This window comes from Gemmatimonadaceae bacterium, from assembly GCA_019752115.1.
Taxonomy (GTDB): Bacteria; Gemmatimonadota; Gemmatimonadetes; order Gemmatimonadales; family Gemmatimonadaceae; genus Gemmatimonas.
Window position 1 is genome coordinate 1 of the sequence record JAIEMN010000016.1, and the last position, 56,379, is coordinate 56,379.

Sequence of the window (56,379 nt, forward strand, 5' to 3'; positions counted from 1 at the left end):
CTTCACGCGCGGCATCGCGCCGGCTGGCCGCGACGCGCGCAGCGGCCCGGGCCGCGTCCATGGCCGCCCGACTGACATCGCCCTTGGCCGCCAGCGGCTCCAGTCGCGCGACATCGGCCGCCGTGCGTTCGGCGTCCGTCGTCGCGGCCGCTAGATCCGCCTCGGCGCGATGCACTTCGGCCGGTCGCGCCCCTCGGGCCAGTTCGCGCGCGCCCTCGTCGGCGGCGGCGGCACGTGCTTCGGCCTGCGCCGTGGCGGCCGTGAGCGTCGGCGTGCCCAGCACGGCGAGCGTGTCGCCAGCCCGCACCGCATCGCCCTCATGCACCAGCACGCGGACCACGCGCGCCGGCTGCAATGGGCCGACATCCACTTCGACCATCTCGAGTGTGCCAACCGCCGTCTCGGGCCCGGCCGTTCGCTGGCAGGCCGACAGCAACAGAAGGGGAGCCACCATTCGCAGGCGCATGGCTGAACAGTGGGGACGGGGACCGACCGGGGGAAGACGTCGACGCGCGTTGTTGGACGGCGCGGGGCGCAGCCGCCACATTTGCACCACGTACCCCTTCACTTTGTCTTCCCGAGGCACCGGAATGACCGTTCGCACCCGCTGGTCCCAGGCCGCCCTGTTGAGTGCCGGCTTGTTCGCGCTTGCCGCTCCCGCCGCCGCCCAGACCCCGACGCATCCGCTCGATCAGCTGTCGGCGCGCGAGCACTGGGCGATTTACGATGCGCTGCAAGCGTCCGGCAAACTGGACTCGACGTTTCGCATTCTCTTTGAAGGGCTGAAGGAGCCACCCAAGAGCGAGGTGCTGGCCTGGCGCCCGGGGCAACCGCTGCACCGCGAAGCGACCGTGCATCTCACGCAGGGCAAGCTGGGCTACGAGGCCACGGTCGACATCGGTGCCAAGAAGCTGCTGACGTGGAATGCCCTGCCGGCCAAGCAGTACATGACGAGCTTTGCCGAGTTCGGCGCCGCCGGCGAACTCGCCATGAAGGATGCGCGGGTGAAGGAGGCGCTCAAGAAGCGCGGCATCACCGACTTCACGCATGTCAGCTGCGACCCGCAGAACAACGGCTATTTCGATCTGCCTGAGGAGCGCAACCTGCGCGTGCTGCATCTGACGTGCAGCGATGACCGCGGGCGCGTCAGCGGCTATGGGGAGGCCATCGACGGCCTGGTGATCGTCGCCGATATGACCAACAACAAGATCCTGCGCATCGTGGATGTAGGCGGGCAGCGCAGCGGCATGCCGGATGGCCACTCGCCGGAGGAGCTCGGGCCCACCCGGGCGCCCGTGAACGAGGTGCAGATGGTGCAGCCCAAGGGCGCGACGTACGCCCTCAACGGGCACGAGGTGAGCTGGCAGAACTGGAAGTTCCAGTTCCGGATGGACATGCGCCGCGGGCTCGTGATCTCGCAGGTGCGCTATACCGATGGCGGCAAGGATCGCTCGGTGATGTATCAGGGTTCGCTGTCGGAGCTGTTCGTGCCGTACATGGATCCGAACGATCCGTGGAACTATCAGGGCTACTTCGACCTCGGCACCTACCCCGCCGTGTTCGGCGGCATCGCGAGCTCGCTCGAACCGGGGGTGGAGTGCCCCCTGTACGCTACGTACTTCCATCACTACGTGGTGACCGACAAGGGTGCCCCGCGTGAGCGGCAGCGCACGGCGTGTCTCTTCGAGCGCAACGCCGGTGACGTGGCGTGGCGCCACACGCGCGGTGGCGGGCAGGTCAACGAAGCGCGCCCCAAGACCGATCTCGTGCTGCGCATGTACATGAACGCCGGCAACTACGACTACCTCTTCGACTGGGTCTTTCAGCAGGACGGCGCCATCGTGGTGAACGTCGGCGCGACCGGCATGGACCAGGTGAAGGCCGCCACGGGCACGCCCAAGGACAACGACTTCGGCCGCATGATCGCCGACAAGCTGATCGGCGTGAACCACAGCCACTTCTTCTCGTTCCGTCTCGACATGGACGTGGACGGTCCCACCAACTCGCTCATGGTGGATCAGCTCAAGACCACCACGCTGCCGCCCAGCAACCCGCGCCGGAGCATCTGGACCGTCAACACGCTCACGGCGGCCACCGAAAAGGACGGCATGCGCATGTCGCCCATGACGGCCCCCGAAGTGTGGCGCATCGTGAACCCGGCGCAGAAGAACGCCTTCGGCTGGCCCGTCGGCTTCGAAATTGAAGGCCACGGTGCCATGTCGCTGATGAGCCCCGATGACTACATGCGGCAGCGCGCGGGCTTTGTGGATCACACGCTGTGGACCACACCGTATTCGCCGACTGAGCTGTTCGCCGGCGGTGACTATCCCACCAACTCGGTGGCGGGCGCCGGCCTCCCCAAGTGGACGTCGGCCAATCGGCCAATTGCGAACACCGACGTGGTCACGTGGCTGACGTTGGGCTTCCACCATGTCCCGCGTCCCGAAGACTGGCCGGTCATGCCGGTGGCGTGGCATGGCTTCGCGATCCGTCCCGTGGGCTTTTTCAACCGCAACCCCTCGGCCGATCTGCCACGCGCCCGCTGAGCCGGGCCCGTTAGATTGTCGGGCATGAGCGAGTCACTCCCGCCCACGCTCGAGAAGACGCTGCGGCAATTCCGGCTCCTGAGCCGGGATGACAAGATGCAGGCACTGCTCGGGTGGTCGAAGAAGCTGGAACCGCTGCCCGAGCGGTTCGCTGCGCTCCCGCGGGAGCTGTTTACCGTGCCGGAGTGCCAGACGCGCGTGGATATCTTTCCCGAGCGTCGGGCCGACGGCACGCTGCACTTCTACGCCGATGTGAATGCGCGGCAGAGCCCCACAGTGGCCGCCGTGCTCGCCATTACCTTTGCGGCGGTGAATGATCAGCCGCCGGCCGTCACCCTCGCCCTCCCGGGCGACTACGTGCGGCTGCTCATGAGCGACATCGGCCTGGGGGCCCGGGAAAGCGGGCTGCAGGCGATGGTCGCGCGTCTCAAACGTCACGCGGCCGAAGCGCTGGCCGAGTCTTCTGCGCAGGGATCCTGATGCTGGGTACGTTGCTGAACTGGTGGGCGTGGGTCGAAACGGTGAGCGTGGTCATTCTGGGGACCCCCGTCGTGGCCCTGGTGTGGCTCTTCACCGCGCCGTTCGACAAGGGGCGTTACGCCGCCGGTCGGGCGTTTCGCCTCGTGGGCGTGACGGCCATGCGTCTCAACGGCCTCTGGCATTTCCGCGTGCGCGGCGCGCTTACCGATCCGCGCCGTCCGTACGTCGTGGTCGCCAACCACGAGAGCTACGCCGATGTCTTTCTCATCAGCTGCTTCCCGTGGGAGATGAAGTGGCTGAGCAAGGACACGATGTTCAAGATCCCCTGCATGGGGTGGATGATGCAGATGGCGGGCGACATCAAGCTCGTGCGCGGTGATCGGGACTCCACGCTCAACGCCATCGCGCAGTGTCGTGACCGGCTCACCAAGAAGGTGAGTGTGATGATCTTCCCCGAAGGCACGCGCTCCAAGACGCAGGAGATGCTGCCATTCAAGGACGGCGCCTTCCGGCTCGCGATCGAAAGCGGCGCCCCGATTCTCCCCATCGCCGTTGCCGGTACGCGCAACGCCATGGCGAAGGGCACGTTCCGGTTCCTGCGCGCCCGCGCCCTGGCGCAGGTGCTCGAGCCGATCGACACCGCGGGCATGACGCTGGGCGACATTCCGCGCCTCAAGCAGCTCGCGCGCGATCGCATCGATGTCGGTCGGCGCGCGCTCGCCGCCGAACTGGGCATCGCCATGGCGCCGCCGGCCGCGACCTCCGTGGCCGCGCCGACCTGAGGTTGCATGATCGACAGCCCGCGTACCGAGGCCTCACTCGACGCCCGTCTGTCCGCTCCTGATCACGAGACCGTCGAGGCGCTTGAGTCACTCGCCGGCGACCTCCTGATTCTTGGCGCGGGCGGCAAGATGGGACCCACCGTGGCCCGCATGGCACGCCGGGCACTCCCCGATCCGGCCCGCCGCATCATCGCGGTGTCGCGCTTCAGCGATGCCCGCGTCGCCCGCGAGTTGCAGGACGCAGGGATTACGGTGCTGCGTGCCGATCTCAGTGACCCGCGTTCCGTGGCCGCGCTGCCCGAGGCGCCCAACGTGGTATGGATGGCCGGCCAGAAGTTCGGCACCACCGGTGATCCGGTGGGCACCTGGACGCAGAATGTCGTGGCGAGCGTCAACGCCGCCGAGCGCTATGCCGGCTCGCGCATCGTGTGCTTCTCCACCGGCAACGTGTATGGCCGCTCGCCGGTGGCCGATGGCGGCTCGCGGGAAGACGCGCCCCTCGTACCCGATGGCGAGTACGCCGCCAGCTGCGTGGGGCGTGAGCGCGTCTTCGAAAGCGTTGCCCGTCGTACAGGCAGTCCGCTGCTGCTCTATCGCCTGTTTTACGCCAACGACCTGCGCTACGGTGTCGTGACCGAGATCGCCGGGAAGGTCCTGCGTGGCGAACCGATCGACCTCACGACCGGGCATGTGAACGTGATCTGGCAGGGCGACGCCAACCGCCTTGCCCTGCGCGCCCTCACGGTGGCCACCCAGCCAGCCGTGGCGCTCAACGTGACGGGGCCGATCGTGCGCGTCCGCGAGATCGCCGAGTGGTGCGGCGCGGCGGCGAGTCGTACGCCGGTGTTTACCGGCACGGAAGGCGACACGAGCCTCATCGCCAACGTCGCGCGACTGGGCGAGATCCTGCCGTATGCCGCGCTGCCACTGGAGACGCTCTGCGCCTGGGCCGTCTCGTGGATTCAGCACGACGGCCGCCTGCTCAACAAGCCCACGAAGTTCGAGGTGCGCGATGGCCAATTCTGACGTCGCGTTCAACGTGCGCGCGCACCTGCAGGCCGGGCATGTGATTCCGGCGCATCCGCTGGCGCTCACCCCATCGCGCACGATGGATGAGCGCCATCAGCGCGCGCTGACGCGGTACTATGTCGCCGCGCGCGCGGGCGGCATGGCGGTGGGCGTGCACACCACCGGCTTCCCGATCCACGACGCGAACATCGGGCTCTATCGCCCGGTACTCGAGCTCGCCGCCGAAACGGCCACCGCCGCCCTCGCCGGCGACGCGCGCCCCTTCGTGCGCGTGGCCGGCCTGATCGGCGACACCGCGCAGGCCCTGCGTGAAGCCCAGGTGGCGCTCGCCCTCGGCTATCACTGCGGCCTGCTCTCGCTCGGTGCCTGGCGCGATGCCACCGACGCCCAGATCCTCGCGCACTGCCGGCGCGTCGCGGAGGCGATCCCGCTCTTCGGTTTCTATCTGCAACCGGCGGTAGGCGGGCGGCGACTCGGCTATGCGTTCTGGCGCGAGTTCGCCGAGATCGCGAACGTGGTCGCCATCAAGGTGGCGCCATTCGATCGCTATGCGACGCTCGATGTGGTGCGCGCGCTGGCCGACGCCGGGCGCGATGACATCGCGCTTTACACCGGCAACGACGACGCGATCATCCCCGATCTCGTGACCGACATCCCGGTCACCAGCGGCGGTCGCGCCTACACCCGCCACTTTGTGGGCGGCCTGCTCGGCCAATGGGCCGTGTGGACGCACCGCGCCGTGGCCATGCTGCGCGAGATCCAGATGTGGCGCGCGAGTGGCCACACCCAGCTCCCGCGCGAATGGCTCACCCGCGGCGCGGCACTCACGATGGCCAACGCGGTCATCTTCGATGCCGCGAACAGCTACACCGGCTGTCTGCCTGGCATTCTCGAAGTGCTACGCCTGCAGGGGCTCGTGCGCGGCACGTGGACCTTCGACACGCACGAGCGCCTGTCGCCGGGTCAGGGCGAGATGATCGCGCGGCTGGCGACGCTGTATCCCGACTTGGTCGACGATGCGTTCGTTGCCGAGAACCGGGATGCGTGGCTGGGCTGAGTTAGGCCGTACCTGATGTGCGGAGGGGCGGAGCAGCGGGGGAACGGAGAACCGCGAAAACGCCTCCGTTCCCCCGCTGCTCCGCCCCTCCGCAGATCAGGTACTACGGTCTTGCCGCGGGCGCCAACCCCAGCAACCGCGCGTGCCACGTGTCCGCCGCCGGGCACTCGAATGCCGAGCGCCACGCGCCGGCCGTCAGCACCGTGGTGTCGAACACCAGGGTCGCGCCCGTGATCGCACCCGAAGCACCGAGCGCACGAAACGCCGGCCGCTCGCTGACCTGTACCGCGCCCGACGCATCGCGCCAGAAGACCGGTCCGCTCGTGATCAGCGTGGTGCCGGCCACGGCCTCCAGCTCTGATACGCGGCGGAACAGCGCATCGATCGAACAGCCGGTCGCGCCCGTGGCCTGCTCGTCGGCGGCCACGGCGAGGAATCGATCATCGCGCCAGTCGCGCCCGCACACCAACGGCACGCCGTGCGCGCGCCAGCTGTCGAGCGCCTCATCGACGGCCGTCAGCATGGCGGTCGCGGCGGCTCCCGTGACGGGAGCCGCCGCACCAAACACCCACAGCCGCGCGTCATCCGGCAGCTGATCGAAACGCACTCGAGGCATATCGCTTACTCCGGCGGCTTGCCGACACCAGGCAGCTGGAACATCGGCATCGCCCCGCCGGTGACCTGCGGCATCTGCCCGTTCCAGCGCTTCGTCATCTCGTACTGCACCAGCGTACTCGTGATGCTGCGCGACAGCAACTCGTTCGCCTTGGCCTGCGCCTCGGCTTCGGCCATGATCGCCTTGGCGCGACCCGCCGCCTTGATGCTGTCACCCTGCGCCTGGAAGGTGTTCTTCTGGAGCTCGTTCTGCGCGGTGAGCGCCTGCTGCTGCATGACGTTCTTGAGCGAAATCGCGTCCATGACCGCCTTCGGGGCACGGAACTCGTTCAGCGTGAACTGCTTCACCTCAATGCCATAGGTATCGAGACGCTTCTGCAGCTGGGCCTGCGTGCGCGACACCACCTCGGCCTTCTTGGGGCCCAGGATGGCCGCGATCTCCTCGCCACCCACCACTTCCTGCAGCGACTGGCGAATGGCCTGCTTGATGAAGCCGTGCGCGATCACCTCCACGTCCGTGCGGAACGTCTGGTAAAGCTGCGGCACCTTCTGCGGGTTGAGCTCGAAACTCATCGACACATCGAGCGACAGCGGCTGCCCTTCCACGGAGTTCACGTTGATCTCGTCGTTGTTCGGCGAGCCTTCGCGGGCATCCTTGGTGAGCACCAGCGTCTGCATGAACGTCGGATACTCCTGAATCTGCGTCAGCATCGGATTGCGCACGTGGAACCCCGGGCCGAGCGGCTGCGGATCCACGCCGCCACCGGCGCGGTGAATCACGATGCCCACATGCCCGGGTTCGATGTACGTCACCGTCGGACGCAGCAGCAGATAAAAGAGCAGCAGTCCGCCGATGGCCAGGGCGTAACGCTTGAACGAGCCGCCCCGACCGCCGGTGGGCGGCGTCAGCGCGCCGCGCATGGAACTGCCGAAGGTGTTCTTGAGATTTTCGAAGGTTTCTTCAGTCGATGTGGCCATGGACAGCCTCCTCATAACAACGGGGGCACAGTGATTCCCCCGAGGGCAAGCGCACCAGATCCTCTGCGCGCTGCAGCCCGTGAATAGGGCAGGTGAGCTCAGCCTGCCGATCAATGCGCTTGCGATTCGCCGTCTGCTTGAGACGGAGTCCCGCCGGGGTGAAGCCCAGCGCCTTAAGAACAAAAGCGCCCACCACTGCCACCAGGGCAATGAAGAGGACGCTATCGATGATGGCGACGGTCATATGTTTCCTAAACCTACGAGCGGGGCGCCAAAAGGTTACAGGGCGCACTGCCACGGGTCTAGCCGCTTTCCGAACTCCCGAACAGCAGCTGGACAAGCGGCATATCCCCTTCCGCCACAAGCAGATACACGTGGTCGCCTGACATCAGGACCAGCGCCGCCTGCCTCGCGAATCCTGCAGTGCGCGCCAGAGAACAGGCTTCCAGTCCTTCGTGACCCTTTGCGGCCGTTCAAGAACGGCTGGGACTAGGCCGTCGCGCCGAGCTCCAATCGCAGCATCGATTCCAACGTCGGCCAGCTCCAGGTGAATCCTGCCCGCTGCAGGACCTCGGGGAGGACACGCTGGCTCGCGAGCACGGTGCCGTTGGCCATCGCCTCACCAAGAATGATCCGCAGCGCGAAGGCCGGCACAGGCGCGATCGCGGGCCGCCCCAGCACGTGTGCGAGCACCCGGGTGTATTCGGCGTTCGTGACCGGGTCGGGCGCCACGAGATTCACCGGGCCGGCAATGTCGTCGCGCATGAGGCAGAAGTGCGTCGCGGCAAGATGATCGGCGAGCGCGATCGGACTGACCCACTGGGTGCCACTGCCGAGCATGCCGCCCACAAACGCCTTGAAGAGAGGCGCCTGCTTGGCCAGCGCGCCGCCAGCGGCGCCTTGCACGATGCCGGTGCGAAGATGGACCACGCGAATACCCGCGCGCTGTGCCGGTTCGGTCGCGCCCTCCCACGCCTTACCCACGTCGGCCAGAAAGTCGGCGCCAAGCGAGCTCGATTCACGCAGCACCTCGTCGCCGCGACTGCCGTAGATGCCGATCGCGGAACCCGACAGCAGCACGCGCGGCTTCCGCGACAGCTGGGCGAGGGTGTGCGCCAACAGCGAGGTGCCTTCCACGCGGCTGTCCCGAATGGCGCGCTGATGCTCGGCGCTCCACCGCTCGGCGATCGAGGCCCCAGCGAGATGAATCACGGCATCGACGCCTTCGAGCGCGCGCGCGTCGAGCTGGCCACGATGCGGATCCCACGACACATCCACCACGCCAGGGCGCACGGCGCCGCGGCCGATACGGACGATCTCGTGGCCCCCGGTGCTCAGAAACGCCGCGAGCTGCGTACCGATGAACCCGGTGGCGCCGGTGATGGCGATGCGCATCGGCGCGCGGTCGGCGAATGCCGCGTGGCGGGCGATATCATGCGCCAGGATCGCATGCCGGTAGGCAAAGACACGATCGATGGTGCTCGCGGCAAAGCCCTGCCCGATCTCACCGAGTGCGCCCAGCGGCAACCGATACGCAATATGGTCTTCGAGCACACTGGCGGATTCGCCATCGGGCTCGAAGGCATGCGTGTGCACCCACGACGCGAACGGACCGCTCAACAGGATGTCGCGGAACTGCCGGTTGGGGAGATAATCGCGGTGTTCGAGGCGCCACGTCATGGGCAGCGGGCCCGTGTGCACGCGCAGCTCCACGCGCGCGCCGTCGCGAATGCCACCGGTGTGCGACACGACCTCCGGCGAATCCCAGGGTGGCGACATGCGCAGAAAGGCGCCGGGGCGCTCATGCCAGGCGAAGAGCGTCTCCACCGGAACCGGCACGCGCAGGCGCCGGCGAAACTCGTGCGTCATGATCCCTCAAAGCTCAGCCTTCGGCGGCAGCACCGTTACCAGCCGCCCGCGTCCTCCAGATCGAGCACGCGCCAGCAGTACCAACTGGCAACGCTCGCCCACGGGCGCCAGTTCCGCGCGAGCTTCTCGAGTCGCGCCGCATCGGGCAAGGCCCGGGTCCGGTAAATGCGTTGCGCACCCTTCCGTACGCCGAGATCGAGCACCGGCAGCACATCGGGTCGGCCGAGCCGAAACATGAGGAACATCTGCGCCGTCCACGGCCCAATGCCGCGCACCGCCACGAGCGCGTCGATGACGGCCGCATCGCTCAGCGTGTCGATGTGGCCGAGCGGCAGGCGATCATCGGCCACGTGGGCGGCGAGATCGCGAATGGCGCGCAGCTTGGCAACGGACAGCCCACACCCGCGGAGCAGCGCATCGCTCGCGGCGAGCACGGCCGCAGGCTCGGGGTGTCCGTCGCTGGCGCCGAGGGCTTCAAGAAACCGCCCGTGAATCGTAGCCGCCGCGCTTCCCGAGAGCTGCTGGTACACGATGGCCCGCGCCAGATGACCAAAGTGCGTGCCTTCGCGTCGCGGCAAGAGCGTACAGGGGCCCACGCGATCGATCGCCACCGCGAGCTTGGGATCGCGCTCGCGAAGCAGCGCCACTGCCTCCGTGAGGCGCGCCCGCGTGAGCGGGCGCATCGCGTGGGCCGGTGGCACTTACATGCTCAAGCTGAACATGATGTGCGCCTTGGGCGTGCCGGGCAGCATCAACCACGGCTGCTTGTCCGACGGCGACGCCGAGAGCCCCGTGCTCTGCGGGGTCGCGAAGGGGACATACACCACGAACAGTTGATTGCCGTTCTTCACCGTACCGGTCTTGGCATCAAAGCTGTCGGCAAAGACCTGGTACAGCGCCGCCGGCTGCGCGGGCATCTTGAGCTTGCCGGCCTTCACTTCGGCAAAGCGCGCCGTGTCGACCTTGGCACCGGTCGTGCCCGAGGCCCGCAGCTCGCGGCCACGCGCCATGAACGGTTCCATCGTGTCGGCATAGCACGACGTGTGGAACTTCTCCTCTGCCGGATCATCGGCGAGGCAGAGCATGCCGTTCTTGGAGGGGCGGAGCAGTTCGAGCTTTCCGGCGGTCTTGTATCCCATGACGCCAGCCCCGTCGCGCATCTCCTTGGGGAGCGGCAGCACGGCACCGGTGATCTGGTCCGCCACCGGCGTCTGGGCCGGGGCGAGAGCGGGGAGCGCACACAGGGCGACGAGGGCCCCGGCGGAAATGGCGGACAAGCGCATCGGAATTCCTGGGAAAGTCGGGCGGGAAGGTTGTGCCGGATGGGGCAAGCCGTATTCTATGACCCGTATGGGCACTTCGACACATGCGGTCACCGATCCATCCCTGATTCGCTTCGCCCGGGGGCTGTCGCACGACCTGAACAACTACGCGACGGTGGTCCGCACGTATAGCGAGCTGCTGCTGGCGGACCTGCCGCCCGACTCGCCCTCGCGGGCGGATGTCGAGGAGATCCAGCGCGCCGCTGAGGGCATGGTGGCGTACATCCAGCGCGTGACCCGCTTTTCGCGGGCGAGCATGATGCGCCGGGGGCCGGTGTCCGTTGACGAGACGCTGAGCGACGTCGCAAGTGCGGCCATGGCCGAATGCGCGGGCCGCCAGTTCGTTGTGCAGATGGCTAGCGGCGCGACGGTGCACACGGATGCGCCATGGTTCCGGGATGTGGTGCTGGAGCTCCTCCGCAATGCCCACGAGGCGGCGCCGGTCGGTACCCCGGTGCGGGTGGAGGCTCGGGCAACCGCCGAGACAGTGTCGATCCGCGTCTGCGACATGGGCCCGGGCCCCGGCACGGAGGCAGGCGATTCGTTCGAGCCGTTCACCAGCACCAAGCAGGGGGTGCGCGGTGCCGGTCAGGGGCTGGCGATGGCGCTGGCCTTCGCCCTGGCGTGTGAAGGTGAACTGGAGATCATGCACGAAGGCGACGAAACGGTCGCCGTGCTGACTCTCCCCCGGATGTAGCGCACGGTCACGCCACCGGGCGGGTCAGCGCACGGTGCCCTTGATCGCAACGCGCGCCGACAGCCAGACGGCCTGCGGTGTGAGGACCAGCGAATCGGGGGTGGCCGAGAGGAGCAGTTTGGTGCCGGCGATCGGGACCGCGCCGTCGATCGCGATGGGCACCCGCACCGCACGGAAGAACCGCTGCGGAATGCGCACTTCGAAACCGCGCCCGACCAGTTCGAGGATGCGGGCTTCGACGCCGGCCTTCTCCACCGCGAAGTTGCACAGCCGGCCCTGCGAGGTGAGGAGCGTTTCGAGCGCCGCCACCGAGCGGGCTGATGGCTTCACCATGAGACGCATCGACAGATCGGGGAACGTCGGGATGATGCGCAGGCCATCGGTCGCGGCCCGCAGTCGCAGATAACCGCGCGCTTCGTACTGGGCCGGCGCGACGGTGCCCTCGATCGGTTGCTCGGTCTGCACATCCTTGCAGACGCCATTGGCGAGCCCGGTGGCGTCCCAGGTGAACTGCGCCGTGCCCCGTCCGGTGCCCCCTTCGAGACGCACCGGCAGCGTGATGTCGATCCGATCCGCGCGCGCCGCGTCGCGGGCGACGGTGAGGCGCGGCGTGCCCGAGGCGAGGCGCCCCTGCACATCGGCGAGGGAGAGCCGCAGCGTGTAGCGCCCCACGTTGCGGCGCCCAAAGAAGCGCAGCGACGCTTTCACGTCGCCGGCCTTCTGCACGGTGAGGTTGCGCAAATGGACATCCACCGCGCTGAACCAGCCGCGCATGATGTCGCGTGCCAGCGCCTGCACGAAGGGCGTGGGCAGCGCGAGCAGCACATCGCCCGTCGGGCGCCGATCGAGGAGGTCGCGCGTGCGTTCGATGCCCACCACGTGCTCCTGCAGCGAATCACGTTCGCTGCGCAGCCGCAGGATCTCCTGTTCGAGCTGCCGCGGATCGGTGGAAAGCGCCGGTGCGCGATACCACCAGATGACGCCGGCGGTGGTCGCTGCCGTCAGCACCGTGCCGGTCACGGCCAGCGTGATGACCCAGCGGGCGATCCGGCGCTTCACGGGGCCGCCTGCCCGCGCGCGCTCATGGCATCACCGTGAGCAACGGCCCGCGCTCCACGTGCAGCACGACCGTGAGCCGATTGCGGTAGGCGAGCACGCGGCTCGCGCGCATGGACAGCGCTGCCCGCGCCGGCTGCACGGTCAGTGCCCCTTCCGGGCCGAAGCCCGGCAGGTTGAGCGCCCGATCCAGCCGCACCGGGAGCGTCAGCTCCGGCAGCGCCGCACTGAGCTGCGGCAGCGCGCGGTCCACCACGATCTGCAGCAGGGCAATGGCGGTCCCGTCGAGCGCATACGGCACCCCGCGCGGCGACGCGAGGGTGGCTTCATCGAGCCGAATGTTTGCGTGCAGCGCCTCGGCGCTGTCCACCCGGAAGCGCTCGAGCGCCCCGCTCAGCTCGAGATTTGCCGCCGCGCGCGGAAAGGTCTGTCGTACCACCGTGCCGCGAATCACCACGCGCGCCACGTTGCCACGAAACGCGAGCGTCACCCCCGTCAGTTGCGCCTGCACCTGCCCCGCGAGCGACACATCGATCGGCAGCGACGCCGACAACACCGTGCGCAACACCGAGTCGCTGACGCTGAGCACGATCGCGTTCGAATCGGCCAGGAGGCCGCGCGTCATCACCGTATCGAGCGCGCGGAAGCCGGCAATCTCCCGCTGCAGCTGAGCCCGCTCGGCGAGCATGGCGCGCGTACGCTCGTCGGAGCGACAGGCGGCCAGCAGCACGAGGAGGGCGGCGAGACGGCGCATGGGGAGGAATCTACGGGGCGTATACGAGACGCGTATACGACCAGCGTATACGACACGCGTAGACGTGAGCGGGAATGGCGGCGGTACGGAACGGCGAAGGCGCAGCCGAGCCTGCTGCTCGTCTGCGCCTCATGTATACGGTGTCCGTATCCGATCACGTATACGCTGTTCGTATACGCGTCTCGCCGTTATCCCTTCGCCGCCACCTGCCGCAACAGCGCATCCGCCACACGGTCCAGCGGCAACACGTCCACCGCGGCATCCAGCTTCACCGCTTCGCGCGGCATGCCGTACACGACGCACGTTTCCTCGTTCTGCGCCACCGTGTACGCGCCGGCTTCGCGCATGGCGAGCAGCCCCTTGGCCCCATCGGCACCCATACCGGTGAGGATGGCCCCGACAGCGTTGCGACCGGCGCTGCGGGCGACGCTCTGGAAGAGCACGTCCACCGCGGGGCGCTGGTGATGCACCTTCGGGCCGTCCTTGATGCGGACCACCCAGCGCGCGCCGCTCGCCTGCAGGAGCATGTGCTTGCCGCCAGGCGCCACGAGAGCGAGGCCGGGGACGACGTAGTCGCCGTCCTGCGCTTCCTGCACGCGAATGGCGCACACCTGGTTCAGGCGATCGGCGAAGCTCTTCGTGAAGTGCTCCGGCATGTGCTGCACGATCACGGTGCCCGGCGCGTCGACCGGGAAGCCGCGCAGCACCTTTTCGAGGGCCTGCGTGCCGCCGGTGGAGGCGCCCAGCGCGATCAGCTTGTTGGTCGCGTCGAACGTGGCGATGGCCGGCCCCTTCACCATGGCCGGCGTATCGGGGAGATCGACCCGCTTGGCTACGCGCGCGTGCGAGGCGGCGCGCACGGCGCGCACCAGGTCCTCGGTCACGTCGGGCGTGGCCATTGAGGCGCCGGGCTTCGCCACCACGTCCACCGCGCCCAGCGAGAGCGCGCGGAGCGCCGTCTCGCTGTGCTTGGGGGTGAGCGAGCTGCAGATCACCACCGGGATCGGGAAATGCTTCATCAACTTGGACAGGAAGCTGAGCCCGTCCATGCGCGGCATTTCAATGTCCAGCGTGATCACATCCGGGCGCAGCTGCACAATGCGCTCGCGCGCGACGTACGGGTCGGTGGCGGTGCCCACGACCTCGATATCGTCGTGCTTCTGCAGCGCCTCCGACAGGATGCGCCGCACGAGGGCGGAATCGTCCACGACCAGCACGCGAATCACACCGGTCCGCTGAAGCGGAGCGGCAGTGCCAAGGCCAGCCGGGGACAGAAGAGTGCTCACGACAGCGTGCTCACTAGAAGATGAAAAGCGTGGCTTCGGCGCGGCCCTGGTCCACGCCGACCTGCACCGACGCCGTCGGCGCATCGTCCTCGCGCATCGGCAGCTCGCCGCCAAGGTGGAGATTCGGCGCCGCCAGATTGAACACCGCATCCGCGCCACCAATGAGGGGCAGCACGTGTCCGCAGATGACATTCGCCAGCTCGCCCAGCGCATCGCGCTGCAGCGCCGACGGGCGCGTGTCATCGGCGCCCAGCATGTTGTTCGCCACCTCGGGGAGAATCGCGGACGATGCGCGCAGCACGAGCCGCCCGGTCATCGGACCCCGGAACTCCACCGACGCGGCGACATCGAGGGGCGCGGCCGCCTGCTCCGCCGAGAGCTCCGTCTCGGGGAACAGCATGGCCAGCTCCTCAAAAGTCGCTGTCGTCGCCTGCGACAGGGACTGGACCGTAGTACTCGACATCAGTGACTCCCGTAACGCGGAGGATATTGTCGCGCAGGGTCTCCGGCGCGAACGGCTTGCGAACGATGGTGGCCCCGAGTTCCTGCAGGTTCTGCAGGCGTGTCTCGCTGCCTTCGGTGGAGACGACGATGACCGGCAACTGCTCCGTGTCGGGATTGCCGCGCACGCGACGCAGCATCTCCTCGCCGTTCATCACCGGCATGTTGATGTCCAGCAGCAGCAGGTCCACCCACTGCTCCTGCAGGACGTGAAGGCCCTCCTCGCCGTTGCCGGCCTCGAGGACCTGCCCGAGCGGCACGCCGCTCATGCGCAGGGTCCGCACGACCATCTGCCGCATGACGGCACTGTCGTCGACCACGAGTACGTTGAATGCCATAGGTCGCTCTCAGAGCTTGCTTTCAGTGCCGTTGATCTTGAGCGTGACCTCGCCACTGGCGACGTCCACCCACATGGTGCGCGACGTTTGCACGCCCCCCGTGTCGTGCGCATGCACGAGCACGTTGTTCTTCCAGAGCAGCTTGCGCAGGGCGATCATGTTGCGCTTGCCGATCTGGAAGCGGTCGTCCTCCTCACGCGCGCCCTGGTGGGCGCCGCCCGCCACCTTCACCTGCATGCGTTCCTTCTTGGCGCCCAGCTTGTAGCACTCCTTGAACAGGAGCGGAACGCCGCTGTCCACGAACATGGCCGGTTTGTCGGCCATCTTCTGCGGATCGATCGTGCCCGTCGGCAGCATCACATGCAGCAGCCCGGCCACGCCCGCCACGGGATCGTGCACCACGATCCCGAGGCAGCTGCCCAGCGCGTACGTGATCAGCCGCTCACCGGCCACGTTCGAGACCTTGAGATCCGCCACACCGACGACGCGCTCCGAGGCGCGAGAAGAGACGGTGGTTCCCATGCTACTTCACGTAGACGGCCGGCATGACATACCGGAACTTGTGATTCAATCCCGTGAGGCTCTCGGAATGCCCCACGAACAGATGGCCACCAGGCCGCAGGAGCGCCCAGTAGCGCTCGACCAACTGCTGCTGCGTGGCTTTGTCGAAATAGATCATGACATTGCGACAGAGGATGGCGTCGAACGGCCCCTTCATGGGCCATTGCTCCATCAGATTCAACTTGGCGAAATGCACCAGACGCCGGAGCGACTGATTCGCCTCATAGGCCGGGCGACCGCCAGCGTCGGCTTTCTTCACCCAATACTTGCTCAGCCAGGCATTCGGGACATCCGCCATGTGCTCGGCGGGATACACGGCGGCCTTGGCCGTCGCCAGCACCCGATGACTGATGTCGGTGGCCAGGATCCGCACGTCGCGCTTGCCGATGTCGCTGAACCCTTCGTTCGCGAGCATCGCCAGCGTGTACGGTTCCTCGCCGGAGGAACAGCCGGCACTCCAGATGCGGACCGGTCCGGTCAGCGTCGGAAAGACGCTGTCGCGCAGGAAGTCAAAGTGCGACGCCTCACGCAGAAAGCTGGTCTTGTTCGTCGTGAGCGCATCGATCATCTCGGCGAACTCCTTCTTCGACGGCTCCTGCTCCACGAAGGAGAGGTAGGCATCGAAGTCGGGGAGCCCGAGCTTCCGCAGGCGCTTGGTCAGGCGGGCCCGGACGAGCCCCTCCTTCCCTTCGCGCATGCGGATACCGGCGTGATCGTGCAGCAGGCGCGTGATGCGCGCGAACTGCGCGGCCGTGAGCTCACACTCCGCGAACAGGGCGGAGGCGTGTGGCGCGGTCATGGAACGGTCCCGCGAAAGAGGAATCGACTCAGTCGGCCGCGCCGCGCGCAGCCTCGAGGGCGGCGATTTCTGCCGTGGCCAACACCTTGTCGATGTCGAGCAGCAGCTTCACGCGACCGCCGGCCTTGCCGATGCCGAGCAGGAACTCCGTGTGCACGCCGGCACCGAAGGTCGGCGCATCCTCGATATCGCTGTCGCCGATCGCCACCACCTCGCTCACCCGATCCACGACGATACCCGTCTGGATCCCCTGCATCTGCACCACGATGATGCACGTGTCTTCGGTGTCTTCGGCGCTCATGCCGAACTTGCAGCGCAGGTCGGTGATCGGAATGACCTTGCCGCGCAGGTTGATCACACCGCGCACCGCCTCCGGCATGCGGGGGACGCGCGTGATCGGCTGCATGCCGATGATCTCGCTGACCTTGAGGATCTCGAGACCGTATTCCTCGCCCGCGAGGAAGAACGTCAGGTACTTGCCCGCGCGGGACTGGGTGATCGTGGCGCTGTCGGTGTGCGTGCTCATGGCTCGCTCAAATGGAAATGAGGTAAATGTCGGGCGACGACGCCCGTCCCTGAGTGGTATCGGCCGGGATGAAGCGGAGCTTCACTCCGGCAGGCGCCGCGTTACGCGGCGCGCGCCGGGAGTGTGACAGTATCGGTCGTCTGCACGAGCGCCACCGTCTCGTTGACATCGAGGATCAGGCCCACGCGGCCGTCGCCGAGGATCGCCCCGCCGCTGACCCCGGCCACCTTGCCGAGCCCATCGCCGAGCGCCTTGGCCACCACCTGCTGCTGCCCCAGGAGATCGTCGACCAGCAGCGCCGTCCGGCGCGATCCGTCGCCCACGATCATCAGCAGGGCATCGAGCGGGTTCTCGATGGCATTGGGGACGTCGAAGAGGCGGTGCAGGCGAATCACCGGCATCAGCTCGCCGCGCAGCAGCACCATCTCGCCCTTGCCCACCACCGTCGACAGCATCTCAGGCTCAGGGCGGAAGCTCATGTGGATGTGCGTCAGCGGCACGATGAACCGCTCGTCGCCGACCCGCACCAGCATGCCGTCGGTGACGGCGAGCGTGAGCGGCAGGCGGATCGCAAACGTCGTCCCCTGTCCCGGCGTCGAGCTGATGTCGCAGCGGCCGCGAATGGCCTCGAGATTCCGGCGCACCACATCCATGCCGACGCCGCGGCCGGAGATGTCGGTCACCTTCTCGGCGGTCGAGAAGCCGGGGGCGAAGATGAGGTTGAACACCTCGCTGTCGCTCAGGCCCTTGTCGCTCTCGATCAGCCCCTTCTCGATCGCCTTCTTGGCGATCTTGTCGCGATGCAGGCCGTTGCCGTCGTCCTTGAGTTCGACGACGACGTTGCCCGACGCATGGTAGGCATGCAGGCGCACGATACCGACGCCAGGCTTGCCGGCCGCCTGGCGCTTGTCGGGCGCCTCGACCCCGTGATCGACCGCGTTGCGCACCATGTGCACCAGCGGATCGCCGAGGCGGTCCACCATGTTGCGATCGATTTCGACGTCATCGCCCTCGGTGATGAACTGCACCTGCTTGCCGGCCTTGGCCGCCGTATCGCGCACGACGCGCGCGAGCTTCTGGAAGGTCGGGCGGAGCGGGACCATGCGCATCGACATGCTCAGGTCCTGCAGCTCGCGGACGATCTTGCCGGCGTGCGTCACCTTGCGCAGCAGGTCGTGCTGCTTGCCGGTGCCGAACGTCTCGTCGCCCGCAATCATCGACTGCGCGATGACGAGCTCCCCGACCATGTCGATGAGGCGATCGAGGCGATCGGTGCGCACGCGAATGGTCGCGTCGTCCGAGACGCCCTTCGACTTAGTCGTGGTCGTGGGCTCGGCGCTGGCCGGGGCCGACGTCGCTGTCGGCGACACGGCGGGGAAGATGTCGTCGCTGTCCTTCGTCGGCGTCGCGAGCGCCACGCCGTTGGCATCCCGGGCGGGATCATAGCCGGCGAGCGCATCGAGCAGCTCGTGATAGCCCTGCGGGAGCGGCAGGCGGCCGTCGCCGGCGAGCGCCTGCTCCACCGACACCAGGAGCTCCTTGAGCATGTCGGCCGAGCGAAGCGACAGATCCGCGCAGCCCCGCGTATAGGCGATCTCCTTGTCGCGAACGCGGCTCAGCAGCGACTCCGCTTCGTGCGCGAACGCGGCGATCCGCGAAAGCCCCAGGAACGCCGACGTACCCTTGACGGTGTGGAAGGCGCGGAAGACCGTGTTGATCGCTTCTTCGTCGCTCGGATTGGCTTCGAGCTGGAGCAGCGCGGCTTCGGAGTTCGTCACGCATTCATTGCTCTCGGTGATGAAGTCCGGGAGCAAGTCGCGATCGGCATCGTCGGGGAGACGATCGGAGCCGGTATCATGCGCCTTGGAGGTGGCGCGGGCGGGCTCCGGCGTCGGCTCCGCGATGGCCGGTGCCGCGATCGCGGGCGTGCCGCGACCCGGCGTCCGGCGACGCGGCTTGGCGGTGGCATCCACCGAGACGTCCACGCTCACGTCGACGAAGGCATCGACGTGGACATCCACGGTCGGCGTATCGACGATTGCGCCGGCGTTCGTGGCATCGACGGTCATCGTCGCGACTTCGGCCACCGCGACCGTGGCGCGCGGCGCCTGCTCGCAGGCTTTCATCGCCGCCTCGAGCGCCGTGCCCACTTCGGCCATCGCGGCCGATGCATCCGGCACGGTGCCCTTGACGATGGTACCCAGGACGCGTGCCGCGCGCGCCACGAACGGTTGCGCGGCCAGCGGGACGCGGTTCTCGAACGCCAGATCGGTCAGCGCATCACGCAGCGTGGCGAGATCGGCGGTGTCAGTGGCCTCCAGCTGCATGAGCAGCGTGGCGGCATCATCAAGAGTCAGTGGAGACACGGGCAGTCCAGCAGAATGGCCAACACGGAGCACCGACTCCGGCGCTCCTGCACAGTGGGGAGTATCGGCTGCACCCGGAGGCAGGTTTACCGTGATTTCACGCCCGCTGACGAGAGGAAACGCAGACGGCCCGCACGGGATGTGCGGGCCGTCAGCAGCACCAGCGGGGAGGCCGGGGGGACCTCAGGCCGCAGGTGCCTTGACCGTCGTGAAGATCTGATCGGCGAGCGCCTGACGCCCTTCGGCATCGCGAATCGTGGCGTTCGGATCGTACGTCTGCGCATCGGGCACATCGGTCTTGCCGAGGACGATGTCGGCATCGACGTTGTGATCGAAGAGACGCGCCACATCGAGCAGGCGCTGCTCCATTTCGACCAGCACCGACGAGGCGTGCGCCAGCTGCTGCGACGTGATGTCCTGGAACTGCAGCGCGCCCATCATGAGGAACAGCTCGTCGCGGAGGTTGCCGCGGATGGCCGTCGCCTTGTCCCGATCCGGCGTATCAGCCGCGTCGATAGTGTCGAGTTCATCGACCATCTGGGTGGCGCGATCGCAGGCGTCCATGATGTTGATCGCCGCGTCTTCGGTCGCCGACGTGACTTCGCGGATCTTTTCGTGCGTCGTCGCGAGCTTTTCGAGGGCCGTGGTCTGGAGGGCCGCACGGCTCTCGCGCAGGCGGGCCAGCACATTCAGGATCTGCGCGTTGGCCTGTTCGAGGATATTGGGCAATTCAGCGAGCGAAATCGTGGGGGCCGGCGGCGTCACGTCACGGACGTCGTGCAGCCCAGTCAACTCCTGGTCGACGAGACGGAGCGCCGCCTCGGACTCATAGAGGACTTCGTGGGCACGGGAACTGGTCATTGGGCAAATCCTCAGGCCGCCGCCGCCGGCAGGAGCGCATCAATCTTTTCCTTGAGCACCTGGGGCGTGAACGGCTTGACAATGTAATTGTTGACACCGGCTTCCATCGCCGTGAGGATGTCTTCCTTCACCGAGCGCGCCGTCACCATGAGAATGGGGACGTGCCGCCCGTCGTCACGCGAGCGGAGCACCTTGGTGAACTCGGTGCCGCTCATGTTCGGCATGTTCCAGTCCGTAATGACGAACTTGATCGACGGGTCGAACTTGGCGAGGGCCTCCTGGCCGTCGCCCGCCTCCACCGTATCGTTGAATCCGATGCGCTGGAGCGAGTTGATGACGATGCGACGCATCGTCGCGGAATCGTCCACCACGAGGAACTTCATGACCGCCGATCTCCTGAGTGCACCAATTGGGAAGGCGCGTGACTACAGATCGCCACGCGTCAGAATGCGCCGGGCGACCTGATCCACCACATCGAGGGTGTTGTAGGCGCCGGTCAGAACCTTGTTGCGCAGCTCGGCGACACGATCGGGCTCCAGGCTGTCGTCGCGCTGCTGGGCCTGCATGCGACGGCCTTCCGCGGAGATCTGGACAGAGTCCGACTTCGCCGGCTTGGTCGCACTGGGCTGCTGAACTTCCTGCTGCGCACGCTGCACCCCGGTGGTGCTGTTCGGCGTGGGCTTCAGGGCTTCGAAATAGCTACCGGTGATCTTCATAGGGTTTCCTCCTCCTCAGAGGGACTATCGGCAGGTTGGGGCAGTAACTTTACCCGGCCCGCTTTCCAGTAATTGGATTGCGACGTCCCTGTCGCGGAAGTGACCCTGCACGCCCCTCTCCGGCGGCTGGTCCTTCGTCCGGTGGCACCGCCTGCGCGAGCTCGGGAAACCGGATATCCACCGTCGACTGCTCCACACCCGACGGTCCTTCTTTGGCAAACTGCACGGCGGCCCCGGTCGCCCAGGGGCCCCCCTGGTCCCGCGTAATCAGATGCGCCGCCCGCAGGCGGAGCTGTTCCACGGCGTCGCGCGCCTGACGGGCATCGGCCTCGTCAATGGCCTCGGCGGCTTCCACCTCCGCGAGGGTCTCGCGGAGAATGGCGTCGAAGGCGGCGTGCGGCGTCATGAATCGGATCACCGACGGAGGTCAACGAGCCGCGGCTGACCGGCCAGCGCATAGGCCGATCCGGCGTTCGAGGCGCGCTGCGCGTTGGCCAGCGCATCCCGCAGCGTGTCCACCCGCTGCGCCACCCGCGCCGCCAACTCCATCGTGGCGCGCTGCGAGGTCGCGAGCGCCTCGCAGACGGTCGCGATCAGCGCGTCGGCGTCATCCACCGCGCGCTCCGTGGCGGCCAGAAGCGGGTTGTCGGCGGTCGGCTTGGTGTACTGCAACACGGCCAGATGTTCGGCCAGGTCCTGCAGCATCTGGTCGCGCGTCTCGAGGAGCGCAAACAGGCGGTCGTCATCGAACCCGAGCGCCGCGTGGGCCTCGGCGGTGACGGCGTCCACTCCCGCGCAGACCGACAGCACCTGCTGGGCGGCGGCCCGTCGGGCCGCCGATCGCGTCAGGCTCGGAGGAGGTGAGGAAAGCATGGGGGACGCACTCAGGCGGTCTTGAGTTTGGCGGTGGCCATCTGGGCCGCAGCGCCGACAAAGCCGTCGCGCAGCTCCTTCGCGATGTTCACCAGCTTGCCCATCACCCGCAGATCACCGCGCGTCCCGATGTCCACGAGCTCGTAGAGCATGTAGACGTAGATGTCGGACAGCTGGTCGGCGAGCGCCCCGCCCTTCTCGAAGTCGAGCGTGGTCAACAGCTCCGTCACGAGATTGCGGGCCTTGCGGAGCGAGACCACCCGCAACTCGATGTCCTTGCGTTCCATCGCGATGCGCGCCCGGTCCAGCTGCACGACCAGCTGCTCGAAGACGATCACCAGGAGCTTCTCGGGCGAGGCGGCGTGGATCTCCATCTCGCGATAGCTCGCAGTCTGACTGGCGTATGACATACCGACGTGGGGCTTGAGGGATCAGAAACCGAGCGAATCGCTCACACTGTGGAGTATCGGCCGTCAGTTGTTGCCCTGAAGTCCCTTGATGCTCCCGAGGAAAGAATTGCTCTGCGATTGCAGCTTCGAGAGCGCCTCTTCCATCTTGGTGTACTGATCCACCAGCAGCGCGCGCTTGGCGTCGAGCTTCTTCTGCGCTTCGGCGGCCCGCTGATTCAGCTTCACCGCGTTCTGCGTCAGGTTGTTGATCGACTGGCTGATCGCGCCCACCCCGTACTGCTGCGCCTTGTCGGTGGCCGTCACGAACGCACCGCCAATGCCCGAGAAGCCGAAGAGCGCCGTGATTTCGTCCGGCTTGCCGTTGAGCGCCGTCTTGAACTTGCTGCTGTCGAGCGAGAGCCGACCGAACCGGTCGAGCGTCACGCCGGCGAGCGTGGCGTAGCTGTATGTGGTGTTCGACGAGACGTTGGTCCGCAGGGCGTCCGTGAAGCTGCTCACCACGCGGCGCAGGCCGCTGTTGGCGTACAGCACCGCATCGGTCTGCCCCTGCTCATCGTAGAACTTCCGTACCGCATTGTAGGCGTCCACGAACGTCTGCACGGCCTTGGCCGCACCGTCGGTATCGCGCCCCACCGTCACGTCCACCGTGGTGCCCGGTTCGCTGCTCACCAGCGACAGCGTCACCCCGCTGATGGCGTCGGTGATGGTGTTCGTCGTACGGGTGTACGTGGTACCATCGACATTGACGATGGCATCCTGGCCGGTCTGCAGCTGCCGCGCGCGACCGGCCACGCTGACGCTGCTCGCCCCGAGCGAGCCGGTGGTGCCATCGGCGCGCGTGATCGACATCGTCATCGACAGGCGCGATGACCCGCCGGTGCTGTCGGTGAGGCGAATGGCGCCATCGGCGCCGATCGACGCCGTCGCCGGGCGCGTGCCGCTGCCGAAGCCGGAGGTCGCATCGTTGAGGCGATCGAGCAGCGTCTGCATCGTGTCGCCGTTCTTCACGACGAGGCCGATCGTGACGGCGGTCCCATCACCACGCATCCCGCGGATGTTGATCGCGTCGCCGACCGCGAGCCCGGACGCGACACCGCCCACCTTGATGCCGGCCAGCGCCGTGCTCGCCGTGGCGATCGCATTGCTGCCATCGGTATACGCCGCCGTGGACACGGTCTGGCGCACGTCGCCCGTGCTGCCGGCCGCCATGCCCAGCGCATCGATGACGGCCTGCGAGTTGGCGTCGTTCGGATCGGCCGCCACGTTGCCATCGACCACGAGCCGGAAGCGCGTCTCGTCACCGTAGGCTTCGGACTGCACCGACGCCGAGCCACCGGCCGCATTGATGCGGGCCGCGATGGCGGAGATGGACATGGTGGCCAGGTCCACCGTAATGAGCTGACTCCCGATGCGGATGCTCGCCGGGGGCGGACTGACATTCAGCCCCATGGCGATGGCGGCCGCCTGCACTGCCGAGGAGATGGGCTTCGACCGACTGTCGAGGAACCCGAGCTCCCGCGCGGCGCCACCGGTACCATCGGTAATCGCAAGACCGGACGAGCCGGCGGCATTGGCCGTGAGCACCAGGTGCCCCGCGGTGCCGCCATCGCTCACCACCGAGGCGGTCACCCCGGCGCCGGCGCTGTTGATCTTGTCGCGGATCGCGCTCAGCGAATCACTCGCGACGATCGAAATCGTTTTGCCGTTGACCGTGAAGTCACCGGTGAGGCCGCGGGCAGCGGCCGTGTCGGCGGTCACGCCGCCACTGATCTTGGCCGTATCGGCCAGCTGCAACACTTCCACGCGGTACTGGCCCGGCGTGGCCGTGGTCGAGGCGGCGGCGTTCAGCAGCGTGCGCGACGTCGTCGGGCTCGCCGGCACGGTGGCCGTATAACCGCCAAAACCGGTCGTGCGGAGGGCCCGCGCGGCCGTGTTCAAGGTATCGACCAAGCCATTCAGCGTGGTCCACGCTTCTTTTTGGGCCTTCTCCTGATCGAGCCGAGTGTTGATCGGTGTCAGGATGCGGGCTTCGTATGCCTTGATCGTGGAGTCGACGATGTCGCCCCACTGAATCCCGCTGGAAAGACCACTGACGCCCAGCCCGGTGCTGGTCGTTGTCGAAGTTGTTGTCGACGCCATGGGTTACCTCACCCGAGTCGTACTAAGGCGGTACCCCGAGGCCGGCGTTATCGCCGACCTCGGGGCCGATCACCACGTGCTACCTACCGTCAGGCTTAGCGGAGGAGCGAGAGAACGTTCTGGCTGCTCTGGTTCGCCTGCGAGAGCATCGCCTGCGCGGCCTGCGTAAGGATGCTGTTCTTCGTGTAGGTCGCCATTTCTTCCGCCATGTCGACGTCACGGATGGTCGACTCGGCCGCCTTCACGTTCACGACCGCCGACTTCAGGTTCTGCACGGTGTAGTCCAGACGGTTCTGGCCGGCACCGATGGCCGCGAGGGCCGAGTTGACCGTGTCGAGCGCCGTGTCGGCGTTCGCCAGCGAGGACGAGCCCGAGAGCGACGTGAGCGTGAAGCTCGCGTCCACCGAGAACGAGCCGTTGGTCGAGTTGTCAGAGACCTGGAACGAGAGGTTCGCGAAGACGTTCGTGCCCTGGAAGTTCGAGTCCGCCTTGATGCGCGTCGCTTCGTTCTGCAGGGTCGTGATTTCGGTGCCGATCGTGCCCGTCACCGAGGCGTTGCTGCCGCTCGCCGACTGCACGAGCAGTTCCTTCTGACGCTCGATGATCTTCTGGATCGTCTGAGCGGCACCTTCGGCGATCTGCAGCATCGCGTTGCCCTGCTCGGCGTTCGAGGCCGCCTGCGTCAGCGAGCGGCTCTGCGTGCGAAGCTTGTTGGCGATGGAGAGACCGGCCGCGTCGTCAGCCGCACGGCTGATGCGCAGACCCGAGCTGAGCTTCCGCATGCTGTTCTCGGTCGCCATGTTGTTGACGAACGCGTTGCGGGAAGCGACAAGGGCGCCGACGTTGGTGTTGATACGCATACTGAATATCCTCCGTGATATGAACGCTGAGGCTTCCGTGCCTCGTCCGGATCCGACTATCGAATCGCGGTCGCTGTACAGTGTCGGAGGAATGACGCAGAACTTGAGCGCCGGGTCATTTTCCGGGCCGATTTCTCACACCACGCGCCCCGCTATCACGACCTCGGCGCGAGTCGTTACGCGCGGTGCCCGATGCGCGTCTCTGCGCTGTGACTAGCCCGCTCGTCCAGCACCTGACGGCCGGCCTCGCCGCGCTCGAACAAGGCGCGTACGCCGAGGCGATCCGCGCCTTCTCCGCGGCGCGGGCCCAGGCGCCACACGATGCCGCACTGGCGCTCGCGCTGGCGAACGCGCAGCGCCTGGGCGGGCGCGTACCCGACGCCCGCGCCACCCTCACGGGCTTCGTGCAGAGCGATGCCGAGGTGTCGGTGGCCGAGTGCTACGAGTTGGGCGCCGCCCTGCTCGAAGCGGGGGCCCCACAGGAAGCGATCGAGTGCCTCGAGGCCGTTCGCGCCCAACGGCCGCAGGACCCGGCCGTGATGAATGTGCTGGCCGGGGCGCGTCGGGCCGCGGGTCAACCGGCCGCGGCCTGGCCCCTCTGCGAGGCGGCCCTCGCGCGCGATGCCACGACGGCTGCATTCCGCCTCACCGCCGCGCAGGTCCGCCACGAACTCGGGGATCTCGCGGGTGCCCTGCACTGGCTCGACGAGGCCGAGCGGCTGCGCCCGAACCACAGCCCCACGCAGCTGCAGCGCGCCTACACGCTTCTATTGAAAGGCGGCGGCGCCGATGCGTCGGGGTGGGCCGCGTTTGAATCCCGCTCCCTCCCGGAACCGGCGACCGCGGCTAAGGCGTGGCACGGTGAACCACTCGCCGGGTGCAGCATTCTGGTCACCGCCGAGCAGGGCGTCGGCGACCAGTTCCAGTTTGTGCGCTTCGTCGCGCGCCTCGCCGAGCAGGGCCCGAGCCGGGTGGTCGTGCAATGCCATCGCGATGCGGTGACGCTGCTGCAGGCCAATGGCCTCGAGGCGATCGCGCGCGATGCGTCGCCCCCCGAGACCGACTGGCACGTGCCGATGCTCTCGCTCCCTCACCGCCTCGGGCTGGGGACGGCGGTGGATGGGGCGCGGGTACCCTATCTGCGCGCGCCGGGCGCGCCCCTCCCCCCGCGTCGCGCGTCGCGACGACTGGGGCTGGTGTGGGCCGGCAACCCGGCCTTTGTGGGCCGCGCCACGCGCGATCTGGACGCGGCGCTCCTCCCGCAGCTGGGGGAGATCGCCGACGTCGAATGGATCGGCCTGCAGGTCGGTTCGGCGCGCGCATCCGCTCCAGACTTCGTCAGTTTTGTTTCAGAGTCCTATTCATGGCTTGATAGTGCGTCGGTATTGGCTTCTCTGGATGGCCTCGTCACGACCGATACCGGCATTGCACACCTGGCGGGCGCCATGGGGGTCCGCACCTGGGTCCTCCTGCAGCACATCCCCGATTGGCGCTGGGGGACCGCTGGCGCGACGTCATCCTGGTACCCCTCGATGACGCTGATCCGCCCCGACGGCTGGAACGACTGGGCGAGCGTGCTGCGCCACCTGCGCACCGCTCTCGCCGCGCCCTGATCAGCGGCGCCGTGCGACCAGGGTGGCCACGGTGACCGTGCTGCCGCCCACACGACGGGCCAACCGCGGGCGCCAGTGCGCCGGCGCCTGCTCGGGGAGGGTGGCCAGCAGCACCCCATCACTCACACCGTCATCGAAGCGACCGATGCGCCGCACCCCAGCATCGGCCAGACGCGCGTCATCACCGAATGTGGACGCCGGCAGCCACAGGGCATGCGCGCCACCGCCGATCTGCACCGACGTCGCCACGGCGAGCATGCCCCCGGGGGCGAGCCGCGCGGCCAGCTGTCCGATGAGCCGCAGCGTATCCGTCGCCGTGGCGTAGCGCGCAAGATTCGGGCACACGACCAGATCGTATGGCGCCTCACCCGTCGCGACCGACGGCGACCACACCGTGGTGTGGGTCGTCGCACTCCCCCACGGACGCCCGACCGCCTGCGCCATCTGCTCAGTGGTCGGACGCTCACGATCGGCGACGACCAGCGTACCCACCTGGTGCGAGAGCGCGACCAGCAGCGGTTCGCTTGCGTGCCCCAGCGCGAACGCACGCGTGGCGGGGCGCAGCACGCCAGCGGTACTCAGCGCGTAGGCGAGCTGCCCATCGCGCCACGCGACCTCATGGCGCGCGTAGTAGTCGGTGCCGTGTCCTTCATGCAGCACGCGCGCCGCGGACGCGGCCCACCGCGCATCATCCCACGCGCGCGGCTGACAGACGCTGCTGAACGCCAGCGCGCCACGCCCTTCGTCACTCGGCAAGGCACACGTGGCCCGACGCGCGCGCCGCAGCGCATCCAGCCGCGCCAGCGCACCCGTCGCGCGCCCGTAGGTCTCCTGATCGCCATTCCCCTGCGCTTCCGCTGCCGTCTGCTGCAGCAGCCACTGCACGGCCGGCGTACCGGCCAGTCCGGCTTCGTCATCGGAGAGCGACGCATGCATCAGACGCGCGAGATCGTGCAGCGCGCTGTGCAGCTCGGTGCGCAACAGCGGGCCGGAACGCCCCAGCGCTGCAGCCAACGCCTGCCGCAACGGTCCGAGCGGCTCTGGCACCGGACGGAGCGGCACCCCCTGCGCGTCGAGCGCACCCATGGCCCGCCACTTGGCCGCCAGCATCTGCTGATTGGCCAGCGATCCCGCCACTCGCTCCGGACGCAACGCGACGCCGGAGCCATGTTCGTGGTGCCACAGCTTGGGGCTCCGCACGCGCTGCACATCCCACCCGGCGTGCAGGGCGCGGATGCAGTAGTCGTCGTCTTCGTGCCAGAAGCGCCCGAGCGACTCGTCGAAGGTGCCCACGGCGCGCGCGGTGGCCCCGCGCACCCAGAAGCAGCACCCCTGCACCGTGTCGCACGGCGCCGAGGCGTTCGTGTGCTCCGCCAGAATGTCGCGCCAGCTCTCATGCACACGCATGGAGAACGCCCAATGCCCGGCCACGCCGAGGCGCGGCTGCTGCGCAAATGCCTCGAGGAAGGGTGTTTCCCAGCCCGGCCCCACCTCGATGTCGTTGTCGAGGAAGACGAGCAGATCCTGATCACCCAGCTGCGGCGTGAGCTGATGGAAGAGATGATTCCGGCCGCCGCTCACCCCGAGATTATCGGACCGCAGCTCCACGTGAATGCGGGGATCGTCGAGCGCCGCCAGCCAGGCCGGCGTGGCGTCGCTCGACGCGTTGTCCACCACATACGCTTCCCACGGCGCGGTGGTATGCGCGCGCAGGGAATCCAGACACCGCTGCGTATGATGCAGCCCGTTGTGGGTCAGAATGCCAATGCGCAGGGGCGCCGATGTGGACATGCCGACCGTGATGCTCAGGCGATGGCGCTCAGCGCCGTGAGCAGCGCATCGGCCGCATGCTCCCAGCTGAACTGCATGGCCGTGGCAATGCCGGCCTCATTGCGCACGAGCGTGCCCACCTGACGCGCCGTATGCACGTCACGGAGATGTTGGACCAGCTGCTCGTGCTGTCGCGCGCCCCACGCGGCCCACTGGCCCATGACGCGCCCCTGATGCGCCGGCTCCAGCCCATCCACGTCGATCAGCCGCGCGTTCGCCGCCGTGAGGAACTCCGTGTGCGCCGAGTAGTTCGTGGCGATGACCTGCTTGCCCATCGACAGCAGTTCGAGCGCCTCGAGGTTCCACCCCTCGGCGCGCACCGCAAAGACACCGCAGTCCGCGGCGGCCATCTGCGTCGCGACCTCGCGCTGCGTTGGCAGCTCCTGGGTGATCAGCGTGATGCGCGATGCCATCGGCGACCGCCGGAACGGCATCAGCATCACATCGAGATCGGCCTTGCTCACGAACGGATTCCCGCAGACGAGCACCAGGCGCACGGCATCCTGCGGCGTGAAGGCGGCCTCGAACGCGCGCAGCAGCTCGAGCTGCCCCTTGCGCGGCTCCAGCTTGCCGACCTGCAGGAACACAGTGTCCTGGCTGCGCGCTGCCGGGGCGACGCCCTCATGGAAGATGGCACGATCCACGCCCAGGGGCACGACGTGCACGGGCACGCTGATGCCATTGGCGCGAATCACCTCGCGCCCCCACTGCGAGCAGGTGATGATCGCGTCCTGCTGCTCCAGATGGTGCCGTTCGCGCGGCGTGAAGGTATCGAGTTCGAAGATGGTGAAGCCCACCTGCGGACCACGGCCGACATGGAGCGCCAGATCGAACTGCTGCGACAACCGCACGCTGGGCACGTCGGGGCGATACGCCTCCTGACGCACGAGCGCCTCGCGCAGGCGTGGATTGTCGAGCAGGGTGGCATCGACGGGGCCGAGCGGGAAGAACGTCACGGGGATCTGCCGCTGCTGCAGCGCGCGCAGCAGGTGCGAGGCCGCCACGCCGTAGCCGGTGCGGCTGTGCGGGGCAATGAACGAAAAGCCGTCGCGCACCGCGTTCCACGCCGTCGCCGACGCGATCACGCCAACCGCCGCATTCGCCGCCGGCGCCGCGGCGGTTGCCGTCGCCGTGGCGTCAGACGCCATCGCCACCGCAATCACCGTGCTCATCGGCTGACCGGTGACCGGCAGCAGCACGACCTCGCCGTCCTGCTCGGCGAGCGCATGCGGCACGAAGCCGCAGGCGGCGAGCAACGCGGCCGTCTCGGCCCACACGCTGTCGGCGGCGGCATCGCTGACGCAGATCGCCACCACGCGGCCCGCGTCGATCAGCGGGCGCAAGCCGGTCGTACACCAGATGACCTGCGCCGCGCTGCTGTGCACGAAGACGCGGCCGTCCGATTCGAGACGCGCGTCGATCGACGCGCACAGCTCCGCCGGATCCTGCACATCGATGTCTTCGACCCAACCGCCAGCGTCCGCGGCGGCGTCCTGCAGCAACTGCACGGTGTCGAGATCGAGCCCCGCGACAAACACCGCCGGTGATCCGTTCGGCGCGGTGGCCGCGCTGAGGGCCACCACGCCGATCCCCGGATCGAGATCGAGCAGCGCATCGCCGGTTTCCAGCTGCGCATCGAGAAAGACGCGCGTTTCAGCCTGCACGCCGCCGTCGGCTTCCAGCGCCTCGATGGTCGCGCGCTGCGGGTGGTCACCGGCCACGGGAATCTGGAAGCGCGGCGTTCCCTGCGCATCAACCTGGGCACTCGGAATCGGCATCACGATCGAATTGGACATAGCTCGGGGTGTCAGTGGCCGTTAGGCCGACCGGCGGAGAGAAGAAGTCGCCTCGGCAGCGAGGCGGAGCAGCGCACGAACCTGCGGATTCCAGCCGCGTCGCACCATCTCGCGCGACGCCGCCAGTGCGCGCGACCGAGCGGCCGCGCGGTCCTGATAGACCTGTTCCAGCGCCTCGACCAGATCATCCACGGCCACTTCGCCCCAGCCCTCGGTGCCGCGCAGCGTCGCTGGCGCACCGGTCAGTGGGCGATCGGCGGCGAGTGGAAGACACCACTCGGGCCGCGCCATATCGGTTTGACCGGTATTGGCCGCCACGATGGCCGGCACGGCCGACGCATGGCATTCCAGCAGCGCGCGCGAAGGCTCCGCCTCGGCGCGGCTCGCGAAGACGGCGACATCGACGCCACTCAACAGCGTCGGCATCTGGGAGTTGGCAATCAGACCGACATCGACCACGCTGTCGGCCGGGATGCCCTGGGCTTCGAGCCACGGCACGATCTGCCACAATCCGCCACGCAGATCGGGTAACTCACGATCGGTGGTGAGGCCGCGGAACGGCGTCGCCATCTCGGGAATCGGGTGCTGCCACGCGGTCACCAGCAACGCGTCCGGATGACGCGCGCGGAAGGCCTTGAAGGCGGCGAGCACCAGGTCCTGACCTTTGCGCCAGTCGAGGCGCGCACACGACCAGATGACGAAGCGTCCCGGCGCGAGCGCGGTATGGGGGCGCGGCTTGAAGTGCGAGACATCCACACCCGCGTGCCACTCGCGTACGTTGGTCAGCCCAGCGCTCTGCAGCAGCGCGGTCTGCCATGCCGACCCGGCCAGCAGCGCGTCATGGGCGCGGCCGCGCGTGAGCGTTGCCGCATCACACGCCGTGTCGGTCAGCGCCGCGATCCCCAACTGGTGGGCAAAGCGTCGCGCCTGCGACGCCGGATAGCTGCGCAGCTGCGCGCCCAGAAAGCGCAGCAGCGTGGCATTGATGGGTGCCGTCGAGGGCTGGGCCCATTCGGCAAGACGCGCCTGCCGCTCCGTATAGAGCTGGCGCACCCGCACCTTGTCCGCTTCTTCGAGATAGGCCACGCTCGCACTCGGCGGCAGCAGCGGGATCACGCTGCCGGGCTGCTGCCGGTGCGCCTCGAGCGCGAGCATCAGCGCGGTGAGCTCCTGCCCGACATGCAGCCCCGGGGGCGCATCGATTGCCAGACGGACGGATGGAGTGGACATCAGGCGACCCTCCGGAGTGTCCGGGTGCTGCGCGCGTGGACGGCCCGCTCGACAAGACCCAGCCACTGCCGGCCTTCGTGCTCCCAGGTAAAGCGCGACGACACGGCGGCCGCCCGTTCGCGGAACCCGTCGATCGAGTTGGCGAAGAAGGCATCGATCGCTTCGGCGAAGTCCTGCGGCGTGGCGAGATGCGCGTTGATCCCGACCCCGAGGTCACCAACGAAGCGACGCAGTTCCGGGCCGTGCGATGCGAGGATCGGCAATCCGACCGCCAGGAACTCGTACAGCTTATTCGGCGAGACGAGCCAGGTGTTCATGTCCGAGTGCGGATACGGAATGATCCCGGCGTCGGCTCCCACCGTCCACGCCAGCAGCTCCGCCGCCGACTTCTCGGGAATGAAGTGCACCCGCGAGCCGAGCAGGCCAAGCGCTTGCGCCCGTGCCTTGAGTGCGTCACCCACCGCCGAGCCCTTGCCCATGAAGGCCAGGACCACATCGGGATTCGTGACGCGCGCCATGCCGTCGACCAGTTCCTCGAGATTGCGGCTCCCGGCGAGGTTGCCCTGATAGAGCAACACCCGCTGCTGCGGTGTGGCGCCCACGAAGGCGCGCAGCGGGCTCTCCTCACGAGACACTGCCCCGCGATGCCGCGTGCTCGGACAGTTCAGCACGGTGACCGGGCGCTGACACTTGTACTTCATCGCCATCAGGTCGGCGATGCTGTCGTTCACCGTGACGATCACATCGGCGTGCCCGATGAGCGACCGCTCGAGCTCCTCGAGTGCCGCCGACGCGCCCTTCGTGAAGGGCTGCGACGGATAGAACTCATGCGCATCGTAGATGAGCGCCGCACCGTGAGCGCGCGCGGCGAGAATCCCGGCGGGGAGCTGCGGTAGATCGTTCGCGATGATCACTTCGCACGGGAAGGCGAGCGCCGCGGCCAGCAGTCGCTGATGCTGATTGAACGTGCGGCCGGCCGCCTGCACGGCGGCCAGCTGCGGATCGCTTGGCTCCTCGGGGAGTCGGTCCGCCGGCACCCACGACCCCATCAAGCGGAAGATGGGGACATCGGGATAGCTCGTCTCGTCGGCGAGGTCACCCGGCGGGGCCGCCGCGATGACCAGCGTGGGCCAGCCGGCTTCGGTGAGCAGGCGGGCGCCGTCGAGAATGCGTCGATCGACGCGATCGTCGGTGCACAGGTGCACCACGCGGTAGCGATTCGTCAGAGGCATGGGAGGGTCAGGCGGCGAGTGCCACCGACTCCGCATCACGGAATCGGCGCAGCCACCACTCGAAGCAGAGGAGCGACCAGATGACGAGGCGGTGATTCACACGCCCCGAGACATGTTCATCGAGCAGGGTCTGCACGCCGGCCGGCTCGAGAAAGTCGTAGAGCCGGGTGTCGCGACGGGCGAGCAACGCGCGGATATAGTCGATGCTGCGTCCGCGGAACCAACTGCCATCGGGCGCCGAGAAGCCCTGCTTCTTGCCCTTGGCGTACTCGGCCGGCATGTACCGGGAGAACGCCTGTCGCAGAATCAGCTTGCCATCACCCGTTTCATTGAAGTACTTGTCGGCCTTCGCGCCCGGCGTGTTCTCGTCGAAGCGGACGATCGAATCGACGTGCTTGAGCTTGAACTTGACCGGCACGCGCAGCGCAAAGTCCACCAGATCATTGTCGAGGAAGGGCACACGCGTTTCGAGCCCGTGCGCCATCGACAGCTTGTCCTCCACGAGCAGCAGCCCGGGGAGGAACGTCGACAGCTCGAAGTAGAGCGAGTGATTGACATAGTCGTCGGGCCCCATGGTGAGGAACGAGCGACGACGAAGGACATTGCGGAACGCCGCCTCGGGCGGATGCTGCTGCAGCGCCTGCTGCAGCACGGGGCGGAAGAAGCTGCTCCGCAGATGATCCGGCACGAGGCGCTGCCAGTACGCGTAGTACTTGTCGAGATACTGTGCCGCATCGTCATTCTTCACCGCGCGATAGTAGCGCCACGGGTAGCCGGCGAAGATCTCGTCACCGCCGGTCCCGGCAAGCACCACCTTCACGAAGCGGGAGGCGAGGCGCGACACATAGTAGTTGGGATAGCTCTGGCCCACGCGCAGATCTTCGAGGTGCCAGACCAGCTCGGGGAGAATGCGCTCCATGTCGCCGGCCTTGAGCACGACCTGATAGTGCTCGGTGCGAAACGCATTGGAGAGCATCTCGGCCTTGGCGCGCTCGTCGAAGCCCTGCTCGATGCCGGAGGCCGACGACACGTCGAAACCGGCGGTGAAGCTCTTCACATTCGGCAGGCGGCTCGCGGTGACGCAGGTAATGGCGCCCGAGTCGATGCCACCGCTCAGATACGTGCCAATCTCGACGTCGGCGCCGATCTGCCGCGTCACCGCCTGACGAAAGAGCCGGTCGAGCTCCTCGACATACTCCGGCGCACTGACGCCGGTTTCGTGCTTGAATTCGTAGTCCCACCAGCGCCGGACCTTGAACGAGGACCGGTCGCCGAGCTGCAGCGTCGCGCTGTGCGCACGCGGCAGCAGATGGACGCCGTCGAACAGCGTCTGATCGCTGAAGACGTTCTGGAAGGTGAAGTACTCGCCGAGGGCGGCCGTGTTCACGGTCACGCGCATCGCCGGATGCTGCAGCAGCGACTTGATCTCCGAGCCGAAGAGCAGCGTGTCGCCACGCCAGGCGTAGTACAGCGGCTTCACGCCAAAGCGATCGCGGGCAAGGAAGACGGTGCCGTCCTGCACATCGTAGAGCGCAAAGGCGAACATGCCGTTGAACTTTTCGACGCATTTGGGGCCCCACACCCGCCAGGCCTCGAGAATCACCTCGGAGTCCGTCTGCGAGCGGAAGCGCGCGCCCTGCCGTTCGAGCTGCTTGCGGAGCTCGCGCCAGTTGTAGATCTCGCCGTTGTACGTGAGCACGTACCGCTCATCGACCGACAGCATCGGCTGATGACCTGCCGGCGAGAGATCCAGAATGGCGAGTCGCCGGTGGCCGAAGCCGACCCCATTGGCTGTCCAGACCCCCGATCCATCGGGTCCTCGATGGCGCACGACGTCCGTCATGGCCCTGACGAGGTCAGGGGCCACGGGTGTGCCGTGCACATTGATGACACCGGTGATGCCGCACATGGCGAATCGAGGGCGAGAGGGGACGGATGGGCGTAGTGATTCGCCGAAGTTGAGAGCAGGATCCGTGCCCAACGCTAAGCCGTTGCAATACAAACATTTACCAAACATTGAGCTTCGGCGACCGGCAGCTTTTTCCCGTTTCGTCGGGGGGTCGGCGGCGTTACACCCCCGGCATTTTCTGCCGATCGATCCTGCCTTGGCGGGCCATTCGTACCGGCTGGCGGGCCGCGCGGAAAATACGCAAACCATTGCTGTCCAATGACTTAGAGAATGGCACGTATTCTGTATAGTCGTGCACGCCATGACTACGCTTTCCAATCACCCCGCACGCGGTGCGTCGGTGCGCGATCTCCGCGTGCTGATGATCGCGTTTGCGAGCACCGCCCACGGGGGCGTGCATCGCAAGCTCGCCGAGCAGGTGCGGGAAATGCGGCGCCATATCCCCCAGACGCTGGCCCTCGTCTTCGCCGACACGCGCGAGGCGCCGGCGCCGGCCAATCCGCCGTACACCCTCGTGGACCTGCGCGGGGGCGGCTTCGATCCGGCCAGCCGATCGCTCGCCTGGTTCCACTGCTGGGAGGCGGTCGAGCAGTTCAAGCCCGACGTGGTCTACATGCGCTACCCGTTGTACGACGGGCATGTGCTGCGCTTCCTGCGCGAGGCCCCGCCGGTGGTGTTCGAACTGCAGACCAAGTTTGATCTCGAGTTGCCCCCCGCCGCCGCCGAGATCGAGCGGCAGTGGGCGCGCCGCGTGCTGCCGGAGACGGCGGGGCTCGTGGCCGTGACGCCCGAGATCCTGACCCATGAACTCACGCGCGGGCGCGTCGCGATCCCCGGGCATGTCATGGCCAACGGCGCCGATCCGGCGTTGCTCCCCTTCGTGACACCGCAGCTGCCGCCCGATCGCATCAACCTGGTGTGCGTGGCGTCATTCTATCCGTGGCATGGTGCCGATCGCGTCATCTGCGGCATGGCGGCCGAGCCTGACGTGTCGGATGTGCATCTGCATCTGGTTGGCGACGGCGGTTCGGTCCCCGCGCTCCGCCAGCTGGCGATCGACCTTGGCGTCCAGGATCGCGTGCACTTCCATGGCCTGATCCCGGCCGACGCCCTTGATCCGTTCTATGCGCAGGCGCATCTCGCCATCGGCGTGCTCGCCCCACAGCGCAAAGGGCTCACCGAACTGTGCGCGCTCAAGCATCGCGAGTATGCGCTCCGCGGATTGCCATTCGTCGCAGCGGGCACCGATATCGATTTTCCGGCCTCGCTCCCGTGGCTGCGCACCGTGGACGCCGATGACACGCCGATCTCGCCCCGCATGCTGCGCGCGTTCGCGCTCGGCTGGACGAACGAAAAGCGGCGCCGGCAGATCCGGCAGTGGGCCGAACAGCACCTCTCGTGGAGCGCCAAGATTCGGGCGCTGACCGAGTTCCTTGGCACCGTCGCGCGTCCGCGCGTGAAGGCTGCCTGACCATGCGGAGTTCCTGATCATGTGCGGTATTGCCGGTCTGCTCGACCACACCCGCGGCGCGAATCCGTCGTGGATCGATCCGTTCACCGACGCGCTGGTGCATCGCGGCCCCGACGGCCGCGGCACCTGGTGCGACGGCCCGGTGGCGCTCGGCCATCGCCGACTGGCGATTCTCGACCCGTCGCCGCTCGGCGCCTGTCCGATGCCGTACACGGCGCCGGATGGCCGCACGCTGCGCATCACGTTCAACGGGGAGATCTACAACTTCCTCGAGCTGCGCGACGAGCTGCGGCGCGACGGCTACGCCTTTCGGACCGAAACCGATACCGAGGTCATCGCCGCGGCGTGGCACCGCTGGGGCCTCGACTGCCAGCGCCGCTTCAACGGGATGTGGGCGTTTGCCCTCTGGGATGAGCAGACGCGCACGCTGACGCTCTCGCGTGATCGCTTTGGTGTGAAGCCGCTCTACCTCGCCGTCATGGGGAGCACGATCGCCTTCGCGTCGGAGATCAAGGCGTTTCTCGCGCTCCCGCACTTTCCGCGTACGCTCAACCAGCAGGCCGCGACGCGCTATTTCACGCATCCCAATGCGTACGATGGCATCTCGCCCGACACCGCCCTCAATGGTGTCATGCGCCTGCCGCCGGGCCACTCGCTAACGATCACCCCCGAGGGCACGCAGGGCTTCTCGCGCTGGTGGAACACCCGCGATCACCTGCCCAGTGTGCCGGCACGCTATGAGGAACAGGTCGAGCAGTTCCGCGACCTGTTCCTCGACAGCGTGCGCCTGCGCATGCGCAGTGACGTGCCGATCGGGACCTCCCTGAGCGGGGGGCTCGACAGCAGCGCCGTGGCCTCGGGCATGGCCGCGGTCGCGCGCGACGGACATCTCGCCCTCGATCGCTGCGCGAGCGACTGGCAGCGGACCTTCATTGCGAGCTTTCCCGGGCATCCGGTGGATGAGCGGGAATTCGCCGATCTCGTCGTGGCGCACACCGGCGCGAAGCCGACCTACTGGAACTTCCAGCAGGCCACCGCGCTCCGCGGACTCGCCGCCAGTGTCTATGCGCTGGATGATCTGAGCGCCGCGCCAGCCGTGCCCGTGCTGAACATCTACAAGACGATGCGCGAGCACGGCGTGGTCGTGACGCTCGATGGGCACGGCGGCGATGAGCTGCTCGCCGGCTACTCCTGGTATCGCGAACGGCCGCTCGATCAGCTCAATGACGCGCTCGATCAGGACTTTCACGTCACGCACCTGCCGGCCATCCTGCGCAACTATGATGGCTGCTCCATGGCCAACGGCGTCGAAGTGCGCTCGCCGTTTCTCGACTGGCGCCTCGTCACCTACGCGATGGCGCTGCCCCCGGAAGCCAAACTCGATGCGACCTACAGCAAGCGCATTCTGCGCGATGCGCTGACGGGCATCCTGCCCGACGGGATTCGCACCCGCACGACCAAGTTCGGCTTCGAGTCGCCGCTGGTGGCGTGGGCCAACGGCCCGCTGGGCGCCGTCCTGCGCGCGGCCAGCCAGACCGAGATCTGGCGGAGTGCCCCGTCGGCCGCTCAGCCCGAGCAGGTGGCCGCCATCATCCAGGCACGTACAGCCACGCGTCCGCATGGCTTCACCGAAGCCGATCGCGTAGCGGTGGCCTTCGGATACCGGTTGCTCACGTTCGTGCTCTGGTGCGAACACTATCTCGCCATCGGCGACCGCCGCATCACCCGCATGGTCGGCGCGCCGACCGCGGCGGCCGCATGACTTCAGGATCTGTGTCGTTCGAATCATCCGCCATGCCCTTCGCCGCGGGCGGCACCCGCCGCCGCGTGCTGATCGGGACCTGCGAGATCGCCCATCACGTGGTCGATCTGGTCGAAGGGTTTCGCCGCCTCGGGCACGACGCCACCAGCGTCATGTACCACCGGAACAAGTACTATCCCGACGCGACCTACGACATCGACGCGACGGGCACCTCGCTGAGCACCGAGTCGCTGCTGTCGCTCATCAACAGCCACGACCTGTTCATCTTCATCTGGACCAGCCTGCTCCCGGACAACAACGACTTCCCGGTGCTGCGCACGCTGGGCAAGGAGATCGTCACGATCTTCTGTGGAGATGACGTACGCCACTGGTCGGCCTACTCGCAGGACTACGGGCGCGATCTGCGCGACCGGGTTCCGGTCCTCGACACGATTCCACTCGAGAAGCAGTTGCGCACCCTGCGCCGCGCCGAGATGGTGGCCGACGCGGTGTTCTCGCGCCCCAATCAGCACAACCTGGGGGTCCGCCCCTATCACCACTTCCACCTGCCGATCGACCTGCGCCGGATCACGGCGCACATCCCGGATCGGGAGATTCCCGTGGTGGTACACGCCCCGTCCAATCAGGGGGGTAAGGGATCGGACCTGGTGCTCACCGCGCTCGACACCCTCAAGGCCGAGGGCGTGGCGTTCGAGCTGCGCCTGTTGACCGACGTGTCCAACGGCGAAGTCCTCGCCGCGCTCGCCGATGCGGACGTCGCGATTGATCAGGTCTTCATTCCCGGGATCTCGCGCTTTGGTCAGGAGGCGCTCGCGAGCGGCTGTGCACTCGCCAGTGTCATTGAATCGCCCTATGCGGAGTCACCGGATGTCCCGCCGGTGTGGCACATCGGCGAACACACCCTGGTGGAGCCGTTCCGCGAGCTGCTCAGCAACCGCGCGCTCCGTCGCTCGCTCGCCGAGCGGGCGCGGACGTACGTCGAGCAGCACTACGATGTGGCGGTCGTGGCGAAGGGGATTCTCGATGTGCTGGATCAGCGCACGCGCGGGCCCTTCGATCACTATCCGCGCTTCTATCTGACCGACTATCGCCTCCCGCCGCAGCACACCATTCCGCCCGACGTCGCCGATGCGACCTCACAGGTGGTGCGCCGCTGGGGGGTGCCGCATGACGCCGATGTGCGGCGACTGATTCGCGAAGGGTTTCTACGCGACATCCCCTTCGGAGGGTTTGACACGCTTCCACGCTGGGCGCCGGGAACCGGCGCGCGCCGTCCATCCGAGGCGCCGTGGCCTCGGAATCTGGAAGCGTCCCATAATGCCGCGGCGCCTGCCGCTGTTGGAGTGAGCGATTCATGACCTTGACTGACAGCTACGCCCACGAAGCCGTCGAAGCGCCCCTCGAGGTGTGCGACCTCGCGGACATGCCCGATGCCGAATGGGATGCGTTCGTGGATCGCTGCTACAACGGCACGCTCTTTCACAAGCGGGCGTTTCTGGCGTATCACGAGCCCGGACGCTTTCACTTCACCTGGCTTGGCTTTCGCGACGGCCATGGCGCGCTCATGGGGGTGCTGCCGTGCGTCATTCGCCACGGCGAGCTGCTGAGCCCCATGGGGGCCTCGTACGGCGGCATCATTGCGCTGCCGTCGTCGTTCAGCATGATGTGGCGCATGGTGGATGCCCTGCAGCGGTGGGTCCGGCAGCAGGAGCTCCGCCGCGTATCGTTCACCTATGCGCCGCTCACGTACAACCGCGGCATGTCGCAGGACCTGGATTTCGCGATGCTGTACGGCGGCTTCCAGAATTCCCGGAATCTGTTCTCCAGCGTCGTCGATCTCTCGGCGTTCGACGACGAGGATCCCACGCACCATCTCACGCCAATGGGGCGCCGGGCGATTCGCAAATCGGAGAAGGAAGGGATCGTCGTCTCCGAGAGCGATGACCTGGCCGAGTATTATCCGATCCTCGAAGAGAACAAGCGGAAGTTCGATGTGAAGCCGGCGCATTCGCTGGCCGAGCTCGAACGGATCCGCACGCTCGTCCCGGGCACGTGGCGGCTCATGGCCGCCCGACACGAAGGCGAGCTGGTCGCCGGCGTGCTCACCACGCACTGCAACCCGCGGGTGCTGCTGGCGTTCTACATCGCCAGCCGCCCGGAGTATCAGCACATGCGCCCGGTGAACCGCGTGCTCTTCGACACCGCCAAGTGGGCGCGCGCGAACGGGTACTACTTCCTCGATCTCGGCGTGTCGATGAACACGGCGTCGGACAATCCGATGGAGCCGGCGTGGAGCCTGATCAGCTTCAAGGAGTTCATCGGCTCGCGCGGGTTCCTGCGTCCGTCGTACACCTGGACCCCCACCTGAGCGCGACGCCGCCAATGCGCCGTCTCGCGCTCCTCGGCTGGAACGACAACACGCAGCGGTGTCTTGACGCGCTCGCGTATCGGCAGCGCGTGCCGTCGGTCGTGGTGGTGCCGGCCGGCGTGGAGTCCAGCGCGCTGCAAGCGCAGGCACGAGGGTGGGGGATTGAGGTACGGGTCGCCGATCGGCAGACCGCGTTGCGAACGCTGCTCCCCGACATCGCGCTCATCGCCAGCGCGTCGTGGCCGCTCAAGATCAGCGCGGAGGATATCGCCGCCTTTCCCGATGCGATCATCAATGTGCATGGCGCCGCCTTGCCGCGGTGGCGTGGGCCGCATCCGCTCAACTGGGCACTCCTCGCCGACGACCCCACGATTGGTGTTACCGTGCATCATGTCGCCGTTGGCCTCGACGAAGGCGACATCATTCTGCAGCAGACGTTGCCGCTGAACGACGAGGATACGCTGCTCGATGTACGGGCGCTGGTGCACCGCGCGGGCGCCGCATTGCTGGCGGATGCGGTCGCGCGGCTCGATCGCGGTGACGCGCCACGCATCCCACAGGATCCCGCAGCCGCGACGCAGGCCCGTCGCCGCACCCCCGACGATGGTCGCATCACCTGGTCGGCCTCGGCACGCACCTGCTTTGCGCACATCCGCGCGAGCGGACGACCCACGCCCGGTGCCTTTACGCATCGCGGCGACGAGCGCGTGACCATCTGGCGGGCCGCGATTACGACGTCTCCCGCCGGATCCGAGCTCCCCGGTACGGTTCTGCAGACGCATCCGATGCCAATCGTGCGCACGGGCGACGGCGGCGCGCTGGCGCTGCTCGAGTGGGAAGGACCGACGCTGGCAGTCGGCGATCGACTCGCGTCGCCGACCGGCTAGCTCCCGCGCGCCGCGCGGCCGCTTAGCGGCTCTGCCTAGCGGTTCCGCGCCCCGGCGCTCACCGCGCCATTCGCCGCCACCAACCCGCCAAGCCGCGCCTGCACTTCGAGCACCGCCGTCCGCCATTCGCCGGCGGCCGCCTGCCGGATGGGCTCCACGCTCGGATACCACCGATGCGCCGGCGTCTCCGCGGCCCAGCGCCAGTCGAGCCCCACCTGCGGCAGGAGCAGCCACGTGCGACGCCCCAGCGCGCCAGCCAGATGCGCCACCGCACTGTCGATCGTGATCACCGCATCGAGTTGCCGCAGCAGCTGCGCCGTCCGCTGAAACGTGGTGAGCAGCGACGACGGATCCTGCAGTGACAGCCGGCGCGGGAGCGTCGCCAGATCAGCCGCGCGCTCCCCCTGCTGCAGGCTCACCCAGGTGACATCCGTGCGCTTGAGCAGCGGCTCGAACACGCCCAGCGGAATGGAGCGGTGCATGTCGTTCACATGCGTGGCGCTCCCCGCCCACACCAGGCCGATGCGCGGCCGATCGCCGGGCAACTCGGCGCACCACGCCGCCAGCGCGGCATCCATCACGGCCGGCACTTTGAGATACGGTGTGGCGCTCGCCATCACCGCCGCCGTGGTGTGCAACCCCAGACGATGCGGCAACGCCGTCAGCGCGACCTGCACATCGTGCGCGGGCACCGGATCGGAGAAACTCACCACCGCGTCGGCCACGTCGCTGCCGGCGAGCAGGGAGTGCAGCGCCGTGGGGACCACCAACACCACCCGCCCGCCCTGCGCCCGCAGTGGCACCAGCCATCGCACGAACTGCAGCGTGTCGCCCAACCCCTGCTCGGCATGCACCAGCAGCGTGCGGCCGGCGAGCGACTCGCCCTCCCATCGCGGCTGCGTCCACTTGCGACGCATGCCCTCGAGCAGCGAGGTGCGTTCGCGCCATTCGTACGCGCGCCAGCCGTCGGCCCACGCGCCGCGCGCCAGCAGCGTCATCGCGCGATTGAATTGGGCGTTGGCGTGCTCCGGTGCCCGTTGCAGCACGGCATTCGCGGCCGCTTCGGCCTCCTCGTACCGCCCGGCGAACATCAGCGCCGCCGAGCGATTGGCCTGGGCTTCGAGATGGGTCGGCTCAAGCGCGAGGGCCCGATCGTACGCGGTCACCGCGTCGGTGACGCGACCGGCAATCTGCAGCGCGCGACCGTACGCATACCACGTCGCGGCATCACGCGGCTCAAGGGTCGCCGCCTTCTTGAGCGGACTGAGCGCATCATCGGCGCGGCGCGCCGCCACGAGCGCATTGCCCAGATTCACCAGAATCGGCGCCGCCTCCGGCAGCTCCTTGGCCAGCGGCTTGAGCATGGCGATCGCGCCATTGGCATCGCCCTGCTCGAGACGCAGCACCCCCAGCGCATTCCGGACCCCCACGTGACGCCCGTCCTTCGCGTGCGCCTCGGCCAGCAATGCAATCGCGCGCGCCGGCTGTCCGGCGCGCGCGAGGGTCAAGGCTTCCTGATACGTCGCTTCGATTTCAGCTCGGGACATGGTCCCAAACTACGCCGCGGACTCAGGCAAACGCCACGCCGGCGTCGTCGTCGCGGGGAAACTTCGTGAGATCGACCGGCTCCCGCATGCCATGCGCGTCGTCGCGGCTGATGATCTGCATGGCGCGACGGGTGCGCAGGTTGATGACGATCGGCGCCCGGAAATTGCCCGTCACCGTGTCCTGCGGCGTGGCCGGCAGCGCCAGCATGATCAGGGCGAGGACGTCCGTCGGATCGGTGATCCCGAGCATGCTCTTTTCCAGATCGCCGAGATCCACGACGTAGCCGGGATTCACCACGAACGGATCGGCCAGCACGAAGCTGACCTGCGGCTCACCGGTCGACATGAACCACCACAACCCCTGGCGGGCGCCGGGGAGCAAGGCGTAGTCGAGTCGATCGGGGAACCCCCACAGCGCCTCGGAGAGATGCACCACCGACTGGCTGGGGACGGTCAGGGTGCCGGCGGCGTGCGCGATCGTGACCGTGTCGGTCGTGTCCATCGCCGCCGCTTCAGGAGCGTCAGTCATCAGATGTAGTTCGCCAGGCTGAGGCCCAGGATGCGCGAGGTCGCACCCATGGCCGCCTGATACAGGGTTTGCTTGCCGACCAGGTCCACCATGGCCTTGTCGATTTCGGTGTCGCGCAGATCCGAGCGATACGCGAGCAGGTCGTTCTCCATCTGGTCGAGACGCGTCTTCGCATCTTCCATCTCGTTGATGCGCGCGCCCTGCGTCCCGACCAGCGCCTGCACATTCGAGTTGGCGGCGGTGATGCGATCGGTCGCGGCGCGAATCGCGGCGGTGTCGTCGGCGCCCAGCGCATCGGAGAGCGCGCGCATGGCCGCGAGCGCGTCCGTGTCGAGGAAGACCTGCGTGCCGTTGTGGTTCGGTGTGACGAACTTGTTGTCGCCGATCTCAAGCGTCGGATTGCCGCTCGGATTGACCGGGTTGCCGCTCAGCGTGAGCGCCGAGAATGACGTGGGGCTCGCCGGCGGCGGCGTCACGAATGGCGCTTCGCCCGAGCGGGTACCGCCAAAGAGATACTCGTCGCCGAAGCGCGTGTTGCCCAGCTGTGCGGCCTGATCGAGCAGCTGATCGATTTCCTTCTTGATGATCAGCCGCGACTGCGTGTTGGCGGTCGCGCTGGCGGCCTGAATGCCCAGTTCGGCGCCGCGGCTCAGCGTGTTGCCCAGCGAGTTGAGGACGTTCTCCTCAGCCGTCGCGCGGGAGACCCCGATGTTGATGTTGCGCCGGAACTGCGTGATTGCGCGCATGGAGCTGCCCACGCGTACGACTTCACTCGCACTCGTCGGATCATCCGACATCTTGCGAATGCGGAGACCGGACGAGATGTCTTCGCGTAGCCGATCCACACCCGCGAGCCCCGACTGCAGGCGATACTGCGAGTTCCGCGTGATGATCGAGTTGGTGACGCGCATGGGCACAGGGGTCAGTGGTCCATCTGCCCGACGGCCGATCTGCCGTCCGACTGCCGCCGCTCCATGGGAAGTATCGGAGTTCCGACAACAGCCTTTAGCGTTTGGACCCGCTCCCGGCTATTTTTGCCGGGTACGATTCTGACCATGAGACGCACCACCGGCCCATTCGTCACGGGGCCGGCACGACCCGGCGAAATCGTCCCCCTCGGGATCCCCCTCCACCGATCCGCATGGCCACCATCCTGTACGTCGACGACGAACCCGCCGTCGGCTTGATCCTTGAGGACACCCTCGCCCAGGCCGGCCACACGCCGGTCGGGGCGCGCAGCGTCCCGGAGGCATTACAGGTTCTGGAACGCGGTGGCGTCGATCTGATCATCTCGGACTATCGGATGCCCGGGCTGACGGGGCTGGAGTTCATCCAGCTGCTGACGCGCGAGGGGTACGACATTCCGCTCATCATGCTGACGGGGCACGCCAGCATCGAGCACGCCGTCGCCAGCATCAAGGCCGGCGCGATCGACTACATCACGAAGCCGGTCCGTCCGCAGCAGCTGGAGCTGGCGGTTGATCAGGCGCTCGAATTCGTCCGCCTGCGCCGCGAGAACGAGACGCTCCGCAAGGAGGTCATGCAGTTCCGCAACGAGCGCCAGATCATCGGCGACTCGGCCGCCATCCGGCGCATCCTGCAGACGGTGTCCATGGCGGCCCCCACCCGGGCGACGGTGCTGCTCCAGGGCGAATCGGGCACCGGTAAGGAGCTGTTCGCGCGCGCCATTCACGACCAGAGCGAGCGACGCGACAAGCCGTTCATCAAGCTCAATTGCGCCGCGCTCCCCGAAGGGCTGGTCGAGTCGGCGCTGTTCGGTCATGAAAAGGGCGCCTTCACCGGCGCCATCAAGCGGGTCGAAGGCGCGTTCGAGCGGGCCAACCGCGGCACGCTGCTGCTCGATGAAATCTCCGAAATGCGCCTCGACCTGCAGGCCAAGCTGCTGCGCGTCCTGCAGGAGCAGGAGTTCGAGCGGGTCGGCGGCACCTCCCCCATCAAGGTGGATGTGCGCATCGTGGCGACCACGAACCGCGACCTGGCCATGGAGGCGGACCACGGGACGTTCCGACAGGACCTCTACTATAGACTGTCCACGATCCCGGTCATGATTCCGCCGCTGCGGGAGCGTCCGGAGGACATCCCGCTGCTGGCGCTCCGCTTTGCGATGCGCACGGCCGCCGAGATCGGCAAAAAGATCGAGGGGCTCTCGCCCGACGCCCTCGAGGCCCTGCAGAACTACCCGTGGCCCGGCAACATCCGCGAGCTGCAGCATGTGATCGAGCGCGCGGTCATTCTTACGCCGGACCCGATCATCCAGCCCCACTGCCTCGAAGGCACCCGCTTCGGTCTCGCCCACTCCCTGGGCGCCCCGAACATGCGTCCGCGCACGATCGGCACCCCGGGCGCCGTGCCGGCCATCGCCGTTTCCGGTGCCGCCGCCGCCCCCGCCACGGCCGGCTCCGGCAACGGGATCGCCTTGAACTCCCTGAACGTGGCCGACGCCGAGCGGGTGCTGATCCAGCATGCGCTCCAGGCCGCGGACAACAATAGAACGAAAGCCGCCGAGCTCCTGGGCATTTCGGTGCGCACGCTGCGCAACAAGCTCAATGGGCCGGGTAAGGGCGACGACGGCGACGACTGAGCGGCGGCCGCTCGCGTTGTGAACTGATCGCACAGAGGACACAGAGCCACAGAACTCACAGGGGCGCGCCCGAGATCGTTCGGAGCGCGCCTCAGTGTTTCTCTGTGGCTCTGTGAACTCCGTGCGATCAGTTCAGAAAAATGCGATTGGTGCCGATACCCTCAGCCGAAGCCGTGCGAGCGGTCCGGGTGACTCGTGTCACTAGGCAAGCGCGCGAATCCACACGGCACTTTTGGTCCATCCCCCGCTAGGCAGGATTTTCCTGCCGGGCGGGTTTTTTCATACCCCCAACCCAACCCGCGAACCCCCAACCCTAGAACACCAAACCCCTAACTGATCTGTTTTCAATGACTTAGAAGCAAAGCGCACCAAGCCCCGCAGTTTGGCCCGCCCATTGCTTTTAAGGGTCCCGGATTCGCTCGCCCCTTCACCCGGACCCCGCTGATGCTCTTCGGACTCATCGATCGCACCACTTCCGCCACCTCGCTCAAGTCGGCCCTCGACAAGAGCGTCGAGCGGTCGCGCGGCATCGCCGATCGCGTCGCCAATGCGACCGTGAACAACGGCGACGGGTTCTCGCTCGAGGCCAAGACGGGCAACGCCCAGGCCAATGCGAACCCGGTGAATGTCGAGACCGAAATGGTGGCCCTGGCCGACGAACAGCTCCGCTTCCTCGCGACCTCGCGCCTCCTCGAAAAGACCTACCAGTCGCTCCGCACCGCCATCAAGGGCGGAGGGAACGGCTGATGCCGATCAACCCGACGTCGCGCCCGGCGCTCCTCCCCATCCCCGGCCAGAACGTGGTCCGGCCGATGTTCAAGTCGCTCGGCATCGCCGCGAGCGGCATCGCCGCGCAGCGCCAGCGCATGGAAGTGATCGCGCAGAACATCGCCAACGCCGACGTGGTCAGCACGCCCGAGGGCACGCCCTACAAGCGTCAGGATGTCGTGCTGCAGACCGCCAACGCGCAGAACGCGCTCTTCAATCAGGGCAATCCGGCCGCGTCGCAGATGGGCTCCACGGGCACGAGTGGTGTCTTCGGATCGCCGGCGTTCGACGTGCCGGCGATGACCGACAGCCGCCAGCGCATCGAAGTGCCGGTGCTCCCGATGAACAACAGCAGTGCCGGTCCGGGCGAGGGCCAGTTTGGCGTCGTCGTCGCCGGCATCGCGCAGGATGAAGGTCAGGGGCACCTCGTGTACGAGCCCGGCAATCCGATGGCGAACGCCGACGGCTTCGTGCGCTACCCCGACATCGACACCACGCAGGAAACCGTCAAGCTCCTCGACGCCAAGCGCATGTACGAAGCCAACGCCACGGTCTTCCAGACCGCCAAGGCGATGCTCCGCGCCGCGCTGGACATCTGATCCATGTAGACACCCGAGCGACGGGTCCGGGAATCGGCGTGAGGTCACTCCTCCTCCTCTTCCTCCTCTCCCGACCAATCGTTGGTTCCCGGCCCGCCGCTCGCGGTTCCCTCGTCACTGACTTTCGCCCTGCGCTTCGCAGCATCCCTCTGAGATCGACATGAGCATCAACGGCATCACTCCCAATCCCCTCGCCAACATCGGGTCGCTCCAGCGGCCGGATGCGGCGCGCCCGAATGGCGCCGCGCAGACGGGCATGGATCGCGCGGCGCAGGCCACACCGAATGCGCGCGCGAATCAGATGGCGTCGCTCAAGCCGCAGACGCCGCTCGCCGCGCCCACGCAGAACAGCGTGCCCGCCGAAGCGCCCGCCGGCACCGATCCGGAACTCTGGAACGTGCTCACGTCCGAAGAGCGGAACTTCTTCGCCAAGACCTCGGCCCTCGGCCCGCTCACGTACGGCCGCTACAAGGCCGCCGTGAATCCGGCGACGCCGCCCGCCGCCCGCGGTGTGCGTCTCGACGTCCGCGCCTGAACCGAACGCCACGAACACGATCCCCTCCGATCATGCAGACTCGTCTCGACCTCCTGACCCGGGCCCTTCCCGACTTCCAGCGCGACAGCGCGGTGTCGAAGCAGGTGCCGGTCATTGCTGAAGGCGAAGGTTCGTTCGGCAACACGCTCACCAAGGCGTTGAACGAAATCTCCGATACGCGCGACAAGGCGTCCGATCTGACGCAGCGCTTCGCCGCCGGCGAAAACGTCGAACTCCACCAGGTGATGGCCGCGACGGAAGAAGCGGGCATCGCGCTGGATATGCTGATCGAGCTCCGGAACAAGGCCGTTGAGGCCTACCGCAGCGTCATCGCCATGCAGTCCTGAGCCCGCGCATGAACTCGTTGATGGATACGCTGATGGGTCGCCTCGGGAGCGGCCGGCAGATCGCGATCATCGCGGTCGCCATCATCACCACGGGCCTGGTCTTCGGCATCTCGCAGTGGGCGACCGAGCCCAACTGGGTGCCGCTCTTCGCCGATATCCCGGTGGAGAAGGTCAAGACCATGACCGACAAGCTCACCGAAGCCGGCATCAAGTTCGAGCTCGACAACGGTGGCACGACGATCAACGTCGCGAGCGCGGACGTGGCGAAGGCGCGCGTGAACCTCGCCGCCGGCGAGATCCCCGGCAGTGGCCGCCCCGGCATGGAACTGTTCGACGGGCAGAACTGGGGCTGGACCGACTTCACGCAGAAGGTGAACTACACCCGCGCCCTCGAAGGGGAGCTCGAGCGCACGATCGGCAAGATGCAGGACGTGAAGAGCGCGAAGGTCCACCTCGCCATCGAAGACGAACAGCTCTTCAAGCAGAACCAGCGCCCCTCCAAGGCGAGCGTCACGCTCGCGATGACCACCGGCCAGCCGCCGCGTGCCGAAATGGTGCGCGGCATCGCCAGCATGGTCGCCAACGCGGTGGGCGGCCTTGACGCGCAGCACGTGGCGGTGATCGACGAGCGCGGCTTCGCCCTCACGATGGATGACGACGGCTCGTCGGTGGGTCTCAGCAGCCGCCAGCTGTCGGTGCAGAAGGAAGTCGAGAGCTACATGCAGCAGAAGGCCGATGCACTCCTCTCGAGCCTGGTCGGCCCGGGGAACGCCCGCGTGCAGGTCTCGGCGGCGATCAACTTCGACAAGGTCGAGCGCACGGTGCAGGCGGTCGATCCCGAGAAGCAGGCGCTCGCCAGCGAACAGAAGGCCGAAGTCGTGCCGGGCACGCCGCAGCAGGGCGCGGGCTACAGCACGGTCGCGAACGCCTACGAGAACTCCAAGAGCGTCGAAAGCTTCAGCGGTGCCATCGGCAACGTGAAGAAGCTCACCGTCGCCGTGCTCGTCGCCGACAAGGTCACGATGCCGGCGCTCGACAGCACGAAGAAGAATGCCGCGCCGGTCGCGCCGACCGTCACGCCGCGCACGCCGGAAGAGCTCGCGCGGATCGAGGCGCTGGTGCGCAACGCCGTCGGCGTCGACTCGACGCGCGGCGATGTGATCACCGTGCAGAGCGCCGAGTTCGATCGCCCCGCCCCGATCGCGGCCAAGGCCGATACCGCGGTCATTGCCGCCGGCTTCGTCGAGAAGCTGCAGGCCAATCCGAAGCCGATCGTCGCGATCGCCGGTCTCGTCGTGGTGCTGATCATCGGCCTCGTGTCGGTGATTCTCCTCCGCCCCAAAAAGAGCAAAAGCGGCGGCCCGGACGCGCTGAGTGCGCCGACGGGCTACCCCGAGCTCCCCGCTAGCACGCAGATGCAGAATGCCATGCAGGCGGCCCTGGAGTCCGGCATGTCGCCCGAAGATCAGGCGGCGTATCAGACGCAGCTCATCGAAGAGCAGCGCCGCGCCATCATCCTGCCGCCGCAGAAGACGACGCCCGAACGCGAGCAGGCCATCGCGACGGTCGATCAACGTCCTGACGCGGCCATCCGTGTGTCCCGCGCCTGGCTGCGGCAGTGAGTGGAACAGCCATGATTTCGTTGCAGAAGCACAACTCGGATCGCTACGCGCCGGAACGCCTGACGGGCCGCCAGAAGGTGGCGATCGTCTGCATGGCGATCGGCACCGAGCACGCGGCCAAGATCACCAGCGGACTCCACCCCGAGGAGGCGGAAATCGTCGCCCTCGAGATGGCGCAGCTCAACAACGTGCCGCCCACCACGGTCGATGCCGTGCTGGCCGAATGGCTCGAGGTGACGCTCGGCGTGGACTCGCTCAACGCCGGCGGCGTGGAATTCGCCAAGGATGTGCTCGAGAAGGCGTTCGGGCCGGCCAAGGCGCAGCAGATCCTCAAGCGCATCCAGGGGCAGCTCGCCGACAGCGATCGCTTCGGCCGCCTCCGGCGCGCCGATCCGCAGCAGCTGGGCAACACGCTGCGCGGTGAGCACCCGCAGACGATCGCCCTCATCCTCGCGCACCTCGATCCGGCGCACGTGGCCGCGATCATCCGCGAGTTTGAACCGACCCTCGGCGGCGATGTGATGTTCCGCATCGCGCGCATGGAGAAGGTCTCCCCCGAAATGATCTCCCTCGTCGAGCGCGCCATCGGCAACGAGGCCGACCTCGCGTTCTCGCAGGGCATGTCGAGCGTGGGTGGCCCGGCCGCCGTGGCCGCGGTACTCAACCTGGTCAGCTCGTCGCTCGAGAAGGAAGTCCTGGACCTGGTGGCGGAGAAGGATCCGCACCTCAGCGACCAGATCAAGAACCTCATGTTCGTGTTCGAAGACCTGTCCACGCTCGACGACAAGTCGCTGCAGCGCCTGCTGCGCGAAGTGGACGTCAAGCAGCTCGCCCTCGCCCTCAAGGCCGCGAGCCCGGACCTCAAGACCAAGATCATGGGCACCATGTCGCAGCGCGCCGTGGCCGGTCTCAAGGAAGAGATGGAGTTCCTCGGGCCCGTCAAGATGCGCGACGTCGAAGCGGCGCAGACGGACATCGTCAGCAAGGTCCGCGCGCTGGAAGAGACGGGCGAGATCGTGCTGAGCGCGGGAACCGACGATGTCATCGTCTGAGATGCGCATGCACGCCACGCCCTGGTCCCTCGACGAGTTCGCCGCCTTCGACGTGTTCGCCACGTCGTCGGTGGCGCCGGCGGGGACGCCGGCGCCCCGCGCCATGACGCCGGACGCCCTCGATGCCGAGATGGACGCGCGCTTTGCCGCCGAGGCGGCGCGCATCGAAGCCGACGCCTACGCCCGCGGTCGCGCCGATGGCGAGCGCGCGGCGCGCGCCACGCTCGACAGCATGCTCGCCAACGCCATGCAGGCGCTCGACGATGCGGTGCAGTCGGTGCAGCTGCACGAGTCGCGCTGGATTGGCAATGCCGAAGAGAATGTCGCCGCCCTCGCGGTGATCGTGGCGCGCCACATCGTGCAGCGCGAGATCGATCTCGAGCCTACGCTCGTGGCGTCGCTCGTGCAGCAGGCGATTGAGCAGTACCCGGTGGACCAGGAGATCTCGGTGCGGTTGCACCCGGAAGATCTCGCGGCCTGCCGTGGCGCGATCACGCAGGATGCGGGCGCCGCCCGGACCGTGCGGTGGATCGCCGATCCCTCCGTCATGCGCGGTGGCTGCCTCGCCGAAGGGCGCGAGCGCATCATCGACGGTCGCGTGGATACGGCGCTCGAGCGCGCGTATCGGAACCTCGCTGGCGTGCAGGCGTCGTGATGGCCGCGCCCGCCTTCGAACTCTCGCCGGTGGATCTCCTCGCCGAGCGTCTGGGCGCCGATCGCTTCGGCTCCTACGGCCGCGTCACGCGCGTCGTCGGTCTCGTCGTGGAAGCGGTCGGTCTCGATGTGGGCCTCGGCTCGCTATGCCGGATCACCTCCCACTCGCGCGATCGCTCCGTGCTCGCCGAAGTGGTAGGGTTCAATGAGCGCAGTGTTCTGCTCATGCCGCTGGGTGAACTCGATGGCCTCCATGCCGGCTCGAGCGTGCAGCCCCTGGGCCGCACCTTCGGCGTGGACGTGGGCCCCGGCCTCCTTGGCCGCGTGCTCAACGGCCTGGGCCACCCGATCGACGGCAAGGGCAAGCTCGACACCGTCGAGCGCGTCTCGCTCTCGGCCGAGCCGCCCAATCCGCTGCTCCGCGAAACGATCGATCGCCCGATGGAAACGGGTGTGCGCGCCATCGATGGCCTGCTCACGATCGGCCGCGGTCAGCGTGTCGGTATCTTCGCCGGCTCCGGCGTCGGAAAGTCGACCATGCTCGGCATGATCGCGCGCCACGCACAGGCCGATGTGAATGTGATCGCGCTGCTCGGTGAGCGCGGTCGTGAAGTGCGCGAGTTCCTCGAGAACTCGCTGGGCGAAGAAGGGCTCGCCCGGTCGGTGGTGATCGTGGCGACCGGTGACCAGGCCGCCCTCGTGCGCGCCCGCGGCGCGCTCGTGGCGACGGCGATCGCCGAGTACTTCCGCGACCAGGGCAAGCAGGTGCTGCTCATGGTGGACTCGGTCACGCGTGTCGCGATGGCGTGGCGCGAGATCGGCCTCGCCACCGGCGAGCCGCCCACCACCAAGGGCTATCCGCCCTCGGTGTTCGCCAACCTGCCGCGCCTCCTCGAGCGCGCCGGCAACGGCGAGCGGGGTGGTATCACCGGCATCTACACCGTCCTCGTGGACGGCGACGATTTCAACGAGCCGGTGGCCGACGCCACCCGCTCGATCCTGGATGGCCACATCGTGCTGACGCGCCGCCTCGCGGCGCAGAACCACTTCCCGGCCATCGACGTGCTCGACTCGAAGAGCCGCGTGAAGGATCACATCACGAACGAGGCGCAGCGGAAGTCGGGGAGCGCGATGCTCCGGCTCGAGGCCGCCTATCGTGAGAAGGAAGATCTCATCATGGTGGGCGCCTACCAGAAGGGGAGCGATCCCTATGTGGACGCGGCCATCACCTATCGCCACAAGGTGCTCGAGTTCCTCCAGCAGCGGCCGGATGAGATCTCGCACTATGGCGATACGTACCAGCAGCTCACGCAAATCGCCGAGCAGATCGAGCTCGCCGTGCGGAGGCGTGCCTGATGTTCAAGTTCCGGCTGCAGCGCATCCTGGAACTCCGGGAGCAGAAGGAGAAGGCGCAGGCGCGTGAACTCGCGTCGGCGCAGCACACCGCGGAACTGGCCGCGCAGACGCAGGAGATGATCGCGGCGATCCGCGAGGACTCCCGTCAGCAGGTGCAGGCAGCGACCGAGTCGGCGCCGCGGGTTGGCCACCTGCATCAGTTCGACTCGGTGCTGAACGCGCTCGATGCGCGCCTCATCGATGCGACCGACGCCGTGGTGGCCGCGGAATCCACGGTGGCCGCGGCGCAGCAGCTCCTCGCCGACGCCGCGCGCGACCGCAAGGTGCTGGATCGCCTGAAGAGCCGTCACGCCGATGCCTGGCGTGCCGACGAAGCCCAGAAGGATCGCCTCTCGATGGACGAGATCGCGCTGACCCGCTTTACCCGCCAACACGACGTCACCTCTGGCGATGCTGCCGGGGCGCCCCCCTCTGACGGACCCGCTCGATGAAGCCGCTGATCATTCCCATTGCCATTGGTCTCCTCGCCGGTCTCGGCGGCGGCACCGGCTACGCCTTCATGAAGGCGTCGCAGGCCGCTGCCCATGCGCCCGCCGACAGCACCGCCAAGCACGATTCCACCGCGCATGATTCCACCGCGGCCGACGGCGAACACGCCGACGGCGAACATGCCGCGGCGACGGACAGCACGGCGGTGGCCGACAGCATGGCCAAGGCCGAGGAACTCCCGCTCACGCCCGCCGACAGCATCCGCGCGCTGGAACTCGCGCGGGCGATGATCCGCTCGGGCAAGGCCGATCCGTCGGCCGCGATGCACGAGCCGGTGACGACCAAGCTTGCCGATGTGAAGCCGGCAGAACATGCCGCCGAACCGGCGAAGACGACCGCCAAGGCGGAACCGATGAAGCCGGAACCCGCGAAGCCGGCGACCAAGATCGAGCCGAAGACGGAAGCGAAGGGGCCGACCGCATCGGCCGCCGCCGTCGTGAAGGATGCGCGTGATGCGGCCATGCACACACCGCTTCCAGAGCAGCGCCTGGCCAAAATCTTCGCCGCGATGGCCCCGAAAGATGCGGCCAAGGTCATGGATCAGATGTCCGACAGCGATGTGCGCGCGATTCTTGCGTACATGGGCGACAAGCAGGCTGGTGCGGTACTGGCGCTGCTCAACCCGTCTCGCGTGGCCAACATTACGCGCGGCGCCGCGAAAGCTCCGGAGAGCAAGTAATGAACGTGGTGTCCATGATGAACCCCCTGCCGCCCGAACGCGCGAGCGTCCGGGAGCAGAACGACACGCCGCGTGACCCGTCTATGGATGTGGCGCCGCGCAGCGCGCGCCGCGAGCCGGCGCGTGCCGCCGGCACCCGGGCCGCGCGGCCGAGCCGCGAGGCCCGCGACGTCCGCGATGCGAAGGCCACCGACGAGGCGACGTCCACGGACGACGCCGGCGAGAAGCGGCCGGTGACCAGGTCGGAGTTCTCGGCGCTGCTGGCGATGCTGGCCGGTGCCGGGGAGCAGGTGCGCAATGATCTCGTGAAGCAGCTGCCCGAAGAAGGCGCGTCGCTGGTCGATCATCTCCTCGAGGAAGCCTCGCAGCAGGGGGGCAACGCCGAGGCGCTGATGTCCGCCGCCGCGACGACGAACGCGACGGCCACGGCGAACGGCAACGCGAACGGCATCACCACCGCCCAGCGCTCCAAGGAAGCGGGCGAGGCGCTCCACTACGGGCTCCTCAAGCTGCTCCCGAATACGGGCGCGGACGCCGGGGATGTCGCCAACTCCGCCGAGCCGCCCGCGTCGAAGGGCAACCTCGATGGCCTGGCCCGCGCCGCGTCGCGCGTGTCGGAGCAGGCGAGCGACCGGAGCCGCGCCCTCGAGGCGATCTCGCGGGTGGCGAGCCAGCGGGGCAGCTCGGTCGAGCAGCTGCTGGCCCTCGGCGATACGCGGGGCGCCGCGGCGCGGCAGTCGCTCGATGCCCTGCTCAACGCCGCCGGCACGCCGGCTGGCGCGCGCCTCGCGGCCCGTGAGCTCATGGCCGCCACGCGCCGCAGCGTCCTCGGTGGAGACGACGCCACGCTCGACGCGATGGCGTCCCTCGAAGCGCTCAAGGCCAAGGCGTCCAAGACGATGGGCGCCTCCGGCGATATCACCGTCGCCAGCAAGGACATGACCGGCATCGCGCCCGAGCTGCAGACCAAGGTGCAGCGCGTCATGGAGCGCATGAAGAATGAGTATGGCCACGACGTGACGATCGTGGAGACGACGCGCTCGCAGGCGCGCCAGGACTGGCTCTATGAGCAGGGGCGCACGCGCGAAGGCAACGTGGTCACCTGGACGCGCGACTCGGCGCACACCCGCGGCGACGCCGTGGACGTGATGATCGACGGCACCTACAACAATCCGGAAGGCTTCGCCCGTCTCCAGCGCATCGCGCGCGAGGAAGGGCTGCGCACGCTCGGCGCGCGCGATCCGGGGCATCTGGAGCTCACGCGGAACGGCGCCGATGCGACCGGGACGCTCCTGGCGAGCGCGCAGAAGCAGGCGCGGGATGCGGCGGCGGCCGATACGGCCAGCCAGCCGTCGGCCCGTGGCATGGCGCGCGTCGCGAGCGTCGCCGGCGTGGCCGGGGTAGCGCAGGTCGCGCAGAGCGCCCGCGATGCGCGTGGTACCGATACTTTCGCGAACAACGGCATCGGTAGCACGGTGAGCGCGTACGCAAGCGCCCAGTCGAACGGCCGTGGCCGGACCGAATCGGATGCGAACGACACCACCGGCAACAGCGCGCGCGAGAAGTCGCCGCGTGGGCTGGCGCTCGGGCGCACGGCGCGCGCCGAGTCGGGCTCGGAGTCGGCCGCGTTCAGCATGAACAGCATGGGCGTCGGTCAGCAGCGCGGCCGCGACGTCGCGGTGAATGCCCCGCAGCACGTGACGGGCAGCGCGCAGGCAGATCGCGTCGCCGACATCCAGCAGATGCGCGCCGACGCGCCCACCGGGCCGCTCTCGCGCATGACGCTGAACGTGGATGGCGCCGATGGCACCGCTGAGCGCATCACGGTGGACGTGCGCGGCTCGACCGTGACCGCGCACATCGCGACCGATGCCGATACGGCCGATCGGCTGCGCCTCCGCACGGCGGAGCTCCAGGATGCGCTGGGCCGTCACGGCCTCGATGGGGATACGGTGCGCATCAGCAGCACCAGCCGCACGCAGGATGGAACAGAATCGGCGCGTGGCCTGACCGGTGAGCGC

56 protein-coding genes (1 of these 56 only partly in view) are annotated in these 56,379 nt (G+C 67.7%); 24 read left to right on the forward strand and 32 right to left on the reverse strand.

The window, feature by feature from the left end; all coding sequences use genetic code 11:
- Positions 1-454, reverse strand: a 454-nt coding sequence (locus K2R93_06895; GenBank protein MBY0489552.1) for a biotin/lipoyl-binding protein, incomplete at its 3' end; no start/stop codon positions are given.
- A gap of 136 nt (positions 455-590) precedes the next feature.
- Between K2R93_06895 and K2R93_06900 the strand changes: the two genes are divergently transcribed.
- The 5 genes from K2R93_06900 to K2R93_06920 are packed head-to-tail and all read left to right on the forward strand — an operon-like array spanning position 591 to position 5,894.
- A complete protein-coding gene (locus K2R93_06900; GenBank protein MBY0489553.1) occupies positions 591-2,546 on the forward strand; it encodes a hypothetical protein in 1,956 nt (651 codons plus the stop codon).
- Positions 2,547-2,570: 24 nt separating this feature from the next.
- Positions 2,571-3,026, forward strand: coding sequence for a SufE family protein (locus K2R93_06905; GenBank protein ID MBY0489554.1), 456 nt, complete (start codon positions 2,571-2,573; stop codon positions 3,024-3,026).
- Positions 3,026-3,808 carry a 1-acyl-sn-glycerol-3-phosphate acyltransferase gene (locus K2R93_06910; protein MBY0489555.1) on the forward strand — a complete coding sequence of 261 codons (783 nt, stop codon included), beginning with the start codon at positions 3,026-3,028 and terminating at the stop codon, positions 3,806-3,808. The genes K2R93_06905 and K2R93_06910 overlap by 1 nt, the downstream gene beginning before the upstream one ends.
- Positions 3,809-3,814: 6 nt before the next feature.
- Positions 3,815-4,834 carry an NAD(P)-dependent oxidoreductase gene (locus K2R93_06915; GenBank protein MBY0489556.1) on the forward strand — a complete coding sequence of 340 codons (1,020 nt, stop codon included), beginning with the start codon at positions 3,815-3,817 and terminating at the stop codon, positions 4,832-4,834.
- A complete protein-coding gene (locus tag K2R93_06920) occupies positions 4,821-5,894 on the forward strand; it encodes a dihydrodipicolinate synthase family protein (GenBank protein ID MBY0489557.1) in 1,074 nt (357 codons plus the stop codon). The genes K2R93_06915 and K2R93_06920 overlap by 14 nt, the downstream gene beginning before the upstream one ends.
- A 103-nt stretch (positions 5,895-5,997) precedes the next feature.
- Here the strand turns inward: K2R93_06920 and K2R93_06925 are convergent, their stop codons facing one another.
- From K2R93_06925 to K2R93_06950, 6 genes are all read right to left on the reverse strand, one after another.
- Positions 5,998-6,510 carry a hypothetical protein gene (locus K2R93_06925; GenBank protein ID MBY0489558.1) on the reverse strand — a complete coding sequence of 171 codons (513 nt, stop codon included), beginning with the start codon at positions 6,508-6,510 and terminating at the stop codon, positions 5,998-6,000.
- 5 nt (positions 6,511-6,515) lie between these two features.
- Complete coding sequence (locus tag K2R93_06930; GenBank protein ID MBY0489559.1) at positions 6,516-7,487, reverse strand: prohibitin family protein; 972 nt, start codon at positions 7,485-7,487, stop codon at positions 6,516-6,518.
- Positions 7,471-7,731 (reverse strand): hypothetical protein, encoded by a 261-nt coding sequence (locus tag K2R93_06935; GenBank protein MBY0489560.1) that lies wholly within the window; start codon positions 7,729-7,731, stop codon positions 7,471-7,473. Before K2R93_06935 ends, K2R93_06930 begins: the two co-directional genes overlap by 17 nt.
- Positions 7,732-7,976: 245 nt before the next feature.
- Entirely contained in the window at positions 7,977-9,356 is a 1,380-nt protein-coding gene (locus K2R93_06940) for a TIGR01777 family oxidoreductase (protein ID MBY0489561.1), read from the reverse strand.
- Positions 9,357-9,391: 35 nt separating this feature from the next.
- Positions 9,392-10,057 carry a DNA-3-methyladenine glycosylase gene (locus K2R93_06945; protein ID MBY0489562.1) on the reverse strand — a complete coding sequence of 222 codons (666 nt, stop codon included), beginning with the start codon at positions 10,055-10,057 and terminating at the stop codon, positions 9,392-9,394.
- A complete protein-coding gene (locus tag K2R93_06950; GenBank protein ID MBY0489563.1) occupies positions 10,058-10,639 on the reverse strand; it encodes a hypothetical protein in 582 nt (193 codons plus the stop codon).
- A 67-nt stretch (positions 10,640-10,706) separates the two neighbouring features.
- Here K2R93_06950 and K2R93_06955 point away from each other — a divergent pair, with 67 nt between their 5' ends.
- The gene (locus K2R93_06955; protein ID MBY0489564.1) at positions 10,707-11,375 is read left to right on the forward strand and encodes a HAMP domain-containing histidine kinase; all 669 of its coding nucleotides are present in this window, start codon (positions 10,707-10,709) and stop codon (positions 11,373-11,375) included.
- Positions 11,376-11,399: 24 nt separating this feature from the next.
- Here K2R93_06955 and K2R93_06960 read toward each other — a convergent pair whose 3' ends face one another.
- From K2R93_06960 to K2R93_07040, 17 genes are all read right to left on the reverse strand, one after another.
- Positions 11,400-12,434 (reverse strand): hypothetical protein, encoded by a 1,035-nt coding sequence (locus tag K2R93_06960; GenBank protein ID MBY0489565.1) that lies wholly within the window; start codon positions 12,432-12,434, stop codon positions 11,400-11,402.
- Between the two features lie 22 nt (positions 12,435-12,456).
- Complete coding sequence (locus K2R93_06965; GenBank protein MBY0489566.1) at positions 12,457-13,185, reverse strand: hypothetical protein; 729 nt, start codon at positions 13,183-13,185, stop codon at positions 12,457-12,459.
- Between the two features lie 188 nt (positions 13,186-13,373).
- Positions 13,374-14,555 carry a chemotaxis response regulator protein-glutamate methylesterase gene (locus K2R93_06970; protein ID MBY0489567.1) on the reverse strand — a complete coding sequence of 394 codons (1,182 nt, stop codon included), beginning with the start codon at positions 14,553-14,555 and terminating at the stop codon, positions 13,374-13,376.
- Positions 14,485-14,871, reverse strand: a complete 387-nt coding sequence (locus tag K2R93_06975; GenBank protein MBY0489568.1) for a chemotaxis protein CheX — start codon at positions 14,869-14,871, stop codon at positions 14,485-14,487. The genes K2R93_06970 and K2R93_06975 overlap by 71 nt, the downstream gene beginning before the upstream one ends.
- Positions 14,872-14,881: 10 nt before the next feature.
- Positions 14,882-15,310, reverse strand: a complete 429-nt coding sequence (locus K2R93_06980; GenBank protein ID MBY0489569.1) for a response regulator — start codon at positions 15,308-15,310, stop codon at positions 14,882-14,884.
- A 9-nt stretch (positions 15,311-15,319) separates the two neighbouring features.
- Positions 15,320-15,832: a chemotaxis protein CheD gene (locus tag K2R93_06985; protein MBY0489570.1), complete on the reverse strand. Its 513-nt coding sequence runs from the start codon at positions 15,830-15,832 to the stop codon at positions 15,320-15,322.
- Position 15,833: 1 nt separating this feature from the next.
- The gene (locus K2R93_06990) at positions 15,834-16,670 is read right to left on the reverse strand and encodes a protein-glutamate O-methyltransferase (GenBank protein ID MBY0489571.1); all 837 of its coding nucleotides are present in this window, start codon (positions 16,668-16,670) and stop codon (positions 15,834-15,836) included.
- A gap of 28 nt (positions 16,671-16,698) precedes the next feature.
- Positions 16,699-17,196: a chemotaxis protein CheW gene (locus K2R93_06995; protein ID MBY0489572.1), complete on the reverse strand. Its 498-nt coding sequence runs from the start codon at positions 17,194-17,196 to the stop codon at positions 16,699-16,701.
- A 101-nt stretch (positions 17,197-17,297) separates the two neighbouring features.
- Complete coding sequence (locus tag K2R93_07000) at positions 17,298-19,562, reverse strand: chemotaxis protein CheA (GenBank protein ID MBY0489573.1); 2,265 nt, start codon at positions 19,560-19,562, stop codon at positions 17,298-17,300.
- A gap of 183 nt (positions 19,563-19,745) precedes the next feature.
- Positions 19,746-20,423 (reverse strand): hypothetical protein, encoded by a 678-nt coding sequence (locus K2R93_07005; GenBank protein ID MBY0489574.1) that lies wholly within the window; start codon positions 20,421-20,423, stop codon positions 19,746-19,748.
- 11 nt (positions 20,424-20,434) lie between these two features.
- Positions 20,435-20,806 (reverse strand): response regulator, encoded by a 372-nt coding sequence (locus tag K2R93_07010; GenBank protein MBY0489575.1) that lies wholly within the window; start codon positions 20,804-20,806, stop codon positions 20,435-20,437.
- A gap of 42 nt (positions 20,807-20,848) precedes the next feature.
- Positions 20,849-21,139 (reverse strand): flagellar biosynthesis anti-sigma factor FlgM, encoded by a 291-nt coding sequence (locus K2R93_07015; GenBank protein MBY0489576.1) that lies wholly within the window; start codon positions 21,137-21,139, stop codon positions 20,849-20,851.
- Between the two features lie 49 nt (positions 21,140-21,188).
- Positions 21,189-21,545 carry a hypothetical protein gene (locus K2R93_07020; GenBank protein ID MBY0489577.1) on the reverse strand — a complete coding sequence of 119 codons (357 nt, stop codon included), beginning with the start codon at positions 21,543-21,545 and terminating at the stop codon, positions 21,189-21,191.
- Positions 21,546-21,553: 8 nt separating this feature from the next.
- Positions 21,554-22,012, reverse strand: coding sequence for a hypothetical protein (locus K2R93_07025; GenBank protein MBY0489578.1), 459 nt, complete (start codon positions 22,010-22,012; stop codon positions 21,554-21,556).
- 11 nt (positions 22,013-22,023) lie between these two features.
- Entirely contained in the window at positions 22,024-22,422 is a 399-nt protein-coding gene (gene fliS, locus K2R93_07030) for a flagellar export chaperone FliS (protein MBY0489579.1), read from the reverse strand.
- Between the two features lie 63 nt (positions 22,423-22,485).
- On the reverse strand, positions 22,486-24,561 hold the full coding sequence (gene fliD, locus K2R93_07035) for a flagellar filament capping protein FliD (GenBank protein MBY0489580.1): 2,076 nt from the start codon (positions 24,559-24,561) through the stop codon (positions 22,486-22,488).
- Positions 24,562-24,656: 95 nt separating this feature from the next.
- Positions 24,657-25,421 (reverse strand): hypothetical protein, encoded by a 765-nt coding sequence (locus K2R93_07040; GenBank protein MBY0489581.1) that lies wholly within the window; start codon positions 25,419-25,421, stop codon positions 24,657-24,659.
- Between the two features lie 209 nt (positions 25,422-25,630).
- Between K2R93_07040 and K2R93_07045 the strand changes: the two genes are divergently transcribed.
- A complete protein-coding gene (locus K2R93_07045) occupies positions 25,631-27,034 on the forward strand; it encodes a tetratricopeptide repeat protein (protein ID MBY0489582.1) in 1,404 nt (467 codons plus the stop codon).
- On the opposite strand, the gene K2R93_07050 is transcribed toward K2R93_07045, so the two are convergent.
- Genes K2R93_07050 through asnB (K2R93_07070) form a run of 5 tightly spaced genes read right to left on the reverse strand, consistent with a single transcriptional unit; the run spans position 27,035 to position 35,031 of the window.
- Entirely contained in the window at positions 27,035-28,825 is a 1,791-nt protein-coding gene (locus K2R93_07050; protein MBY0489583.1) for a glycosyltransferase family 2 protein, read from the reverse strand.
- Between the two features lie 14 nt (positions 28,826-28,839).
- Positions 28,840-30,660 (reverse strand): glycosyltransferase family 4 protein, encoded by a 1,821-nt coding sequence (locus K2R93_07055; protein ID MBY0489584.1) that lies wholly within the window; start codon positions 30,658-30,660, stop codon positions 28,840-28,842.
- A 21-nt stretch (positions 30,661-30,681) separates the two neighbouring features.
- Positions 30,682-31,890 (reverse strand): hypothetical protein, encoded by a 1,209-nt coding sequence (locus tag K2R93_07060; GenBank protein MBY0489585.1) that lies wholly within the window; start codon positions 31,888-31,890, stop codon positions 30,682-30,684.
- The gene (locus K2R93_07065) at positions 31,890-33,122 is read right to left on the reverse strand and encodes a glycosyltransferase (GenBank protein MBY0489586.1); all 1,233 of its coding nucleotides are present in this window, start codon (positions 33,120-33,122) and stop codon (positions 31,890-31,892) included. Before K2R93_07065 ends, K2R93_07060 begins: the two co-directional genes overlap by 1 nt.
- A gap of 7 nt (positions 33,123-33,129) precedes the next feature.
- Positions 33,130-35,031, reverse strand: a complete 1,902-nt coding sequence (asnB, locus tag K2R93_07070; GenBank protein MBY0489587.1) for an asparagine synthase (glutamine-hydrolyzing) — start codon at positions 35,029-35,031, stop codon at positions 33,130-33,132.
- Positions 35,032-35,332: 301 nt separating this feature from the next.
- On the opposite strand from asnB (K2R93_07070), the gene K2R93_07075 reads away from it, so the two are divergent.
- The 5 genes from K2R93_07075 to K2R93_07095 are packed head-to-tail and all read left to right on the forward strand — an operon-like array spanning position 35,333 to position 41,519.
- On the forward strand, positions 35,333-36,502 hold the full coding sequence (locus K2R93_07075; protein ID MBY0489588.1) for a glycosyltransferase: 1,170 nt from the start codon (positions 35,333-35,335) through the stop codon (positions 36,500-36,502).
- A 19-nt stretch (positions 36,503-36,521) separates the two neighbouring features.
- Positions 36,522-38,264 (forward strand): asparagine synthase (glutamine-hydrolyzing), encoded by a 1,743-nt coding sequence (asnB, locus tag K2R93_07080; protein MBY0489589.1) that lies wholly within the window; start codon positions 36,522-36,524, stop codon positions 38,262-38,264.
- A 32-nt stretch (positions 38,265-38,296) separates the two neighbouring features.
- Positions 38,297-39,622, forward strand: coding sequence for a hypothetical protein (locus K2R93_07085; protein MBY0489590.1), 1,326 nt, complete (start codon positions 38,297-38,299; stop codon positions 39,620-39,622).
- On the forward strand, positions 39,619-40,632 hold the full coding sequence (locus K2R93_07090) for a GNAT family N-acetyltransferase (GenBank protein ID MBY0489591.1): 1,014 nt from the start codon (positions 39,619-39,621) through the stop codon (positions 40,630-40,632). Before K2R93_07085 ends, K2R93_07090 begins: the two co-directional genes overlap by 4 nt.
- Before the next feature lie 14 nt (positions 40,633-40,646).
- On the forward strand, positions 40,647-41,519 hold the full coding sequence (locus tag K2R93_07095) for a hypothetical protein (protein ID MBY0489592.1): 873 nt from the start codon (positions 40,647-40,649) through the stop codon (positions 41,517-41,519).
- Positions 41,520-41,554: 35 nt separating this feature from the next.
- Here the strand turns inward: K2R93_07095 and K2R93_07100 are convergent, their stop codons facing one another.
- Genes K2R93_07100 through flgL form a run of 3 tightly spaced genes read right to left on the reverse strand, consistent with a single transcriptional unit; the run spans position 41,555 to position 44,506 of the window.
- Positions 41,555-43,066, reverse strand: coding sequence for a tetratricopeptide repeat protein (locus K2R93_07100; GenBank protein ID MBY0489593.1), 1,512 nt, complete (start codon positions 43,064-43,066; stop codon positions 41,555-41,557).
- 22 nt (positions 43,067-43,088) lie between these two features.
- Positions 43,089-43,595 (reverse strand): flagellar assembly protein FliW, encoded by a 507-nt coding sequence (gene fliW, locus K2R93_07105; protein ID MBY0489594.1) that lies wholly within the window; start codon positions 43,593-43,595, stop codon positions 43,089-43,091.
- Positions 43,595-44,506, reverse strand: coding sequence for a flagellar hook-associated protein FlgL (gene flgL / locus K2R93_07110; protein ID MBY0489595.1), 912 nt, complete (start codon positions 44,504-44,506; stop codon positions 43,595-43,597). The genes fliW and flgL overlap by 1 nt, the downstream gene beginning before the upstream one ends.
- 230 nt (positions 44,507-44,736) lie before the next feature.
- Between flgL and K2R93_07115 the strand changes: the two genes are divergently transcribed.
- The 12 genes from K2R93_07115 to K2R93_07170 all read left to right on the forward strand — a co-directional run.
- Complete coding sequence (locus K2R93_07115) at positions 44,737-46,197, forward strand: sigma-54 dependent transcriptional regulator (GenBank protein MBY0489596.1); 1,461 nt, start codon at positions 44,737-44,739, stop codon at positions 46,195-46,197.
- A 444-nt stretch (positions 46,198-46,641) separates the two neighbouring features.
- Entirely contained in the window at positions 46,642-46,944 is a 303-nt protein-coding gene (locus K2R93_07120; GenBank protein ID MBY0489597.1) for a hypothetical protein, read from the forward strand.
- Positions 46,944-47,564, forward strand: a complete 621-nt coding sequence (gene flgC / locus K2R93_07125; GenBank protein ID MBY0489598.1) for a flagellar basal body rod protein FlgC — start codon at positions 46,944-46,946, stop codon at positions 47,562-47,564. Before K2R93_07120 ends, flgC begins: the two co-directional genes overlap by 1 nt.
- A gap of 160 nt (positions 47,565-47,724) precedes the next feature.
- A complete protein-coding gene (locus K2R93_07130) occupies positions 47,725-48,099 on the forward strand; it encodes a hypothetical protein (protein MBY0489599.1) in 375 nt (124 codons plus the stop codon).
- Between the two features lie 32 nt (positions 48,100-48,131).
- Complete coding sequence (gene fliE, locus K2R93_07135) at positions 48,132-48,446, forward strand: flagellar hook-basal body complex protein FliE (GenBank protein MBY0489600.1); 315 nt, start codon at positions 48,132-48,134, stop codon at positions 48,444-48,446.
- Positions 48,447-48,454: 8 nt separating this feature from the next.
- Positions 48,455-50,068 carry a flagellar M-ring protein FliF gene (fliF, locus tag K2R93_07140; protein MBY0489601.1) on the forward strand — a complete coding sequence of 538 codons (1,614 nt, stop codon included), beginning with the start codon at positions 48,455-48,457 and terminating at the stop codon, positions 50,066-50,068.
- A gap of 11 nt (positions 50,069-50,079) precedes the next feature.
- Positions 50,080-51,120 (forward strand): flagellar motor switch protein FliG, encoded by a 1,041-nt coding sequence (gene fliG / locus K2R93_07145; protein MBY0489602.1) that lies wholly within the window; start codon positions 50,080-50,082, stop codon positions 51,118-51,120.
- A gap of 7 nt (positions 51,121-51,127) precedes the next feature.
- Positions 51,128-51,775, forward strand: a complete 648-nt coding sequence (locus tag K2R93_07150) for a flagellar assembly protein FliH (GenBank protein ID MBY0489603.1) — start codon at positions 51,128-51,130, stop codon at positions 51,773-51,775.
- The gene (locus K2R93_07155) at positions 51,775-53,130 is read left to right on the forward strand and encodes a FliI/YscN family ATPase (GenBank protein MBY0489604.1); all 1,356 of its coding nucleotides are present in this window, start codon (positions 51,775-51,777) and stop codon (positions 53,128-53,130) included. The genes K2R93_07150 and K2R93_07155 overlap by 1 nt, the downstream gene beginning before the upstream one ends.
- The gene (fliJ, locus tag K2R93_07160; GenBank protein ID MBY0489605.1) at positions 53,130-53,621 is read left to right on the forward strand and encodes a flagellar export protein FliJ; all 492 of its coding nucleotides are present in this window, start codon (positions 53,130-53,132) and stop codon (positions 53,619-53,621) included. The genes K2R93_07155 and fliJ overlap by 1 nt, the downstream gene beginning before the upstream one ends.
- Complete coding sequence (locus K2R93_07165; protein ID MBY0489606.1) at positions 53,618-54,358, forward strand: hypothetical protein; 741 nt, start codon at positions 53,618-53,620, stop codon at positions 54,356-54,358. Before fliJ ends, K2R93_07165 begins: the two co-directional genes overlap by 4 nt.
- A protein-coding gene (locus K2R93_07170; GenBank protein ID MBY0489607.1) for a M15 family metallopeptidase crosses the window boundary here: on the forward strand, positions 54,358-56,379 show its 5' portion. It continues 219 nt past the right edge of the window; 2,022 of the gene's 2,241 nt are visible here — the first part of the coding sequence; its start codon is at positions 54,358-54,360; its stop codon lies beyond the right edge, outside the window. The genes K2R93_07165 and K2R93_07170 overlap by 1 nt, the downstream gene beginning before the upstream one ends.

What these genes read in the sequence shown, in the direction of transcription:
- K2R93_06965 (MBY0489566.1), bottom strand. Translation starts at nt 13,185, where the DNA reads ATGCGCCGTCTCGCCGCCCTCCTCGTGCTGCTGGCCGCCTGTCGCTCC.
- asnB (MBY0489589.1), top strand. Translation starts at nt 36,522, where the DNA reads ATGTGCGGTATTGCCGGTCTGCTCGACCACACCCGCGGCGCGAATCCG.
- K2R93_06990 (MBY0489571.1), bottom strand. Translation starts at nt 16,670, where the DNA reads ATGACCGCGCCACACGCCTCCGCCCTGTTCGCGGAGTGTGAGCTCACG.
- fliF (MBY0489601.1), top strand. Translation starts at nt 48,455, where the DNA reads ATGAACTCGTTGATGGATACGCTGATGGGTCGCCTCGGGAGCGGCCGG.
- K2R93_06950 (MBY0489563.1), bottom strand. Translation starts at nt 10,639, where the DNA reads ATGCGCTTGTCCGCCATTTCCGCCGGGGCCCTCGTCGCCCTGTGTGCG.
- K2R93_07025 (MBY0489578.1), bottom strand. Translation starts at nt 22,012, where the DNA reads ATGCTTTCCTCACCTCCTCCGAGCCTGACGCGATCGGCGGCCCGACGG.
- fliW (MBY0489594.1), bottom strand. Translation starts at nt 43,595, where the DNA reads ATGACTGACGCTCCTGAAGCGGCGGCGATGGACACGACCGACACGGTC.
- K2R93_07065 (MBY0489586.1), bottom strand. Translation starts at nt 33,122, where the DNA reads ATGCCTCTGACGAATCGCTACCGCGTGGTGCACCTGTGCACCGACGAT.
- K2R93_06935 (MBY0489560.1), bottom strand. Translation starts at nt 7,731, where the DNA reads ATGACCGTCGCCATCATCGATAGCGTCCTCTTCATTGCCCTGGTGGCA.
- fliE (MBY0489600.1), top strand. Translation starts at nt 48,132, where the DNA reads ATGCAGACTCGTCTCGACCTCCTGACCCGGGCCCTTCCCGACTTCCAG.
- K2R93_07090 (MBY0489591.1), top strand. Translation starts at nt 39,619, where the DNA reads ATGACCTTGACTGACAGCTACGCCCACGAAGCCGTCGAAGCGCCCCTC.
- K2R93_07055 (MBY0489584.1), bottom strand. Translation starts at nt 30,660, where the DNA reads ATGTCCAATTCGATCGTGATGCCGATTCCGAGTGCCCAGGTTGATGCG.
- K2R93_06970 (MBY0489567.1), bottom strand. Translation starts at nt 14,555, where the DNA reads ATGCGCCGACGGCGTCGGTGCAGGTCGGCGTGGACCAGGGCCGCGCCG.
- K2R93_07040 (MBY0489581.1), bottom strand. Translation starts at nt 25,421, where the DNA reads ATGCGTATCAACACCAACGTCGGCGCCCTTGTCGCTTCCCGCAACGCG.
- K2R93_07095 (MBY0489592.1), top strand. Translation starts at nt 40,647, where the DNA reads ATGCGCCGTCTCGCGCTCCTCGGCTGGAACGACAACACGCAGCGGTGT.
- K2R93_06915 (MBY0489556.1), top strand. Translation starts at nt 3,815, where the DNA reads ATGATCGACAGCCCGCGTACCGAGGCCTCACTCGACGCCCGTCTGTCC.
- K2R93_06940 (MBY0489561.1), bottom strand. Translation starts at nt 9,356, where the DNA reads ATGACGCACGAGTTTCGCCGGCGCCTGCGCGTGCCGGTTCCGGTGGAG.
- K2R93_07085 (MBY0489590.1), top strand. Translation starts at nt 38,297, where the DNA reads ATGCCCTTCGCCGCGGGCGGCACCCGCCGCCGCGTGCTGATCGGGACC.
- K2R93_06920 (MBY0489557.1), top strand. Translation starts at nt 4,821, where the DNA reads ATGGCCAATTCTGACGTCGCGTTCAACGTGCGCGCGCACCTGCAGGCC.
- fliD (MBY0489580.1), bottom strand. Translation starts at nt 24,561, where the DNA reads ATGGCGTCGACAACAACTTCGACAACGACCAGCACCGGGCTGGGCGTC.
- K2R93_07155 (MBY0489604.1), top strand. Translation starts at nt 51,775, where the DNA reads ATGGCCGCGCCCGCCTTCGAACTCTCGCCGGTGGATCTCCTCGCCGAG.
- K2R93_07020 (MBY0489577.1), bottom strand. Translation starts at nt 21,545, where the DNA reads ATGACGCCGCACGCCGCCTTCGACGCCATTCTCCGCGAGACCCTCGCG.
- K2R93_07120 (MBY0489597.1), top strand. Translation starts at nt 46,642, where the DNA reads ATGCTCTTCGGACTCATCGATCGCACCACTTCCGCCACCTCGCTCAAG.
- K2R93_07015 (MBY0489576.1), bottom strand. Translation starts at nt 21,139, where the DNA reads ATGAAGATCACCGGTAGCTATTTCGAAGCCCTGAAGCCCACGCCGAAC.
- K2R93_07050 (MBY0489583.1), bottom strand. Translation starts at nt 28,825, where the DNA reads ATGTCCACATCGGCGCCCCTGCGCATTGGCATTCTGACCCACAACGGG.
- K2R93_06985 (MBY0489570.1), bottom strand. Translation starts at nt 15,832, where the DNA reads ATGGGAACCACCGTCTCTTCTCGCGCCTCGGAGCGCGTCGTCGGTGTG.
- K2R93_07100 (MBY0489593.1), bottom strand. Translation starts at nt 43,066, where the DNA reads ATGTCCCGAGCTGAAATCGAAGCGACGTATCAGGAAGCCTTGACCCTC.
- K2R93_06925 (MBY0489558.1), bottom strand. Translation starts at nt 6,510, where the DNA reads ATGCCTCGAGTGCGTTTCGATCAGCTGCCGGATGACGCGCGGCTGTGG.
- K2R93_07005 (MBY0489574.1), bottom strand. Translation starts at nt 20,423, where the DNA reads ATGACCAGTTCCCGTGCCCACGAAGTCCTCTATGAGTCCGAGGCGGCG.
- K2R93_07060 (MBY0489585.1), bottom strand. Translation starts at nt 31,890, where the DNA reads ATGTCCACTCCATCCGTCCGTCTGGCAATCGATGCGCCCCCGGGGCTG.
- K2R93_06980 (MBY0489569.1), bottom strand. Translation starts at nt 15,310, where the DNA reads ATGGCATTCAACGTACTCGTGGTCGACGACAGTGCCGTCATGCGGCAG.
- K2R93_06995 (MBY0489572.1), bottom strand. Translation starts at nt 17,196, where the DNA reads ATGAGCACGCACACCGACAGCGCCACGATCACCCAGTCCCGCGCGGGC.
- K2R93_06955 (MBY0489564.1), top strand. Translation starts at nt 10,707, where the DNA reads ATGGGCACTTCGACACATGCGGTCACCGATCCATCCCTGATTCGCTTC.
- K2R93_07010 (MBY0489575.1), bottom strand. Translation starts at nt 20,806, where the DNA reads ATGAAGTTCCTCGTGGTGGACGATTCCGCGACGATGCGTCGCATCGTC.
- K2R93_07075 (MBY0489588.1), top strand. Translation starts at nt 35,333, where the DNA reads ATGACTACGCTTTCCAATCACCCCGCACGCGGTGCGTCGGTGCGCGAT.
- flgC (MBY0489598.1), top strand. Translation starts at nt 46,944, where the DNA reads ATGCCGATCAACCCGACGTCGCGCCCGGCGCTCCTCCCCATCCCCGGC.
- K2R93_06930 (MBY0489559.1), bottom strand. Translation starts at nt 7,487, where the DNA reads ATGGCCACATCGACTGAAGAAACCTTCGAAAATCTCAAGAACACCTTC.
- K2R93_07115 (MBY0489596.1), top strand. Translation starts at nt 44,737, where the DNA reads ATGGCCACCATCCTGTACGTCGACGACGAACCCGCCGTCGGCTTGATC.
- flgL (MBY0489595.1), bottom strand. Translation starts at nt 44,506, where the DNA reads ATGCGCGTCACCAACTCGATCATCACGCGGAACTCGCAGTATCGCCTG.
- fliS (MBY0489579.1), bottom strand. Translation starts at nt 22,422, where the DNA reads ATGTCATACGCCAGTCAGACTGCGAGCTATCGCGAGATGGAGATCCAC.
- fliJ (MBY0489605.1), top strand. Translation starts at nt 53,130, where the DNA reads ATGTTCAAGTTCCGGCTGCAGCGCATCCTGGAACTCCGGGAGCAGAAG.
- K2R93_07130 (MBY0489599.1), top strand. Translation starts at nt 47,725, where the DNA reads ATGAGCATCAACGGCATCACTCCCAATCCCCTCGCCAACATCGGGTCG.
- fliG (MBY0489602.1), top strand. Translation starts at nt 50,080, where the DNA reads ATGATTTCGTTGCAGAAGCACAACTCGGATCGCTACGCGCCGGAACGC.
- K2R93_06975 (MBY0489568.1), bottom strand. Translation starts at nt 14,871, where the DNA reads ATGCTGTTCCCCGAGACGGAGCTCTCGGCGGAGCAGGCGGCCGCGCCC.
- K2R93_07165 (MBY0489606.1), top strand. Translation starts at nt 53,618, where the DNA reads ATGAAGCCGCTGATCATTCCCATTGCCATTGGTCTCCTCGCCGGTCTC.
- asnB (MBY0489587.1), bottom strand. Translation starts at nt 35,031, where the DNA reads ATGTGCGGCATCACCGGTGTCATCAATGTGCACGGCACACCCGTGGCC.
- K2R93_06900 (MBY0489553.1), top strand. Translation starts at nt 591, where the DNA reads ATGACCGTTCGCACCCGCTGGTCCCAGGCCGCCCTGTTGAGTGCCGGC.
- K2R93_06905 (MBY0489554.1), top strand. Translation starts at nt 2,571, where the DNA reads ATGAGCGAGTCACTCCCGCCCACGCTCGAGAAGACGCTGCGGCAATTC.
- K2R93_07150 (MBY0489603.1), top strand. Translation starts at nt 51,128, where the DNA reads ATGCACGCCACGCCCTGGTCCCTCGACGAGTTCGCCGCCTTCGACGTG.
- K2R93_06910 (MBY0489555.1), top strand. Translation starts at nt 3,026, where the DNA reads ATGCTGGGTACGTTGCTGAACTGGTGGGCGTGGGTCGAAACGGTGAGC.